The sequence below is a fragment of the Citrobacter sp. KTE151 genome (assembly GCF_000398845.1).
Lineage (GTDB): Bacteria > Pseudomonadota > Gammaproteobacteria > Enterobacterales > Enterobacteriaceae > Citrobacter > Citrobacter braakii.
Genome location: NZ_KB976059.1, coordinates 115344 through 172115, shown reverse-complemented (window position 1 = coordinate 172115; position 56772 = coordinate 115344). Strand labels below are relative to the sequence as shown.

At 51.9% G+C, this 56772-nt stretch carries 57 protein-coding genes, 1 tRNA gene and 3 pseudogenes (1 of these 61 cut by a window edge); 26 read left to right on the top strand and 35 right to left on the bottom strand.

The genetic code is table 11. The annotated features are described in order from the left end of the window. Positions 1-85: 85 nt before the first annotated feature. On the bottom strand, positions 86-631 hold the full coding sequence (orn, locus tag WC7_RS23380) for an oligoribonuclease (RefSeq protein WP_016151407.1): 546 nt from the start codon (positions 629-631) through the stop codon (positions 86-88). Between the two features lie 105 nt (positions 632-736). Here orn and rsgA point away from each other — a divergent pair, with 105 nt between their 5' ends. The 3 genes from rsgA to mscM all read left to right on the top strand — a co-directional run bounded on the left by rsgA (position 737) and on the right by mscM (position 6182). Next, positions 737-1789, top strand: a complete 1053-nt coding sequence (gene rsgA, locus WC7_RS23385) for a small ribosomal subunit biogenesis GTPase RsgA (protein WP_019078196.1) — start codon at positions 737-739, stop codon at positions 1787-1789. Between the two features lie 92 nt (positions 1790-1881). Beyond that, entirely contained in the window at positions 1882-2850 is a 969-nt protein-coding gene (gene asd / locus WC7_RS23390; protein ID WP_016151405.1) for an archaetidylserine decarboxylase, read from the top strand. 17 nt (positions 2851-2867) lie between these two features. Continuing rightward, a complete protein-coding gene (mscM, locus tag WC7_RS23395) occupies positions 2868-6182 on the top strand; it encodes a miniconductance mechanosensitive channel MscM (RefSeq protein WP_016151404.1) in 3315 nt (1104 codons plus the stop codon). Between the two features lie 80 nt (positions 6183-6262). Here mscM and yjeM read toward each other — a convergent pair whose 3' ends face one another. Further along, positions 6263-7765 (bottom strand): glutamate/gamma-aminobutyrate family transporter YjeM, encoded by a 1503-nt coding sequence (gene yjeM, locus WC7_RS23400; protein WP_016151403.1) that lies wholly within the window; start codon positions 7763-7765, stop codon positions 6263-6265. A gap of 214 nt (positions 7766-7979) precedes the next feature. After that, entirely contained in the window at positions 7980-8957 is a 978-nt protein-coding gene (gene epmA / locus WC7_RS23405) for an elongation factor P--(R)-beta-lysine ligase (protein WP_003830517.1), read from the bottom strand. A 324-nt stretch (positions 8958-9281) separates the two neighbouring features. Here epmA and frdA point away from each other — a divergent pair, with 324 nt between their 5' ends. Genes frdA through frdD form a run of 4 tightly spaced genes read left to right on the top strand, consistent with a single transcriptional unit; the run spans position 9282 to position 12572 of the window. Next, positions 9282-11072 (top strand): fumarate reductase (quinol) flavoprotein subunit, encoded by a 1791-nt coding sequence (frdA, locus tag WC7_RS23410; protein WP_016151402.1) that lies wholly within the window; start codon positions 9282-9284, stop codon positions 11070-11072. After that, positions 11065-11799: a fumarate reductase iron-sulfur protein gene (frdB, locus tag WC7_RS23415; protein WP_006686291.1), complete on the top strand. Its 735-nt coding sequence runs from the start codon at positions 11065-11067 to the stop codon at positions 11797-11799. The genes frdA and frdB overlap by 8 nt, the downstream gene beginning before the upstream one ends. A 10-nt stretch (positions 11800-11809) precedes the next feature. Continuing rightward, a complete protein-coding gene (gene frdC, locus WC7_RS23420; RefSeq protein ID WP_016151401.1) occupies positions 11810-12205 on the top strand; it encodes a fumarate reductase subunit FrdC in 396 nt (131 codons plus the stop codon). 10 nt (positions 12206-12215) lie between these two features. Then, complete coding sequence (gene frdD / locus WC7_RS23425) at positions 12216-12572, top strand: fumarate reductase subunit FrdD (protein WP_003025535.1); 357 nt, start codon at positions 12216-12218, stop codon at positions 12570-12572. Positions 12573-12616: 44 nt separating this feature from the next. Here the strand turns inward: frdD and ampR are convergent, their stop codons facing one another. Next, the gene (gene ampR, locus WC7_RS23430) at positions 12617-13489 is read right to left on the bottom strand and encodes a LysR family transcriptional regulator AmpR (RefSeq protein ID WP_016151400.1); all 873 of its coding nucleotides are present in this window, start codon (positions 13487-13489) and stop codon (positions 12617-12619) included. 131 nt (positions 13490-13620) lie between these two features. On the opposite strand from ampR, the gene blaCMY reads away from it, so the two are divergent. Continuing rightward, positions 13621-14766, top strand: coding sequence for a CMY-2 family class C beta-lactamase (gene blaCMY, locus WC7_RS23435; protein ID WP_016151399.1), 1146 nt, complete (start codon positions 13621-13623; stop codon positions 14764-14766). Between the two features lie 93 nt (positions 14767-14859). Next, a complete protein-coding gene (locus tag WC7_RS23440) occupies positions 14860-15393 on the top strand; it encodes a lipocalin family protein (protein ID WP_016151398.1) in 534 nt (177 codons plus the stop codon). Here WC7_RS23440 and sugE read toward each other — a convergent pair. Then, the gene (sugE, locus tag WC7_RS23445; protein WP_016151397.1) at positions 15390-15707 is read right to left on the bottom strand and encodes a quaternary ammonium compound efflux SMR transporter SugE; all 318 of its coding nucleotides are present in this window, start codon (positions 15705-15707) and stop codon (positions 15390-15392) included. The two genes, WC7_RS23440 and sugE, sit on opposite strands and share 4 nt — an antisense overlap. 255 nt (positions 15708-15962) lie before the next feature. On the opposite strand from sugE, the gene WC7_RS23450 reads away from it, so the two are divergent. Beyond that, on the top strand, positions 15963-16562 hold the full coding sequence (locus WC7_RS23450; protein ID WP_016151396.1) for a LuxR C-terminal-related transcriptional regulator: 600 nt from the start codon (positions 15963-15965) through the stop codon (positions 16560-16562). A gap of 30 nt (positions 16563-16592) precedes the next feature. On the opposite strand, the gene ecnB is transcribed toward WC7_RS23450, so the two are convergent. From ecnB to efp, 3 genes are all read right to left on the bottom strand, one after another. Further along, positions 16593-16739, bottom strand: coding sequence for a lipoprotein toxin entericidin B (gene ecnB / locus WC7_RS23455; RefSeq protein WP_016151395.1), 147 nt, complete (start codon positions 16737-16739; stop codon positions 16593-16595). Between the two features lie 107 nt (positions 16740-16846). Further along, a complete protein-coding gene (gene ecnA, locus WC7_RS23460; RefSeq protein ID WP_016151394.1) occupies positions 16847-16981 on the bottom strand; it encodes a lipoprotein antitoxin entericidin A in 135 nt (44 codons plus the stop codon). A 57-nt stretch (positions 16982-17038) separates the two neighbouring features. Next, positions 17039-17605, bottom strand: a complete 567-nt coding sequence (gene efp / locus WC7_RS23465) for an elongation factor P (RefSeq protein WP_003025478.1) — start codon at positions 17603-17605, stop codon at positions 17039-17041. Positions 17606-17646: 41 nt separating this feature from the next. Between efp and epmB the strand changes: the two genes are divergently transcribed. Together epmB and yjeJ are read left to right on the top strand one after the other, a co-directional pair. After that, entirely contained in the window at positions 17647-18675 is a 1029-nt protein-coding gene (epmB, locus tag WC7_RS23470) for an EF-P beta-lysylation protein EpmB (RefSeq protein WP_016151393.1), read from the top strand. Between the two features lie 183 nt (positions 18676-18858). Next, positions 18859-19722 carry a YjeJ family protein gene (gene yjeJ / locus WC7_RS23475; RefSeq protein ID WP_016151392.1) on the top strand — a complete coding sequence of 288 codons (864 nt, stop codon included), beginning with the start codon at positions 18859-18861 and terminating at the stop codon, positions 19720-19722. 86 nt (positions 19723-19808) lie between these two features. Here the strand turns inward: yjeJ and WC7_RS23480 are convergent, their stop codons facing one another. The 3 genes from WC7_RS23480 to WC7_RS23490 all read right to left on the bottom strand — a co-directional run bounded on the left by WC7_RS23480 (position 19809) and on the right by WC7_RS23490 (position 22398). Continuing rightward, a complete protein-coding gene (locus WC7_RS23480; protein ID WP_016151391.1) occupies positions 19809-20162 on the bottom strand; it encodes a DUF4156 domain-containing protein in 354 nt (117 codons plus the stop codon). A gap of 252 nt (positions 20163-20414) precedes the next feature. Then, entirely contained in the window at positions 20415-22061 is a 1647-nt protein-coding gene (gene groL, locus WC7_RS23485) for a chaperonin GroEL (protein ID WP_003025464.1), read from the bottom strand. A gap of 43 nt (positions 22062-22104) precedes the next feature. After that, positions 22105-22398 (bottom strand): co-chaperone GroES, encoded by a 294-nt coding sequence (locus tag WC7_RS23490; RefSeq protein ID WP_000027827.1) that lies wholly within the window; start codon positions 22396-22398, stop codon positions 22105-22107. Positions 22399-22673: 275 nt separating this feature from the next. On the opposite strand from WC7_RS23490, the gene yjeH reads away from it, so the two are divergent. After that, on the top strand, positions 22674-23939 hold the full coding sequence (gene yjeH / locus WC7_RS23495; protein ID WP_016151390.1) for an L-methionine/branched-chain amino acid transporter: 1266 nt from the start codon (positions 22674-22676) through the stop codon (positions 23937-23939). Positions 23940-23987: 48 nt separating this feature from the next. Here yjeH and WC7_RS23500 read toward each other — a convergent pair whose 3' ends face one another. Further along, positions 23988-24464 (bottom strand): FxsA family protein, encoded by a 477-nt coding sequence (locus WC7_RS23500; RefSeq protein WP_016151389.1) that lies wholly within the window; start codon positions 24462-24464, stop codon positions 23988-23990. A gap of 338 nt (positions 24465-24802) precedes the next feature. Here WC7_RS23500 and aspA point away from each other — a divergent pair, with 338 nt between their 5' ends. The 6 genes from aspA (at position 24803) to WC7_RS23530 (ending at position 30901) form a co-directional block, all read left to right on the top strand. After that, a complete protein-coding gene (aspA, locus tag WC7_RS23505; protein ID WP_016151388.1) occupies positions 24803-26239 on the top strand; it encodes an aspartate ammonia-lyase in 1437 nt (478 codons plus the stop codon). Between the two features lie 115 nt (positions 26240-26354). Further along, on the top strand, positions 26355-27656 hold the full coding sequence (gene dcuA, locus WC7_RS23510; protein WP_016151387.1) for an anaerobic C4-dicarboxylate transporter DcuA: 1302 nt from the start codon (positions 26355-26357) through the stop codon (positions 27654-27656). Positions 27657-27787: 131 nt separating this feature from the next. Beyond that, positions 27788-28135, top strand: coding sequence for a divalent cation tolerance protein CutA (gene cutA, locus WC7_RS23515; protein WP_003025447.1), 348 nt, complete (start codon positions 27788-27790; stop codon positions 28133-28135). After that, positions 28111-29820: a protein-disulfide reductase DsbD gene (locus WC7_RS23520; RefSeq protein ID WP_016151386.1), complete on the top strand. Its 1710-nt coding sequence runs from the start codon at positions 28111-28113 to the stop codon at positions 29818-29820. The genes cutA and WC7_RS23520 overlap by 25 nt, the downstream gene beginning before the upstream one ends. Positions 29821-29856: 36 nt before the next feature. Further along, complete coding sequence (locus WC7_RS23525) at positions 29857-30432, top strand: transcriptional regulator (RefSeq protein ID WP_016151385.1); 576 nt, start codon at positions 29857-29859, stop codon at positions 30430-30432. Positions 30433-30825: 393 nt separating this feature from the next. Next, positions 30826-30901: transfer RNA gene (locus WC7_RS23530), tRNA-Phe, on the top strand. Positions 30902-31083: 182 nt separating this feature from the next. On the opposite strand, the gene WC7_RS23535 is transcribed toward WC7_RS23530, so the two are convergent. The 12 genes from WC7_RS23535 to WC7_RS26535 all read right to left on the bottom strand — a co-directional run bounded on the left by WC7_RS23535 (position 31084) and on the right by WC7_RS26535 (position 41369). Then, positions 31084-32085 (bottom strand): tyrosine-type recombinase/integrase, encoded by a 1002-nt coding sequence (locus WC7_RS23535; RefSeq protein WP_016151384.1) that lies wholly within the window; start codon positions 32083-32085, stop codon positions 31084-31086. A gap of 57 nt (positions 32086-32142) precedes the next feature. Continuing rightward, on the bottom strand, positions 32143-33786 hold the full coding sequence (locus WC7_RS23540; protein WP_016151383.1) for a TraI domain-containing protein: 1644 nt from the start codon (positions 33784-33786) through the stop codon (positions 32143-32145). 66 nt (positions 33787-33852) lie between these two features. Next, positions 33853-35328, bottom strand: coding sequence for a UvrD-helicase domain-containing protein (locus tag WC7_RS23545; protein WP_016151382.1), 1476 nt, complete (start codon positions 35326-35328; stop codon positions 33853-33855). 127 nt (positions 35329-35455) lie between these two features. Beyond that, a complete protein-coding gene (locus tag WC7_RS23550) occupies positions 35456-36139 on the bottom strand; it encodes an N-6 DNA methylase (RefSeq protein WP_016151381.1) in 684 nt (227 codons plus the stop codon). Positions 36140-36247: 108 nt separating this feature from the next. Then, positions 36248-37180, bottom strand: coding sequence for a DUF1281 domain-containing protein (locus tag WC7_RS23555; RefSeq protein ID WP_016151380.1), 933 nt, complete (start codon positions 37178-37180; stop codon positions 36248-36250). A 105-nt stretch (positions 37181-37285) separates the two neighbouring features. Beyond that, positions 37286-38272 carry an ArdC family protein gene (locus tag WC7_RS23560; RefSeq protein WP_016151379.1) on the bottom strand — a complete coding sequence of 329 codons (987 nt, stop codon included), beginning with the start codon at positions 38270-38272 and terminating at the stop codon, positions 37286-37288. Between the two features lie 81 nt (positions 38273-38353). Then, a complete protein-coding gene (locus tag WC7_RS23565) occupies positions 38354-38701 on the bottom strand; it encodes a hypothetical protein (protein WP_016151378.1) in 348 nt (115 codons plus the stop codon). 67 nt (positions 38702-38768) lie between these two features. After that, the gene (locus WC7_RS23570; RefSeq protein ID WP_016151377.1) at positions 38769-39371 is read right to left on the bottom strand and encodes a DUF3085 domain-containing protein; all 603 of its coding nucleotides are present in this window, start codon (positions 39369-39371) and stop codon (positions 38769-38771) included. A 75-nt stretch (positions 39372-39446) separates the two neighbouring features. After that, the gene (locus WC7_RS23575) at positions 39447-40094 is read right to left on the bottom strand and encodes a hypothetical protein (protein ID WP_016151376.1); all 648 of its coding nucleotides are present in this window, start codon (positions 40092-40094) and stop codon (positions 39447-39449) included. An 85-nt stretch (positions 40095-40179) separates the two neighbouring features. Next, a complete protein-coding gene (locus WC7_RS23580) occupies positions 40180-40545 on the bottom strand; it encodes a hypothetical protein (RefSeq protein ID WP_006781400.1) in 366 nt (121 codons plus the stop codon). A gap of 103 nt (positions 40546-40648) precedes the next feature. Next, on the bottom strand, positions 40649-41008 hold the full coding sequence (locus WC7_RS23585) for a hypothetical protein (RefSeq protein WP_016151375.1): 360 nt from the start codon (positions 41006-41008) through the stop codon (positions 40649-40651). Further along, positions 41001-41369 (bottom strand): hypothetical protein, encoded by a 369-nt coding sequence (locus tag WC7_RS26535; RefSeq protein WP_016151374.1) that lies wholly within the window; start codon positions 41367-41369, stop codon positions 41001-41003. The genes WC7_RS23585 and WC7_RS26535 overlap by 8 nt, the downstream gene beginning before the upstream one ends. Before the next feature lie 451 nt (positions 41370-41820). On the opposite strand from WC7_RS26535, the gene WC7_RS24970 reads away from it, so the two are divergent. Further along, positions 41821-42063, top strand: coding sequence for a type II toxin-antitoxin system ParD family antitoxin (locus tag WC7_RS24970; protein ID WP_016151373.1), 243 nt, complete (start codon positions 41821-41823; stop codon positions 42061-42063). Next, entirely contained in the window at positions 42056-42355 is a 300-nt protein-coding gene (locus WC7_RS23595) for a type II toxin-antitoxin system RelE/ParE family toxin (protein WP_016151372.1), read from the top strand. Before WC7_RS24970 ends, WC7_RS23595 begins: the two co-directional genes overlap by 8 nt. Before the next feature lie 171 nt (positions 42356-42526). Here WC7_RS23595 and WC7_RS23600 read toward each other — a convergent pair. Beyond that, positions 42527-43614, bottom strand: a protein-coding gene (locus WC7_RS23600; RefSeq protein ID WP_369707864.1) for an IS3 family transposase whose coding sequence is annotated in 2 segments (ribosomal slippage) — positions 42527-43389 and positions 43389-43614 — 1089 coding nt in all. Because the reading frame shifts where the segments join, the coding sequence is not laid out codon by codon here. Further along, a protein-coding gene (locus tag WC7_RS0124260; protein ID WP_103255452.1) for an IS3-like element ISEc52 family transposase occupies positions 43541-44709 on the bottom strand; the annotation gives its coding sequence in 2 pieces (ribosomal slippage) (positions 43541-44460 and positions 44460-44709; 1170 coding nt in all). The genes WC7_RS23600 and WC7_RS0124260 overlap by 74 nt, the downstream gene beginning before the upstream one ends. An 81-nt stretch (positions 44710-44790) precedes the next feature. On the opposite strand from WC7_RS0124260, the pseudogene WC7_RS27260 reads away from it, so the two are divergent. From WC7_RS27260 to WC7_RS0124250, 3 genes and pseudogenes are all read left to right on the top strand, one after another. After that, positions 44791-45111 (top strand): annotated as a pseudogene (locus WC7_RS27260) (IS66 family insertion sequence element accessory protein TnpB); the annotation flags it as partial. Next, on the top strand, positions 45108-45458 hold the full coding sequence (gene tnpB, locus WC7_RS23615; protein ID WP_016151369.1) for an IS66 family insertion sequence element accessory protein TnpB: 351 nt from the start codon (positions 45108-45110) through the stop codon (positions 45456-45458). The pseudogene WC7_RS27260 and the gene tnpB, both read left to right, overlap by 4 nt. Before the next feature lie 30 nt (positions 45459-45488). Then, positions 45489-47081, top strand: a pseudogene (locus WC7_RS0124250) (IS66 family transposase). Between the two features lie 199 nt (positions 47082-47280). Here WC7_RS0124250 and WC7_RS23620 read toward each other — a convergent pair. The 7 genes from WC7_RS23620 to pcoA all read right to left on the bottom strand — a co-directional run bounded on the left by WC7_RS23620 (position 47281) and on the right by pcoA (position 54130). Then, positions 47281-47715 carry a hypothetical protein gene (locus WC7_RS23620; RefSeq protein ID WP_016151366.1) on the bottom strand — a complete coding sequence of 145 codons (435 nt, stop codon included), beginning with the start codon at positions 47713-47715 and terminating at the stop codon, positions 47281-47283. 215 nt (positions 47716-47930) lie between these two features. Then, positions 47931-49331: a copper resistance membrane spanning protein PcoS gene (gene pcoS, locus WC7_RS23625; RefSeq protein ID WP_002436614.1), complete on the bottom strand. Its 1401-nt coding sequence runs from the start codon at positions 49329-49331 to the stop codon at positions 47931-47933. Next, on the bottom strand, positions 49328-50008 hold the full coding sequence (gene pcoR, locus WC7_RS23630) for a copper response regulator transcription factor PcoR (RefSeq protein ID WP_001188930.1): 681 nt from the start codon (positions 50006-50008) through the stop codon (positions 49328-49330). The genes pcoS and pcoR overlap by 4 nt, the downstream gene beginning before the upstream one ends. A 54-nt stretch (positions 50009-50062) precedes the next feature. Beyond that, complete coding sequence (gene pcoD / locus WC7_RS23635; RefSeq protein ID WP_080821469.1) at positions 50063-50941, bottom strand: copper resistance inner membrane protein PcoD; 879 nt, start codon at positions 50939-50941, stop codon at positions 50063-50065. Between the two features lie 55 nt (positions 50942-50996). Continuing rightward, on the bottom strand, positions 50997-51377 hold the full coding sequence (gene pcoC, locus WC7_RS23640; RefSeq protein ID WP_000025662.1) for a copper resistance system metallochaperone PcoC: 381 nt from the start codon (positions 51375-51377) through the stop codon (positions 50997-50999). A 39-nt stretch (positions 51378-51416) separates the two neighbouring features. Further along, positions 51417-52307, bottom strand: a complete 891-nt coding sequence (pcoB, locus tag WC7_RS23645) for a copper resistance outer membrane transporter PcoB (RefSeq protein WP_001378118.1) — start codon at positions 52305-52307, stop codon at positions 51417-51419. Positions 52308-52312: 5 nt separating this feature from the next. Continuing rightward, positions 52313-54130 carry a multicopper oxidase PcoA gene (pcoA, locus tag WC7_RS23650; protein WP_000925242.1) on the bottom strand — a complete coding sequence of 606 codons (1818 nt, stop codon included), beginning with the start codon at positions 54128-54130 and terminating at the stop codon, positions 52313-52315. 233 nt (positions 54131-54363) lie between these two features. Between pcoA and WC7_RS23655 the strand changes: the two genes are divergently transcribed. Further along, positions 54364-54813 carry a hypothetical protein gene (locus tag WC7_RS23655; protein ID WP_016151365.1) on the top strand — a complete coding sequence of 150 codons (450 nt, stop codon included), beginning with the start codon at positions 54364-54366 and terminating at the stop codon, positions 54811-54813. A 288-nt stretch (positions 54814-55101) separates the two neighbouring features. Beyond that, positions 55102-55839: a peptidoglycan DD-metalloendopeptidase family protein gene (locus WC7_RS23660; RefSeq protein WP_000287501.1), complete on the top strand. Its 738-nt coding sequence runs from the start codon at positions 55102-55104 to the stop codon at positions 55837-55839. Positions 55840-55877: 38 nt separating this feature from the next. Here the strand turns inward: WC7_RS23660 and WC7_RS23665 are convergent. Next, positions 55878-56069: pseudogene (locus WC7_RS23665) on the bottom strand (DUF2933 domain-containing protein); the annotation flags it as partial. Positions 56070-56109: 40 nt separating this feature from the next. Then, a protein-coding gene (gene silP, locus WC7_RS23670; RefSeq protein WP_155849767.1) for an Ag(+)-translocating P-type ATPase SilP crosses the window boundary here: on the bottom strand, positions 56110-56772 show its end. 1812 nt of this gene lie beyond the right edge of the window; only the last 663 of its 2475 coding nucleotides appear in the window; the start codon falls outside the window, past its right edge; its stop codon occupies positions 56110-56112.

Below are 56772 nucleotides of genomic sequence, written 5' to 3'. Positions count from 1 at the left end.
AGCGACAATCCCACCTCAGTGCAAGCGCGCAGGAACGATATTCGTAGGCCGGGTAAGCCACAGCGCCGTCCGGCCATCCACAAAATCAAAGCTTAATAAAATGTTCGCGATAGTAAGCAAGCTCAGCAACAGACTCACGAATATCGTCCATCGCCTGATGCGTTCCCTGCTTGGTGAAGCCAGCAAGAATTTCCGGCTTCCAACGACGCGCCAGCTCTTTCAGAGTACTGACGTCAAGATAGCGATAATGGAAATACGCCTCCAGCTCCGGCATGTATTTAAACAGGAAACGACGATCCTGACCGATGCTGTTGCCGCAGATAGGTGATTTCCCTTCTGGAACCCACTCTTTCAAAAAAGCCAACGTAGCCAGTTCAGCTTCACGATCCCCCATGGTGCTCGCCTTCACGCGATCCACTAGCCCACTACCGGTATGCGTACGTACGTTCCAGTCATCCATTAATGCCAGCTGTTCGTCGGACTGGTGCACCGCAATTGTCGGTCCTTCAGCCAGAATATTCAGGTTGGCATCCGTCACCAGCGTGGCTATCTCAATTATGCGATCGCGCTCGGGATCCAGACCTGTCATCTCCAGATCGATCCAAATCAGGTTGTTTTCATTGGCACTCATGCTATTTTCCACCCTTCAGCGTCACATTCAGTGTGACTATATTCATCTAAAATTGCGTGTATCATAAATGTTTTGCCCATTATGGGCGACCAGGAGTCAGTCCGATTGAGTAAGAATAAACTCTCCAAAGGCCAACAGCGCCGTGTGAACGCCAATCACCAGCGTCGTCTGAAAACGTCCACGGAGAAGCCAGACTACGACGACAACCTGTTTGGCGAAACCGCTGAAGGCATCGTTATCAGCCGTTTTGGCATGCATGCCGACGTGGAATCTGCTGACGGTGAGATTCACCGCTGCAACATCCGCCGTACAATTCGCTCGCTGGTGACCGGCGATCGCGTTGTCTGGCGCCCGGGAAAAGCAGCAGCAGAAGGCGTGAATGTCAAAGGCATCGTTGAGGCGGTACACGAGCGTACCTCGGTACTGACACGTCCCGACTTTTACGACGGGGTGAAACCCATTGCCGCCAACATCAACCAGATCGTTATTGTCTCAGCCATCTTACCCGAGCTGTCACTCAATATTATCGACCGGTATCTGGTAGCCTGTGAAACGCTACACGTTGAACCGATTATCGTATTGAATAAGATCGATCTGCTGGATGACGAAGGCATGGCCTTTGTTAACGAACAGATGGATATTTATCGCCACATTGGCTATCGCGTGTTGATGGTATCAAGCCGTACTAAAGACGGCCTGAAACCGCTTGAAGAAGCATTAACCGATCGCATCAGCATTTTTGCCGGTCAGTCGGGCGTTGGTAAATCTAGCCTGCTCAATAATCTTCTCGGTCTGCAGGAAGAGATCCTGACCAACGATGTCTCCGACAACTCTGGCCTTGGACAGCACACCACCACTGCCTCTCGCCTGTATCATTTCCCGCACGGTGGCGACGTTATCGACTCCCCTGGCGTACGTGAGTTCGGGTTGTGGCATCTGGAGCCGGAACAAATCACACATGGTTTTGTCGAATTCCATGACTACCTGGGCCACTGCAAATACCGCGACTGCAAGCATGATACCGATCCAGGCTGCGCTATCCGTGAGGCCGTAGAAAAAGGGGCAATAGCCGAAACTCGGTTTGAAAATTATCACCGCATCCTGGAAAGCATGGCGCAGGTAAAAACACGTAAAAACTTTTCTGATACAGACAACTGACAACTAAGCTAAGCATCGCTAGAATCGTCCCCCTTTTTTCAGGATCCGGCCCGTATGCCGGATCGGGAACAAATTATGGCCTGGAGGCTACCTTGTTAAACTCATTTAAGCTTTCGCTACAATACATTCTGCCGAAACTATGGCTCACTCGCCTGGCGGGTTGGGGTGCGAGCAAACGAGCAGGATGGCTGACTAAACTGGTTATCGATCTGTTCGTGAAATATTACAAGGTCGATATGAAAGAGGCGCAAAAGCCGGATACCGCCAGCTATCGCACCTTTAACGACTTCTTTGTTCGCCCACTGCGCGACGACGTTCGCCCGATTAACACCGATCCAAACGTACTGGTCATGCCTGCTGACGGCGTGATTAACCAGTTAGGAAACATCGAAGAAGACAAACTGCTGCAGGCCAAAGGGCACAGCTATACTCTTGAAGCACTGCTGGCCGGCAACTACCAGATGGCGGACAAATTCCGCAACGGTACGTTTGTGACCACTTACTTATCTCCACGCGATTACCACCGTGTACATATGCCGTGTAACGGTATCCTGCGTGAAATGATGTACGTGCCAGGCGATCTCTTCTCTGTAAATATCCTGACTGCGCAAAACGTTCCAAACCTGTTTGCACGCAACGAACGCGTAATCTGTCTGTTTGATACCGAATTTGGCCCGATGGTGCAGATTCTGGTCGGCGCGACCATCGTCGGCAGTATTGAAACCACATGGGCTGGCACCATTACCCCACCGCGTGAAGGCGTCATCAAACGCTGGACCTGGCCGGAAGGCGAAAGCGAAGGGTCGGTGGCGCTGTTGAAAGGTCAGGAAATGGGCCGCTTTAAGCTCGGTTCCACCGTTATCAACCTGTTCGCGCCTGGTAAAGTTAACCTGGTTGAGCAGTTACAGGACCTTTCAGTGACCAAAATCGGCCAGCCAATGGCCATCTCGACCGAGACATTCGTGACGCCAGAGGCAGAACCTGCCCCGCTTGCGAAAGAAGAGATCGAAGCAGAACACGACGCCAGCCCGCTGGTTGACGACAAAAAAGACGAAAGTTAAACATAGGAATCGCTGCTGTGCGCCTGATTATCACTTTTCTGATGGCCTGGTGCCTCAGCCTGGGGGCGTACGCTGCGACGGCACCCGATGCCAAACAACTCACCCAGGAACTGGAGCAGGCAAAAGCGGCGAAACCTGCTCAGCCAGAAACCGTCGAGGCTCTCCAGTCCGCGCTGAATGCCCTCGAGGAGCGTAAAGGTTCTCTCGAGCGTGCCCAGCAATATCAGCAGGTTATTGATAACTTCCCCAAGCTGTCCGCAACATTACGCGCGCAGCTTAGCAACCTGCGCGACGAACCGCGCAATGTGCCAACCGGACTCACCACCGATGCGTTAAACCAGGAGATCCTCCAGGTCAGCAGCCAACTGTTGGAAAAGAGTCGTCAGGCCCAGCAGGAGCAGGATCGCGCCCGGGAAATCGCCGACTCGTTAAGCCAGCTTCCTCAACAGCAAACCGATGCCCGCCGCCAGCTAAATGAGCTTGAGCGACGTATTGGTACCGCCAACTCTAATCCCGCGCAGAATCAGGCGATGCAGGCTGAATCAGCCAAACTCAAAGCCCTGGTCGATGAACTGGAGCTGGCGCAGCTTTCCGCTAATAACCGCCAGGAGCTGGCGCGTATGCGCTCAGAGCTGGCGGAAAAACAGAGCCAGCAGCTCGATACTTACCTGCAGGCTTTGCGCAACCAGCTCAACAGTCAACGTCAGCGTGAGGCAGAGCGAGCGCTGGAAAGCACCGAACTGTTGGCGGAAAACAGCGCGGGACTGCCGGAAGGTATTGTCGACCAGTTCAAGGTTAACCGCGAACTGTCTCAGGCATTAAACCAGCAGGCGCAACGTATGGACCTGGTCGCCTCGCAACAGCGTCAAGCCGCCAGCCAAACGCTACAGGTGCGCCAGGCATTGAATACGCTGAGAGAGCAGTCTCAGTGGCTTGGGGTCTCAAATATGCTGGGAGAAGCGCTGCGCGCGCAGGTATCCCGTTTACCGGAAATGCCCAAGCCTCAGCAGTTGGATACCGAAATGGCGCAGCTTCGCGTGCACCGTATGCGCTATGAGGATCTCCTCAACAAACAGCCGCAGTTGCGTCAGATTCATCAGGCCGATGGACAACCGCTGACCGCTGAACAGAGCAGCATTCTCAACGCCCAGTTACGCACCCAACGTGAGCTGCTGAACTCTTTGTTACAGGGTGGCGATACGCTGATCCTTGAGCTGACCAAGCTCAAAGTCTCTAACAGCCAACTGGAAGATGCGCTAAAAGAGGTCAACGAAGCAACGCACCGCTATCTTTTCTGGACCTCGGACGTTAGCCCCATCTCCCTCTCCTGGCCTGTCGACATCGTCCAGGATCTGCGGCGTCTGATCTCATTAGATACGTTTAATCAGTTGGGCAAAGCCAGCATCATGATGCTGACCAGCAAAGAAACGCTGCTGCCGCTTTTCGCGGCATTGGTGCTGGTTGGCTTTAGCCTCTCTTCACGCAAACACTTCACCCGTTTTCTGGAGCGTTCATCTGCGCGGGTCGGAAAAGTCACCCAGGATCACTTCTGGCTGACGATACGCACGGTGTTCTGGTCGATACTCGTCGCTTCTCCGTTGCCGGTGCTGTGGGCAACGCTCGGTTACGGATTGCAGGAAGCCTGGCCTTATCCATTAGCTGTCGCTATCGGCGATGGCGTTACCGCCACGGTGCCCATGCTGTGGGCAGTAATGATTTGCGCCACCTTTGCGCGCCCCAACGGTCTGTTCATTGCCCACTTTGGCTGGCCGCGTAACCGCGTCGCGAAAGCCATGCACTATTACCTGATGAGTATCGGGCTGATTGTGCCGCTGATCATGGCGGTGATTATGTTTGATAATCTCAATGACCGGGAATTCTCCGCCTCACTGGGGCGTCTGTGCTTTATTCTGATTTGCGGTGCGCTGGCGGTCGTAACCCTGAGCCTGAAACGCGCCGGGATACCGCTGTACCTCGATAAAGAAGGCAACAGCGATAACATGGTCAACAGCATGCTGTGGAATATGCTGATGGGCGCACCGCTGATTGCCATTCTCGCTGCGGCAGTGGGCTATCTCGCCACGTCGCAAGCTTTATTGGCGCGTCTGGAAACGTCCGTAGCTATCTGGTTCTTGTTACTGGTGGTGTATCACGTTATCCGCCGCTGGATGCTGATCCAGCGCCGCCGGCTGGCGTTTGACCGCGCCAAGCATCGACGTGCCGAAATGCTGGCGCAGCGCGCACGGGGTGAAGAAGAACCAGCGCATTCCACCAGCCTTGAAGGCACGATTGATGTTGATGAAAGCGAAGTGGATCTGGATGCTATCAGCGCGCAATCACTGCGCCTGGTGCGCTCTATCCTGATGCTTATCGCCCTGCTCTCGGTCATTGTGCTGTGGTCAGAAATTCATTCCGCTTTCGGCTTCCTGGAAAATATCTCGTTGTGGGATGTCACCTCCACGGTGCAGGGTGTGGAAAGTTTAGAGCCGATAACGCTGGGTGCAGTGCTTATCGCAATCCTGGTGTTTATCATCACTACCCAGTTAGTGCGCAACCTGCCCGCGCTGCTGGAGCTGGCGCTGCTGCAACATCTCGATTTAACCCCCGGCACCGGTTACGCCATCACCACCATCACCAAGTACCTGCTGATGCTGATTGGCGGTCTGGTTGGCTTCTCAATGATCGGTATTGAGTGGTCCAAACTGCAATGGCTGGTAGCGGCTCTCGGTGTCGGTCTGGGCTTTGGTTTGCAGGAGATCTTCGCCAACTTTATTTCGGGCCTGATTATCTTGTTTGAAAAACCAATCCGCATTGGCGACACGGTGACGATTCGCGATCTTACCGGTAGCGTGACGAAAATTAATACCCGCGCCACGACCATCAGCGACTGGGACCGCAAAGAGATCATCGTGCCCAACAAAGCCTTTATCACCGAGCAGTTTATCAACTGGTCGTTATCGGATTCGGTCACCCGTGTGGTATTAACCATCCCGGCACCGTCGGAGGCTAACAGCGAGGAGGTTACGCAGATCCTCCTTACTGCCGCACAACGCTGCTCGCTGGTTATCGATAACCCGGCGCCAGAAGTCTTCCTGGTTGACCTGCAGCAAGGGATTCAAATCTTCGAACTGCGTATTTATGCCGCTGAGATGGGGCATCGTATGCCGCTGCGCCACGAAATCCACCAGCTGATTCTGGCAGGCTTCCGCGAGCACGGTATCGATATGCCGTTCCCACCGTTCCAGATGCGTCTGGAGAGCCTCGGCGGTAAGCAAACGGGAAGAACCTTAAGTTCTGCGGGCAGAAGCAGTCGCCCGGCGGGGAGTTTGTAAACAAAAATGATGCCGGATGGCAGCTTCGCCGAATCCGGCCTACGAAGAATCATTTTTGTAGGCCGGATTCAGCAGGAAGTTTACTCCACCGCCCACTCAGGCTCGTTGGCCGTGCGGCGGCTGTAGTTCTGATAAATCGCCATTGCCAACAGCGAGAAGAAGATCGGGCCTCCGGTCATCCACAATGCGCTGTTCCAGTCCCCAGCTTCAATCACCGGCTGGATGATGGTGAACACATTGGCAAACGTCACCACCAGCACAACCACCGATGTGGCCAGCAACGTCGCCGCTCGGGTTTTAAAGACAACAAACGGTCTTTCCAGGCCCGTACGGGCTTTAAAGAACGGAAACGCCAGCGCGAGGAACAGATACGGCAGCGTCATCGAGACGTTCGCCATCAGCGTCAGTTTGTTATAGAACGCTGAAGCCGTATCGCCGCCAAACGAAACCAGCAGGATAAACAGGCTCACCAGCAGGCACTGCAACCACATTGCCGTCGTCGGCATCCCCACGGCATTCAGTTTGGTCATCGGCGCTGGCCACAGCGCCTTCGGCGTTCCCTGAATAATCGCTTTCAGTGGCGAATAGCTGAGCGTGAAAAAAGCGCCGGTATAAGCGAGAAACATAGAAAGCCCGGTGATACGCGCGAACCACACCCCCGTCGTCATCGCGGTTTCAGGAGAAACATGCAGCGCGTTACCTAACGTCATCCCGAGGCTTTTCATCAGGATATACGTTATATTGCCGAGGTTGACCGAGCTATTGCTTAATACTTGCTGCCAGTTGGTGCTAACGCCCCATAAAAATATGGCCAGTGAATAACCGACAGAAATGACAATCGCGGCAAAGACAATGCCTTTCGCAAAGTTCTTTTCTGGCTTTTCTGTTTTATCAACTAATCCACCCACGGCTTCTATTCCGCCGTATGCAAAAATGGCAAACACAACAAATGACAACATGGCCAGACCGGACTGATATCCAGGATTAGGTGAGGAGATGAAATTAATATCCTGCGCAAAGTGACCGCCAGTTAATAACAAAATAGCGACACTCACTAACAACAGAACTAAATTAAGACACATTACGGCAATTCCGCCTACAGCCGTAATACGAGCAATCTTATTAATACCCCGGGAGGCAACGCAGGTTACCAGAATCATCCAACCAACGGCGAGCAACCCGACGACCTGCGTAGGCTCAAGCCCCGCAAAACGCCAGTGCTGCGTCATGTCTGCGCCAAATAAGAAGGTTGAAAAAGGTACCCAGACTTTCGCTGCGGTGCTTACCATCCATATCACATAGGAAGAAAACCACATAAACGTGCCGATAAACGCATAGCGTGGCCCAACGCTATTATTCATCCACGAATAGATTCCGCCCTCTTCTTTCCGATAGGCAGCCCCCATTTCCGCCATCATTAAAGCAAATGGGATAAAGAATAATAATGCAGAAAATATATACCACGGAATCGCGCTATACCCCATTAAATAGAATGCGGAGGGGCTATTCGCAAAACCGAAAACAGACGTAAATATCATGAGGATGAGACCTATAAGGCTCATCTTTTTTATTGTTTGGGTCATTAAACCATCCCTTACTCTGGCAAGCGTTTAACAAACGCCACTCACCGGTTGGCACTGCCCTCTTTTCAGAGTTCAGCGATAGAAAAATCAACACAGAATTGATACCTGAACGATATCAAATATCCAGGAGTAAATTGTGGCTATTAGAGGGTAAATGAAAAAATATGCTACAAAGTGGCTATTTCACCGCCACTTTGTATTGAAGGAGAGTGCGTTACGCGCGATCGACGGTAAATGCGATAACCTCGGCCAGGCTCTCTGCGCCCAACGCCAGCATCACCAGACGGTCAACGCCCAGCGCCACGCCAGAGCAATCCGGCATACCCACTTTTAACGCTTCAAGCAGGTTGGTGTCGATAGGCTGCTGCGGCAAGCCACGTGCGGCACGTTTGCGGTTATCCTGTTCAAACCGCTGCTGCTGTTCGCGCGCGTCGGTCAATTCATGGAAACCATTCGCCAGCTCAATACCTTTGTAGTAAACCTCGAAACGTTCAGCCACGCGGTGATCTTCGGTACTGATTTGCGCCAGTGATGCCTGGCTGGCCGGGAAATGATACACAAACGTCGGTTTGTCTTTGCCAATATGCGGCTCAACGCCCATCGTAAACAGCAACTGCAGTAAGGTGTCCCGGTCTTCTTCGGTATCGGCGATATTACTGAGATCCAATTTCGCCGCCACTTCCCGCAGTTGGGTCTTATCTGCAGACAGCGGGTCTATCTCCAGATGGCGCTGGAAGGCTTGCTGGTAAGAGAGACTTTCCGCAGGTGAGCAGTCCAGCACCTGCTGGAGCAAATCATCCACTTCATTCATCAGGCGATACATATCGTAGTGCGGACGATACCACTCGAGCATGGTGAATTCAGGGTTATGATGACGCCCCATCTCTTCATTACGGAAGCTGCGGCACAGTTGATACACCGGGCCGCATCCTGCCACCAGCAGGCGCTTCATATGGTATTCCGGGCTGGTCATTAAATAGAGATTCATTCCCTGGGAGTGTCCAGGGCCGACGAAACGCGTTTCGAACGGGAACAGATGGATGTCCGTTACCGTTGCCTGACTCATACAAGGGGTCTCAACCTCAAGCACGCCACGATCGGCAAAAAAGCGGCGAATCTCCGCTATAATTGCTGCACGTTTTAACAGATTGGGGATGGACGCGCTCGGCTGCCAGGTTGCCGTTTCGCTCATGGTTGTTTCTCCGATTTAAGACAAGGGCACGAAGTCTACTCGTATCGCGTTAACGAGACAAATTTCGCGCGCCAATAATCCACACTGGCAATTTGATAAAAAAAGCGACATGGGGTGGTTTAGTAATTAAATTAATCAAATTCAATGATAATTCCCCCCTTTGACACGCTAAAAAAATCGAACACGTCAAATTTCCCGCACATCCCTGAGACTATACTATTGTACCTATAAAGGAGCAGTGGAAACGCGTTCATAACCTGTTTGAAGCCGATGAAGCATCTGATTTCAGGCAGGAATGAAATAACAACAATCTGGAGGAATGTCGTGCAAACCTTTCAAGCCGATCTTGCCATTATAGGCGCCGGTGGCGCGGGATTACGTGCTGCAATTGCTGCCGCACAAGCAAATCCCAACGCTAAAATCGCACTGATCTCAAAAGTGTACCCAATGCGCAGCCATACCGTTGCTGCCGAAGGCGGCTCTGCTGCTGTCGCGCAGGATCATGACAGCTTTGACTACCATTTTCACGATACGGTAGCAGGCGGAGACTGGCTGTGTGAGCAGGATGTCGTGGATTACTTTGTCCACCACTGCCCAACTGAAATGACGCAACTGGAACAATGGGGCTGCCCATGGAGCCGCCGTGAAGACGGTAGCGTCAACGTACGTCGCTTCGGCGGTATGAAAATCGAGCGTACCTGGTTTGCCGCGGATAAAACCGGCTTCCACATGTTGCATACGCTGTTCCAAACATCTTTGCAGTTCCCGCAGATTCAGCGCTTTGACGAACACTTCGTTCTGGATATCCTGGTTGATGATGGCCATGCTCGCGGCCTGGTTGCCATGAACATGATGGAAGGCACGCTGATGCAGATCCGTGCTAATGCTGTTGTGATGGCAACGGGCGGCGCAGGTCGTGTTTACCGTTACAACACCAACGGCGGCATCGTAACTGGCGACGGTATGGGCATGGCGCTGAGCCACGGCGTTCCGCTGCGTGATATGGAATTCGTTCAGTATCATCCGACGGGTCTGCCAGGCTCTGGTATCCTGATGACCGAAGGCTGCCGTGGTGAAGGCGGTATCCTGGTCAACAAAAACGGCTACCGTTATCTGCAAGACTACGGCATGGGTCCGGAAACCCCGCTGGGCGAACCGAAAAACAAATACATGGAACTCGGTCCGCGCGACAAAGTTTCTCAGGCTTTCTGGCACGAATGGCGTAAAGGCAACACCATTTCCACCCCGCGTGGCGATGTAGTTCACCTCGACCTGCGTCACCTCGGCGAGAAAAAACTGCTCGAACGTTTACCGTTCATCTGCGAACTGGCGAAAGCCTACGTGGGTGTCGATCCGGTTAAAGAGCCGATCCCGGTACGTCCTACCGCGCACTACACCATGGGCGGTATCGAAACCGATCAGCACTGTGAAACCCGCATTAAAGGTCTGTTCGCTGTGGGCGAATGTTCCTCTGTTGGTCTGCATGGCGCTAACCGTCTGGGTTCTAACTCCCTGGCGGAACTGGTGGTCTTCGGTCGTATGGCCGGTGAACAGGCTGCAGAACGTGCTGCAACGGCTGGCGCTGCAAACAGTGCCGCGCTCGATGCGCAGGTTGCTGGCGTTGAAAAACGTCTGAAAGATCTGGTTAACCAGGAAGGTAACGAAAACTGGTCTAAGATCCGTGACGAAATGGGCCTGTCCATGGAAGAAGGTTGCGGTATCTACCGTACACCGGAACTCATGCAGAAAACCGTTGATAAACTGGCGGAGCTGCAGGAACGCTTCAAGCGCGTACGTATCACTGATACCTCCAGCGTCTTCAACACCGACCTGCTGTACACCATCGAACTGGGTCACGGTCTGAACGTTGCTGAATGTATGGCGCACTCTGCTCTGGCGCGTAAAGAATCCCGCGGCGCGCACCAGCGTCTGGATGAAGGCTGCACCGAGCGTGACGATGTGAACTTCCTCAAACACACCCTCGCCTTCCGCGATGCTGACGGCACGACTCGCCTGGAATACAGCGACGTGAAAATCACCACTCTGCCACCGGCTAAACGTGTTTACGGTGGCGAAGCGGAAGCAGCCGATAAGAAGGAGAAGGCGAATGGCTGAGATGAAAAACCTGAAAGTTGAGGTGGTGCGCTATAACCCGGAAACCGATACCGCGCCGCACAGTGCTTTCTACGAAGTTCCTTATGATGAAACCACGTCACTGCTGGATGCGCTGGGCTACATCAAGGATAACCTGGCACCGGACCTGAGCTACCGCTGGTCCTGCCGTATGGCGATCTGCGGCTCCTGCGGCATGATGGTCAACAATGTACCTAAACTGGCGTGCAAAACCTTCCTGCGTGATTACACCAACGGCATGAAGGTTGAAGCGCTAGGCAACTTCCCGATTGAGCGCGATCTGGTCGTCGACATGACGCACTTTATCGAAAGCCTGGAAGCGATCAAACCGTACATCATCGGTAATCCGCGTACACCGGATCAGGGTCCAAACACCCAGACTCCGGCGCAGATGGCGAAGTATCATCAGTTCTCCGGTTGCATCAACTGTGGTCTGTGCTACGCCGCGTGCCCGCAGTTCGGCCTGAACCCAGAGTTCATTGGACCGGCTGCGATTACGCTGGCGCATCGTTATAACGAAGATAGCCGCGACCACGGTAAGAAGGAGCGTATGGCTCAGTTGAACAGCCCGAACGGCGTCTGGTCCTGTACTTTTGTGGGCTACTGCTCCGAAGTCTGCCCGAAACACGTCGATCCGGCTGCGGCCATTCAGCAGGGTAAAGTTGAAAGTTCAAAAGACTTTCTTATCGCTACCCTGAAACCACGCTAAGGAGTGCACGATGACGACTAAACGCAAACCCTATGTGCGACCAATGACGTCCACCTGGTGGAAAAAGCTGCCATTTTATCGTTTTTACATGCTGCGCGAAGGCACGGCGGTTCCGGCAGTCTGGTTCAGCATTGAACTGATTATCGGCCTGTTTGCACTCAAGCATGGTGCAGAGTCCTGGATGGGCTTTGTCGCCTTTTTGCAAAACCCGGTGGTGGTGATCCTGAATATTATCGCCCTGGCAGCAGCGCTGCTGCATACCAAAACCTGGTTTGAGCTGGCGCCAAAAGCTGCCAACATCATTGTAAAAGACGAAAAAATGGGGCCAGAGCCGATCATCAAAGGTCTCTGGGCAGTTACTGTGGTTGCGACAGTAGTAATACTGTTTGTTGCCCTGTTCTGGTAAGGAGTCCGGAATGATTAATCCAAATCCAAAACGCTCTGACGAACCCGTATTCTGGGGCCTGTTTGGTGCAGGCGGTATGTGGAGCGCAATCATTGCGCCGGTGATGATCCTGCTGGTCGGCATTATGCTGCCGCTGGGCTTTGTTCCTGATGCTTTCAGCTATGAACGCGTACTGGCATTCGCTCAGAGCTTCATCGGACGTGCGTTTCTGTTCCTGATGATCGTTCTGCCGCTGTGGTGTGGTTTACACCGTATGCACCACGCGATGCATGACCTGAAAATCCACGTGCCTGCGGGCAAATGGGTATTCTACGGACTGGCAGCTATCCTGACCGTTGTAACGGCTATTGGGATCCTGACCATCTAATCGCATGCGTTAATTATCAGGCCCGCCAATGGCGGGCCTTTTTATTAGTGCAGCATCCCGGTCAACCAGCGGGAAAACTCACGCATCGCGGACGTCTCCGGACGAGATTGTAAACGCGTTATCCAGTAACTCCCCAGATCAATCTGCGTTAGAAAAGGCTGCACGATACGTTCACTACTGAGCAAATGCGTGAACATTCTTACCGGTGCAATTGCCACACCAATCCCCGCCTGCGCGGCTTCCAGCATTGAGACGGACGAGTCAAACACCACCACGTTGTGCGTCGGTGACGGAGGCGCTTCTCCGGCGGCCTGCATCCAAAGCGTCCATTCATCACGCCGATACGATCGTAATAACGGAAATTTCAGGATGTCCACAGGTGCTTTAATCTGCGAGGCCAATGTCGGTGAACACAGCGGAGACATCAGCGCGCTACACAAATATTGCGCATCGGTATCGTGCCAGGCTCCTCCTCCGTAGCGAATAGTATAATCCAGCCCTTCGGCGGCGGGATCCACACGGTTATTGTGGGTGGAAATATGCAAATCAATATGCGGACAGTGGCGCTTAAAGTCGCTCAACAGAGGGAAAAGACAGCCGACCGCAAAGGTCCCCACCACGCCAATTTTTAGTTTTTCCTGAGTCTGTTTAGTGGCAAAACGATCCAGCATCCCCGCCATACGATCGAAAGAGTCATTAAGTACAGGTAACAGACTTTCCCCTTCAGTCGTCAACATTAACCCTCGAGAACCACGCACAAAAAGCTGACAATTCAGCTGTTGCTCCAGCGCTTTCACATGCTGGCTTATTGCAGAATGCGTCACGTTGAGTTCAATCGCAGCGCGGGTAAAGCTGAGATGTCTGGCCGCTGCTTCAAAAGCCCGCAGCGAGTTAAGGGGGATATAGCTACGCGTCATTATCTGGCCTGTTAGAAAAACTTATATCTGCTGCTAAATTTAACCGTTTGTCAACACGGTGCAAATCAAACACACTGATAACGTCTGACGGGCCCGGACACCCTTTCGCTTTTAATTACGGAACTGATTTCATGATGAAAAAATCGATATGCTGCGCGCTGCTGCTGACAGCTTCTTTCTCCACGTTTGCCGCCGCAAAAACAGAACAACAAATTGCCGATATCGTTAACCGCACCATCACACCGCTGATGCAGGAGCAGGCAATTCCGGGTATGGCCGTTGCGATTATCTATCAGGGGAAACCTTATTACTTTACCTGGGGTAAAGCCGATATCGCCAATAACCGTCCAGTCACGCAACAAACGCTGTTTGAACTCGGATCGGTCAGTAAAACGTTCAACGGTGTGCTGGGCGGCGATGCTATCGCCCGCGGCGAAATTAAGCTCAGCGATCCGGTCACGCAGTACTGGCCTGAACTGACTGGTAAGCAGTGGCAGGGTATCAGCCTGCTGCACTTAGCCACCTACACGGCAGGCGGCCTGCCGCTTCAGGTTCCGGACGACGTTACGGATAAAGCCGCGTTACTACGCTTTTATCAAAACTGGCAGCCGCAATGGGCCCCAGGCGCTAAACGTCTTTATGCTAACTCCAGCATTGGTCTGTTTGGCGCCCTGGCAGTGAAACCCTCAGGCATGAGCTACGAAGAGGCGATGTCCAAACGCGTCCTGCACCCCTTAAAACTGGCGCATACCTGGATTACGGTTCCGCAGAGCGAACAAAAAGATTATGCCTGGGGTTATCGCGAAGGAAAGCCAGTGCATGTATCCCCTGGCCAACTTGATGCCGAAGCCTACGGGGTGAAATCGAGCGTTATCGATATGACCCGTTGGGTTCAGGCCAACATGGACGCCAGCCAGGTTCAGGAGAAAACGCTCCAGCATGGCATCGAGCTTGCGCAGTCACGTTACTGGCGTATTGGCGATATGTACCAGGGCCTGGGCTGGGAGATGCTGAACTGGCCGGTGAAGGCCGACTCGATAATTAGCGGTAGCGACAGCAAAGTGGCACTGGCAGCGCTTCCTGCCGTTGAGGTAAACCCGCCCGCGCCTGCCGTGAAAGCCTCATGGGTGCATAAAACGGGCTCCACTGGCGGATTCGGCAGCTATGTTGCTTTCGTTCCAGAAAAAAACCTTGGCATCGTGATGCTGGCAAACAAAAGCTACCCAAACCCTGTTCGCGTCGAGGCCGCCTGGCGCATTCTTGAAAAACTGCAGTAACGGACAAGGAGGCCCTGGATATCGGGCTTCCTTTCTTTCTCTTTTTTTCCTGCTGTCATCTACACTTAACAAAAATCCAGCAAGGAAAATCCCATGCGCATTCTGCCCGTCGTTGCTGCAGTTACGGCTGCATTTCTGGTTGTCGCTTGCAGCACCCCAACACCACCGAAAGGTGTTACCGTAGTAAATAACTTTGATGCCACACGCTATCTGGGCACCTGGTATGAAATTGCGCGTTTCGACCATCGATTCGAGCGCGGACTGGAAAAAGTGACTGCTACCTACAGCCTGCGCGACGACGGCGGTATCAATGTTATTAACAAGGGCTATAACCCGGACAGAGGAATGTGGCAGAAAACGGAGGGGAAAGCCTACTTCACTGGCGACCCAAACCGCGCTGCGCTCAAGGTCTCGTTTTTTGGCCCCTTCTATGGCGGGTATAACGTGATTGCCCTCGACAGGGAATATCGTCACGCGCTGGTTTGCGGGCCGGATCGCGACTACCTGTGGATCCTTTCACGGACCCCTACTATTTCAGATGAAATGAAACAGCAAATGCTGGCCATCGCGACCCGGGAAGGGTTTGAGGTGAATAAGCTGATTTGGGTAAAACAGCCTGGCGCTTAGTGGGTGCTCAGCTTGAGGCCAATAATACCGGCCACAATCAGCCCGAGGCTCAGTAACCGCGCCGGGCTGGCAGATTCACCCAGCAGCAGAATCCCTGTAATGGCCGCCCCGACTGCGCCGATACCGGTCCATACGGCATAGGCGGTTCCTACAGGCAACGTACGCATTGCCCAGGAGAGCATGGCGATACTGACGATCATTGCCACAATAGTGATAATGCTTGGCGTCAAACGCGTAAAACCGTGGGTATATTTCAGGCCAATCGCCCAGACAACTTCGAGCAGACCTGCAATTAATAAAACGATCCAGGACATATCAGGCTCCAGAACAATGGGGCCGTCCCCGGTGAAAGAAGCGTTTGCAGGTCGTCCTGCAAAGCTGATGTGTGAAATGGCATTTTTTCCCGAGAGAAAATGAATTTCAACCTTTTTATTCACTGCCCGCTAAAAGCAAGAATTAAGCATAATTAGCGGCGTAGTTCCCGCATTTGGCACTCATGGAGTTCTCTATGATGAAGGGCTTTCTGAATCCGGAAAGTCGATTGCCTCTCTTCTGAATGCGAAAAGGTTATGCTTAAAATTTTAGTGATTGACCGGTGCCACTTTACCCGCACAGGGATTGAGGCCTTGCTTAATCATTCTGGCAGGTTCAGCTCCTCATTTCTTGTGTCAGGGATCAATAATCTCCTGTTAGCAAAAGAGCATATTTTGCAGTGGAAGCCGCATCTGGTGATCGCGGATTTATACAGTTTTATTAGCGAGACGCATACCAGTCCGCCAATTAAACCCTTTTTCATGAGCTGCGGCGTCATCCCGCTGATTTTACTGCAATCAGTTGAAAGACAGCACACCTCAATTGCTTCCTCTCAATCCGTCGCCTATTCGGTCTTAACCAAGCACACCACGCTGAACGCGCTCTCACACACGATTCAGGAGGCGCTACAGCTTCGCCCCACATTAGAAATAGCCGAAAACGCGACTCCGCTGCTTACGCCGCAGGAGGAGAAAGTATTGTCAATGTGGATGGATGGTGTGAGTAACAATGCGATAGCCGCCGCACTCAGCATTCATGGCAAGACGGTCTACACCTATAAACGGAATATCCGCATGAAACTGCACATGGGGAACCGCTTCTCACCGTTTCTCTCACTCCCCGGGAAGGGGAATTAACGGTACGACGTGACGTCGTACCGTTCATGATTATTGTTGAGCTTTTGTCGCTGCACCAGAGATTGCGCTACCGCCCTCAGAGATATCCTGCCCAACACCTTTCGTGGTATTGCACGCAGTCAACACTGAAGAAAGAACCAACACAGAAAAGATCGCAGCAATTGTCTTTTTAACCATAACGTCTTCCTTTTCTAGCCAATATTGTTTGTGTATAGCTCATTAATAATAGACAAGATCCGGAAGTGTGATGGATAAACAACCGTTTTTAAGACTATGAGAGAGTGTTAGCTGGCGGCGTGAGAGATTGAATTGCCAAGATGTTTGATGTCTTCACCGAAGCCGCGCGCGGTATTACAACCCGCCAGGAGAGTGCTGGTGAAAAGGATGAGCATTACAAGACTGAGAAGACGTTTCATCATTCCTGCCCTGGAAAAAGTATGGCGCAGCAACCTGCGCCATAAGATCAAATAGATATCTTATTTTACGCGAGAAACGTATTCGCCTGAGCGAGTATCCACTTTGATCACTTCACCGATCTGTACGAACAGCGGAACTTTAACGACTGCGCCAGTAGACAGAGTAGCCGGTTTGCCGCCAGTACCAGCGGTATCGCCTTTCAGACCTGGGTCAGTTTCAACGACTTCCAGCTCAACGAAGTTTGGCGGAGTCACGGAGATCGGCTGACCGTTCCACAGGGTCACGATGCATTCAGCCTGGTCCAGCAGCCATTTAGCGTTATCGCCTACCGCTTTCTCGTCTGCAGCCAGCTGTTCGAAAGTGGTGTTATTCATAAAGTGCCAGAACTCACCGTCGCTATACAGGAAGGTCAGGTTCATGTCGGCTACGTCTGCGCCTTCAGCGGAGTCTGTAGACTTGAAGGTTTTCTCTACGCGAGTACCGGTCAGCAGGCGACGCAGCTTAACGCGCGCAAATGCCTGGCCTTTACCTGGTTTAACGAATTCGCTGGCTTCAACCGCATAAGGTTCGCCGTCCAACATGATTTTAAGACCAGCACGAAAATCGTTGCTATAGTACGTTGCCATAAGGCCCTCTGAAAATTGTTAACTGGTAGCTAAGCCACAAAATGGCGCATATTGTAACCCTAAATACCCCATCCAGAGAAGATTGGTTATCGCAACTTGCCGATGTTGTGACCGATCCTGATGAACTTCTGCATCTTTTGAATATAGACGCAGATGAAAAACTGTTGGCCGGACGCGACGCGAGACGACTTTTCGCCCTGCGCGTACCGCGCGCCTTTATTGCTCGTATGGAAAAAGGCAATCCGGACGATCCGCTTTTGCGTCAGGTACTTACTTCCCAGGAAGAGTTTGTTGCTGCACCTGGCTACTCGACCGATCCGCTGGAAGAACAGCACAGCGTGGTCCCCGGTTTGCTGCATAAATATCGCAACCGGGCGCTGTTGTTGGTTAAAGGCGGTTGCGCGGTAAATTGTCGCTATTGCTTCCGCCGACACTTCCCGTATGCCGAAAACCAGGGCAATAAGCGCAACTGGCAGGTCGCCCTGGACTACATTAGCGCGCATCCTGAGCTGGATGAGATTATCTTCTCCGGTGGTGATCCGCTAATGGCCAAGGACCATGAACTGGACTGGTTACTCACGCAACTGGAAGCCATCCCGCACATTAAGCGTCTGCGCATTCACAGCCGTTTGCCGATTGTGATCCCCGCGCGCATTACTGAAGGACTGGCCCAGCGCTTTGCGCATTCCTCCCTGCAGGTTCTGCTGGTCAACCACATTAACCACGCCAATGAGGTCGATGAGGCGTTTCACCAGGCGATGGTCCGACTGCGTACCGCTGGCGTCACGCTACTCAACCAAAGCGTTTTGCTGCGTGGCGTGAACGATAACGCACAAACGCTGGCGAACCTGAGCAACACTCTGTTTGATGCGGGGGTGATGCCCTATTACCTGCACGTACTGGACAAAGTGCAAGGTGCCGCCCACTTTATGGTCAGCGACGATGAGGCACGTCACATTATGCGTGAACTGCTGACGTTGGTTTCCGGCTATATGGTCCCCAAACTGGCGCGTGAAATTGGCGGAGAGCCAAGTAAAACGCCGTTGGATCTGCAACTACGCCAACAATAACCATTATTGAGTGTCCGATTTCGGACACTCACCACGATTACTTATTATTTAAATCCTCACAAGTGGAGCCACGCTTTTAATCTGTGCTATTTTAATTAGCGCTATAAAGTCATTAATTCATAATTTGTATAATCAGAGCAAAATCCAGAATATTAATAAATATATGGTTAGGGAGAACCTTTTATGGCTATAAGTATTAAGGGCATTAATACCGGTGTTATTCGTCAAAAGAATGAATTTATTGCTTTAGCATTAAAGATAAAAGAACCAAGGAATAAAGCGTCGTTATTTTTTCTTTCTCCGCTTGGGCTAAGAGATCTGCTTATCGCCCTGGAAAGCAGGCTATCCGTCAAACATCAGCTTAGCGAAGAAGAGCATGCGCAATATGAGAAGGAATGCGATAAAGTCAGCCAAAAGATGCACGAAAATATTCCTTTAATTCAGGAAGATGAGCTAAAAAATGCCGACATTAATCGTCGCATAAATTCGCTGATGTTAGTGGATGACAAAGGCGAAAACTTAACATTTTCTCTGACACTGCATGATGGACAAACGTGTGAATTACTGATTAATGAACTACAGATTCGGGTGCTGATCCATGCTGTTATTCATGCAATAAATAATGCTGGCATGCGGGAATTAGCGCTACGAATTACATCGCTGCTGGATTTCCTGCCGCTGTACGATGTTGATTGCCAAGAAAACGACAATCTGGAATACGACTCTTATACGCACCCAGAATGGAAACAAAGCCTGTTTAATCATTATCTGGCGATTATTTACCGCTATACAGATGATCAAGGAAAAGCCCAGTTCTGTGGTTCGGTAGTAAAAACTCGCGCCACTTCCGGCAGCAAAGAGGCCGAAGCCATTACTCGCCGTCTTCTCGATTTCAGCCCACGGCTGAAAAAGCTTGCTGGTGTACCGTGCCAGGTGTTTGTCAGAACGTTGACGGGTGATAAGGCGCAAAAGCTCAATCAGGATCAGTGCCTGCGCGCGCTGCATCATTTACGCGCTCAGTCTGTGCATAACGCTCAAAATGCCTGATGTCGCTGCGCTTATCAGGCCGACGAATTTGTATCGTAGGCCTGATAAGACGTTTTAGCGTCGCCATCCTGCATCAACAGCATTTATCAATTTGGGCACTTATAAACCTGTCCGGTCATTTCACTGGCAGTAGGAACAAAGCTGGACAGCATTCCCTGTGATGGGCTGCTGACGCCATAAATCACGTTACCACCCATTGCCGCAGCCTGGTTACGCAGATCGTTTGCTGCGCCACGCATAGAGCCACCCTCTTCGCCGTGCTGGCCAGAAAGCCAGTTGCTTTGCGTACCGGTTGCAGTGCCAATCAGTTGACACTCTGCGCCAGGCTTCTCTTCGACGAAGCGTACGCTTTGCCCGGCTGAACTCAGTTCGTTGCTGGAGCTACAACCCGCCATCAGTAGCGCGGCACCAACGATCCCTGCTAAATATTTCACGTGCATGTCATTCCCCATAATCAATGAGCTGGACGTTATGTCCGTAGCTGAATCATATACTAAAAAGATGACCAAAAGAAAAACCCCCGGACATTTCTGCCCGAGGGTTTCTCATTTTTCGCGAGATACGTATTTAATCAAATAATTCAAGTTGCAGACAGGCGGCAGGTTCATGAATCCCCCAGTGCTTACATGAGTAAGTGACTGGGGTAAACGAACGCAGCCAATGAACCTGCGGTTTGAAGTATGAAGATTAAATTACATCATGCCGCCCATTCCACCCATGCCGCCCATACCACCAGCAGCACCTAAGTCAGGCGCATCGCCTTTCGGCAGGTCAGTAACCATGCACTCGGTGGTGATCATCAGACCCGCAACAGAAGCCGCGTACTGCAGAGCTGAACGCGTTACTTTGGTTGGATCCAGGATACCCATGTCGATCATGTTACCGTATTCTTCAGTTGCAGCGTTGTAACCGTAGTTACCGTCACCCGCTTTCACGGTGTTAGCCACTACAGACGGCTCTTCGCCGCAGTTCAGTACGATTTGACGCAGCGGAGATTCCATTGCGCGCAGCGCAACTTTGATACCTACGTTCTGGTCTTCGTTCTGACCTTTCAGACCGGCAATTTTAGACGCTACGCGAATCAGCGCAACACCACCACCAGCAACCACACCTTCTTCTACCGCAGCACGGGTCGCGTGCAGGGCATCTTCAACGCGGGCTTTCTTCTCTTTCATTTCAACTTCAGTCGCAGCACCAACTTTGATAACCGCAACGCCGCCTGCCAGTTTCGCTACGCGCTCCTGCAGTTTTTCACGGTCGTAGTCGGAAGTTGCTTCTTCGATCTGCTGACGAATCTGAGTCACGCGACCCTGGATTGCAGCTTCGTCACCCACGCCATCAATGATGGTGGTGGTGTCTTTGTTGATAACAACGCGTTTCGCCTGACCCAGATCTTCCAGAGTTGCTTTTTCCAGCTCCATACCGATCTCTTCAGAGATAACGGTACCACCGGTCAGGGTAGCGATATCCTGCAGCATCGCTTTACGACGGTCGCCGAAGCCAGGCGCTTTAACCGCCGCGACTTTCACGATACCGCGCATGGTGTTAACAACCAGAGTTGCCAGCGCTTCGCCTTCAACATCTTCAGCGATGATCAGCAGTGGTTTACCGGCTTTTGCTACTGCTTCCAGCACCGGCAGCATTTCGCGGATGTTGGAGATTTTCTTGTCAGCCAGCAGGATGAACGGGCTTTCCAGTTCTACTGCGCCAGTTTCCGGCTTGTTGATGAAGTAAGGAGACAGGTAACCACGGTCGAACTGCATACCTTCAACCACGTCCAGTTCGTCCTGCAGACCGGTACCGTCTTCAACGGTGATCACGCCTTCTTTACCGACTTTGTCCATCGCTTCAGCGATCAGTTTACCTACGGTTTCGTCGGAGTTAGCGGAGATAGTACCAACCTGAGCAATCGCTTTAGAGTCAGAGCACGGTACGGACAGTGCTTTCAGTTCTTCAACGGCAGCAGCGACAGCTTTGTCGATACCACGTTTCAGATCCATCGGGTTCATGCCCGCAGCAACGGCTTTCAGACCTTCAGTGATGATGGACTGCGCCAGTACGGTTGCGGTGGTGGTACCGTCGCCTGCAGCGTCGTTCGCTTTAGAGGCAACTTCTTTCACCATCTGCGCCCCCATGTTTTCGAACTTGTCTTCCAGTTCGATTTCACGGGCTACGGAAACACCATCTTTAGTGATGGTCGGTGCACCGAAAGATTTATCCAGAACTACGTTACGGCCTTTTGGACCGAGGGTAACTTTCACTGCATCTGCCAGTACGTTTACGCCGCGCAGCATTTTCACACGAGCGTCGTTACCGAATTTTACGTCTTTAGCTGCCATTTTCTCTTTCCCTTAAATTCGTATGTTCAGTGTCGTTCGCGGATTAGGCTTCAACAATTGCCAGGATGTCACTTTCAGACATGATCAACACTTCTTCATTGTCGATCTTCTCAGATTTAACACCGTAACCATCGTTGAAAATAACGATATCGCCGACTTTAACGTCCAGCGGCTGTACGGTACCGTTGTCCAGGATGCGGCCCTTACCGACAGCGATGATTTCGCCACGAGTTGATTTACCTGCTGCAGAACCGGTCAGTACGATGCCGCCAGCAGATTTAGATTCAACTTCTTTACGTTTGACGATCACACGATCATGTAACGGACGAATACTCATTGATAGCTCTCCTTTGAGAAAGTCTTTATCAGTTATGGGTGACGCCGGCCCGTGAACGGTTTCCCGGCTAGTGACCAGAGAAATGGGGATGGGGCTTTGTACCTTCAAGGGGGCAAGCGAAAAAAAATTTATATCAGCATAAAATTCCGTCAAAACGCCGACGCGCATCACATTTTATAACGATTTCAGTCACGTCGTCATAAGCAAATACGATTGTGATACCATCAAAAATCTGCGCTGTAGCCCGGTCAATGGGCATAACCGGATAACAACTTATGAGCGGACTGAAACAAGAGCTGGGACTGGCTCAGGGCATTGGCCTGTTGTCGACATCATTGCTAGGTACAGGCGTTTTCGCCGTCCCTGCGCTAGCCGCGCTGGTGGCTGGCAACAACAGCCTGTGGGCCTGGCCGGTGCTGATTGTTTTAGTCTTTCCCGTGGCGATTGTCTTTGCCGTACTGGGTCGTCATTTTCCCAGCGCGGGTGGCGTGGCGCATTTTGTTGGTATGGCCTTTGGCTCACGCCTGGAGCACGTCACCGGATGGCTATTTTTGTCGGTGATTCCCGTCGGCTTGCCTGCGGCATTACATATTGCCGCCGGATTTGGTCAGGCGATGTTTGGCTGGCATGACGAACAGCTTCTGTTGGCAGAGCTCGGTACGCTGGCATTGGTTTGGTATATAGGCTCCCACGGTGCCAGCTCTAGCGCTAATCTGCAAACGGTCATTGCCGGATTGATTGTTGCCCTCATTGTCGCCATCTGGTGGGCAGGCGATGTGAAACCTGGCGAAATCCCCTTCCCTGCGATAACCGAGATTGAGCTCCCCGGACTGTTCGCCGCGCTGTCGGTGATGTTCTGGTGTTTTGTTGGCCTTGAAGCGTTTGCCCATCTGGCATCTGAATTCAAAAACCCGGAGCGGGATTTCCCGCGCGCGCTGATGATCGGCCTGCTGCTTGCGGGCTCTGTTTATTGGGCATGCACCGTCGTCGTGCTTCATTTTGGCGCCTACGGTGAGCAAATGGCGGCGGCGGCATCACTGCCAGAGATCGTCGTGCAGTTATTTGGCGTACAGGCACTGTGGGTCGCCTGCATCATTGGTTATCTGGCCTGTTTTGCCAGTCTCAACATTTATATTCAAAGCTTCGCCCGGCTGGTCTGGTCGCAAGCGCAATATAAGCCGGAAAGTCATCTGGCGCGTCTGTCTCCCCGTCACCTTCCGCGCAATGCGCTAAACGCCGTATTGGGCTGCTGCGTGATCAGTACGTTGTGCATCTATATGCTGAAAATCAATCTCGATGCTTTAATCGTCTATGCTAACGGCATCTTTATTATGATTTATTTGCTGTGCATGCTGGCGGGATGTCGATTACTGAAAGGGCATTATCGCATGCTGGCGGTCATTGGCGGTCTACTGTGTCTGCTGCTGTTGGCAATGGTTGGCTGGAAGAGCCTGTATGCGCTGATTATGTTGGCAGGGCTGTGGCTATTTTTACCCCGCAGGCCGGATAAGGCGACGTTGACGCCGTCATCCGGCAGATAAGCATTTTGCCGGATGGTGCTCACGCTTATCCGGCCCGCATACTGATGCTTAATCCCGAGGATCGTCTTTATGATCAATACGGTTGCGATCGTCGTCTTTGCGCTGAAATTCGCCATCAAAGGTCTCACCGCCACCGGTTCCGGCGCTGAAACCACCGCCCGGCATACGCGAAAAACGCAAATGCGGAAGCAGTTTCATCGTCAGATGTTTTTGCACCGGGGGTAATAAAAGAAGAAGACCGAGGAAATCGGTGAAAAAACCGGGCAGTACCAACAGCAGACCAGCAATGATCAGCGACACGCTCTTGATCATTTCTGCAGCCGGACTTTCACCAGCCGCCATTTTTTGTTGCATCAGTAAAAAGTTTTTAAATCCCTGGTTACGAACCAGAGACATACCGATAACCGACGTAAAAATAACCAAAATCAGCGTCATCAGGACACCCAGGACATGGGCAACCTGAATAAAAATAGATATCTCTATGTAAACATAGAGAAAAATGGCAAGTAATGGTATCCAGCGCAAAGGGTTCTCCTGTCAATAACAGTCGTTTTTTTCAACGCCTGTCCGATGAATTATGTGACTCGCATCAATTAGATGTTGAGGTGGTTAGCAAAATTTCAAGTCGCTTGTACACTTATTTTTAGTATTAATCCTAAAGGGGTGATCCATTTCACAGAATAATAAATAAGGGGTAAATTCCACGCTTTAAGTGATCCAGATTACGGTAGAAATCCTGAACCAGCATATGATCTCGAGTATCAGACCGATGCAGGGGATAATCGTCGGTCGAGAAACAATCGAAATCACATATATCCTGTGTGTTTAGTCAAATCATTGGCAGCTTGAAAAAGAAGGTTCACATGTTAAACAACATTCGTATCGAAGAAGACTTGTTGGGTACCAGGGAAGTTCCAGCGGACGCCTACTACGGTGTTCACACTCTGAGAGCGATTGAAAACTTCTACATTAGCAACAACAAAATCAGCGACATTCCTGAATTTGTTCGCGGTATGGTAATGGTTAAAAAGGCAGCGGCAATGGCCAACAAAGAGCTGCAAACCATTCCTAAGAGTGTGGCAAATGCCATCATCGCGGCGTGTGATGAAGTCCTGAATAACGGAAAATGCATGGATCAATTCCCGGTAGATGTTTACCAGGGTGGTGCGGGTACCTCCGTCAACATGAACACCAACGAAGTGCTGGCCAATATCGGTCTGGAACTGATGGGTCACCAGAAAGGTGAATATCAGTACCTGAACCCGAACGACCACGTTAACAAATGTCAGTCTACCAACGACGCTTACCCAACTGGCTTCCGTATCGCGGTATACGCATCCATCATCAAACTGATCGATGCCCTGAACCAGCTGCGTGAAGGCTTCGAACAAAAAGCTGTTGAATTCCAGGACATCCTGAAAATGGGCCGTACCCAGCTGCAGGATGCTGTACCGATGACCCTCGGTCAGGAATTCCATGCTTTCAGCGTACTGTTGAAAGAAGAAGTGAAAAACATTAGTCGTACCGCTGAGCTGCTGCTGGAAGTTAACCTCGGTGCAACTGCAATCGGTACTGGTCTGAACACGCCGAAAGAATACTCCCCGCTGGCAGTACAGAAACTGGCTGAAGTCACTGGCTTCGCCTGTGTTCCGGCAGAAGACCTGATTGAAGCAACTTCTGACTGCGGCGCATACGTTATGGTTCACGGCGCACTGAAACGTCTGGCTGTTAAGATGTCCAAAATCTGTAACGACCTGCGTTTGCTCTCCTCTGGCCCACGTGCTGGTCTGAACGAGATCAACCTGCCGGAACTGCAGGCTGGTTCTTCTATCATGCCAGCAAAAGTGAACCCAGTTGTTCCAGAAGTCGTAAACCAGGTTTGCTTTAAAGTCATCGGTAACGACATCACCGTTACTATGGCATCTGAAGCTGGTCAGCTGCAGCTGAACGTAATGGAGCCGGTCATTGGCCAGGCAATGTTTGAATCCATTCACATTCTGAGCAATGCTTGCTACAACCTGCTGGAAAAATGCGTTAGTGGTATCACTGCTAACAAAGAAGTCTGTGAAGCGTTTGTATTCAACTCCATCGGCATCGTTACTTACCTCAACCCGTTCATCGGTCACCACAACGGCGACATCGTCGGTAAAATTTGTGCCGAAACCGGTAAGAGCGTACGTGAAGTTGTCCTGGAACGCGGTCTGTTGACCGAGTCTGAACTGGACGATATCTTCTCTGCACAGAACCTGATGCACCCTGCTTATAAAGCAAAACGTTATACTGATGAAAGCGAACAGTAATCGTGTAGGGTAGTACCGGAGAAGGCACGTCATGATGACGTGCCTTTTTTCTTACTCGAAGTTACTTAAAAACAACAATTTAATATCAACTTGTTAAACAACAAGGAAGGCTAATATGATAGTTTTAGAACTTATCATCGTTTTGCTGGCAATCTTTTTAGGTGCCAGACTTGGGGGTATCGGTATTGGATTTGCAGGTGGGCTGGGTGTTCTGGTTCTTGCCGCTATTGGCGTAAAACCAGGTAATATTCCGTTCGATGTTATTTCCATTATCATGGCGGTTATCGCTGCCATCTCTGCCATGCAGATTGCCGGTGGTCTGGACTATCTGGTTCATCAAACTGAAAAACTGCTGCGTAAAAACCCGAAATACATCACGATCCTTGCACCAATCGTGACCTATTTCCTGACTATCTTTGCCGGTACCGGCAACATCTCTCTGGCAACTCTGCCGGTTATCGCTGAAGTCGCGAAGGAACAAGGTATCAAACCTTGCCGTCCGCTCTCTACCGCAGTGGTTTCTGCACAGATTGCGATTACGGCGTCGCCAATCTCCGCAGCCGTGGTTTACATGTCTTCCGTAATGGAAGGTCATGGCATCAGCTACATTCACCTGCTGTCCGTGGTCATTCCGTCCACTCTGCTGGCCGTTCTGGTGATGTCCTTCCTGGTAACGATGCTGTTCAACTCCAAACTGTCTGACGACCCGATTTATCGTAAGCGTCTGGAAGAAGGTTTGGTTGAACTGCGTGGTGAAAGACAAGTTGAAATCAAAGCTGGCGCGAAAACCTCCGTTTGGTTGTTCCTGCTGGGCGTGATTTGCGTAGTTGTATACGCCATCATCAACAGCCCAAGCCTCGGCCTGGTCGCTAAACCGCTGATGAACACCACCAACGCAATCCTGATCATCATGCTGAGCGTCGCGACGCTGACTACGATCGTCTGCCGCGTTGAAACAGACTCCATCCTGAACTCCAGCACCTTTAAAGCGGGTATGAGCGCCTGTATTTGTATCCTGGGTGTTGCATGGCTGGGTGATACCTTCGTATCTCACAACATTGACTGGATCAAAGATACTGCAGGTAGCGTAATTCAGGGTCATCCGTGGTTGCTGGCTGTCATCTTCTTCTTTGCTTCTGCGCTGCTGTACTCTCAGGCTGCAACCGCTAAAGCACTGATGCCGATGGCTCTGGCTCTGAACGTTTCCCCACTGACTGCTGTTGCGTCTTTCGCCGCTGTTTCTGGCCTGTTCATTCTGCCAACCTACCCAACTCTGGTTGCGGCGGTGCAGATGGATGACACCGGTACAACCCGCATCGGTAAATTCGTCTTTAACCATCCGTTCTTCATCCCGGGTACTCTGGGCGTGCTTTTGGCTGTCTGCTTCGGCTTCTTGCTGGGCAGCTTCATGCTGTAAGACTTTACTGCAGGGTGCCTTCGCGCCCTGCAGTTCCTCCTCCTCCTCATCCCGCTTTAACTAACATCCTTCCCTCGTCCGTTGTATAGTGACCACTCTTTAGCTGGTTACTCTGTTCTTTCGAGGTGTTTATGCTTGATGTAAAGAGTCAGGATATTTCCATCCCCGATACCGTTGTGGTGCTCTGTACCGCCCCGGATGAAGCAACCGCCCAGGATCTGGCCGCCAAAGTGCTGGCGGAAAAGCTGGCTGCCTGCGTGACGCTGCTGCCTGGCGCGACTTCCCTCTATTATTGGGAAGGTAAACTGGAGCAGGAATATGAAGTCCAGATGATTTTAAAAACCACCGTCACACACCAGCAAGCCCTTCTCGATTGCCTGAAGTCACATCATCCATACCAAACGCCTGAACTTCTGGTTTTACCCGTCACTCACGGAGACTTTGATTACCGCTCATGGCTCAACGCATCCTTACGCTGATCCTGCTGCTGTGCAGCACATCTACCTTTGCCGGATTATTTGACGCGCCTGGCCGCTCGCAGTTTGTTCCTGCCGATCGGGCGTTTGTTTTTGATTTTCAGCAAAACCAACACGCTCTGAACCTCTCATGGCAGGTTAAAGATGGCTACTATCTGTATCGCAAACAGATAAGCATTACGCCATCTCAGGCCGATATCGCCGAGGTAAAACTACCGCCAGGCGTCTGGCATGAAGATGAGTTTTATGGCAAAAGTGAGATTTACCGTAAACAATTGACTATCCCGGTCACGGTTAATCAGGCTAAATCTGGCGCAACATTAACGGTCACATACCAGGGCTGTGCCGACGCCGGTTTTTGCTATCCGCCTGAAACTAAAACGGTGCCATTAAGTGAAGTGTCTGCCGATACCAGGGCGACACCTGCGCCAGTGCCTGCCACCGATGCTTTGCAAGAGAGACCACAACCCGCAACCCAACTTCCCTTTTCCGCGCTGTGGGCATTGCTAATCGGAATTGGCATCGCGTTTACACCTTGCGTATTGCCGATGTATCCGCTGATTTCCGGTATCGTGCTGGGCGGCAAACAACGCTTATCAACCGGACGCGCGCTGCTGCTGACGTTTATCTACGTCCAGGGAATGGCGCTCACTTATACCGCGCTGGGTCTGGTTGTTGCGGCCGCTGGATTGCAGTTCCAGGCTGCGCTACAGCATCCTTACGTCCTGATTGGCCTTGCCGTGGTCTTTACGCTGCTGGCCCTTTCGATGTTTGGCTTGTTCACGCTGCAACTCCCTTCATCGCTGCAAACACGCCTTACATTGATGAGTAACCGTCAGCAAGGCGGTTCCCCCGGTAGCGTCTTTGCGATGGGGGCGATTGCCGGCCTCATCTGTTCTCCTTGTACAACGGCCCCGCTAAGCGCGATTTTGCTGTATATCGCTCAGAGCGGGAACATGTGGCTGGGAGGCGGCACGCTGTATCTGTACGCGCTGGGGATGGGATTACCTCTGATGCTAATTACCGTATTCGGTAATCGTCTGTTGCCTAAAAGCGGCCCATGGATGGAACATGTCAAAACCGCTTTTGGCTTTGTCATTCTGGCGCTCCCCGTCTTCTTACTCGAACGCATCATTGGCGACGACTGGGGCGTTCGCCTGTGGTCGCTGTTGGGCGTCGCATTCTTTAGCTGGGCATTTATCACCAGCCTGCAGGCAAAGCACGCCTGGATGCGCATCGTGCAAATTATCCTGTTAGCTGCAGCGCTGGTAAGCGTACGGCCATTGCAGGACTGGGCGTTCGGCGTGCCGCATGCTCAAACCCAGACACACCTTAACTTCACGCCTGTGGCTTCGGTGGATGCGCTAAATCAGGCGCTGGCACAAGCTAAAGGCAAGCCCGTGATGTTGGATCTGTATGCTGACTGGTGCGTGGCCTGTAAGGAGTTTGAGAAGTATACGTTTAGCAATCAGCAGGTTCAGCAAGCGCTAGGCGACACGGTGCTTTTGCAGGCGGATGTGACTGCAAATAATGCCCAGGATGTCGCTCTGCTGAAACATCTACAGGTTTTAGGTTTGCCGACTATTTTGTTCTTTGACGCCGAGGGGAAAGAGCATCCGGAGGCTCGGGTAACCGGCTTTATGGATGCCGCGACCTTCAGCGCACATTTGCGCGATCGCCAACCGTGAGCGACACTTGCAACAGGAAATACGGAGGAGAATACCGTGCAACGTGAAGATGTCCTGGGAGAAGCCCTGAAATTACTTGAGGTTCAAGGGATAGCCAATACCACACTGGAAATGGTGGCCGATCGTATCGATTATCCTCTTGATGAACTACAACGCTTTTGGCCCGACAAAGAGGCCATTCTGTACGATGCGTTACGTTACCTCAGCCAGCGGGTGGATATCTGGCGGCGTCAACTTTTGCTGGATGACACCCTGAGCGCTGAACAGAAATTACTGGCACGCTACACCGCGCTGTCCGAATGCGTGAGCAATAATCGCTATCCAGGCTGCCTGTTTATCGCCGCCTGTACGTTTTACCCCGATCCCGGGCATCCGATCCATCAGTTAGCCGATCAGCAAAAAAAGGCGGCACATGACTTCACCCATGAGCTGCTGACGACGCTGGAAGTTGACGACCCTGCAATGGTTGCCAAACAGATGGAACTGGTGCTGGAGGGCTGTCTGAGCCGCATGCTGGTGAATCGTAGCCATGCTGATGTCGAAACGGCACACCGCCTGGCTGAAGATATCCTGCGCTTTGCTCAGTGCCGTATGGGCGGTGCGCTGACCTAAGCAAGCATGCCCGCCAAGCCGAAATGAGTAAACACAGCGCCATCAGTCTCTAAAACGCACCATCGCCACGGTGGTGCGAAATACTCTGTTAAACGCCCGCCCAACTCATCGCCCGACACACCAGCGGGTCCTGCCGCAGCAATTGCACTGTTAGTTACTGGAAACGTCGGAAAGGTTTGTGCACAACTTGCGGTAGTGTGCGGGAGTAATACAGGCCGCGTAACGTTTTCGTCAGCCTTTGCTCATATAGAAGGTCTGATAGGTAAATTGCCTGGAAGTTTTGTGCAAACTTCAGGCACAATCGCACAGATTGCCGCAATATTAAGCGGTTGAACATCTTTTCCCGAAATTTGATTGACTGGCAGACGTGAATACGGTTTAATGCGCCCCGTTGCCCGGATAGCTCAGTCGGTAGAGCAGGGGATTGAAAATCCCCGTGTCGGTGGTTCGATTCCGCCTCCGGGCACCACTATTCGAAGCACGCTGGTCAGAGGTGAGAAAACTGACGGGCGTTTAACGGGAGTGGTACTTGTTGATGTTGATCCTCACATCAGCATACATCAAGAAGTTACCCTCTCGATTAGGGAGCCTGTTCTCAGCAGGCTCCCTTTTCTCGATCACTGTGAATAATTACAATGACGTGACTGAATGTCAACCATTGTAAAACATCTCTTCAGCCTTATCAGTGTAAAGTGCCATTTCCTTTTCCAGCGCCTGGCTCACAATATCCATACTAATATCAACATATTCCATTGTTGTACTCACGTTGCGGTGCCCTAGCAACCCCTTAACCAGCTGCAGGTTTCGTTCAGGCGAGCTCATCAGTGTCGTGGCAAGGGTGTGCCTGAACCGGTGGGGAGAAACATCAAACCCGCACTCTTTTGACAACCTGCGAAAAAAAGAGCGTAACGGTTGCAGCGATGGTTTTTCCGAAAGAGACGTCCTTTCTGTAGGGGAAGAGATAAACCGTTCATAGTGAAAAAGCGCATCATTATTGCCAGCACCGCAGTCCCTTGCACGCTGAAGCAATGCTTCCAGTCTCGGTCGTAAATGACTGACAACGGGAACCCGCCATTCCCGGTACGTTTTACTGCCTTCCGCTCTTAATTCAATCCACCCATCGTCAAGAGACACATCTTTTAGACGTATATGGAGCAGTTGATTTTGCCGCATACCAGTGTAACGCAACGTGTCCAGGACAGTCAGCCAGTACCATACTGGCCTCAGAGCGCATTTAGACTCGGTTCTGGGCTCAGAAGCAAATTGCTGCATAGTTAGCCAGATTTTTGTCATCTGGTTTTTTGTTAGCGTTTTTTTACGCTTCTTGTCCTGTTTGACCGATACGCCATTGAAGGGATTATTACTTAAGTTCGTCAGTTGAGAAGTGATGGCAAAATTATACAGGGCACGCATATGGCTGACCTTATTGTTCCAGGTATGTGCAGAAAGGCCCTGCTTCTTGAGCACATGCCTTCGCCACTCAAGCACATCGCGACTGGTTATGCCGTAAGGCGGACAGGCTTCCCCGATATGCTTCCTGAAACCACGAACAACCTTCTTATAACTCCACTCGGTATCTTCGCGCAGCGATTTACAGAAAAAGTACTCATCCATAAGTTCCTGCCAGAGCCAGTCAGCACTATTTTCGTTCATTTTTTCCATTCCTCTCTTAGTAACAGTAACGCACCAGATGTCAGATCGACGTTGTGGTCAGGGGAACAAAATGAACTGACTGTCCTGAGGGATGGTCTTTCTGTATACCCGCCTGCTTTTCACCAGGTAGCCTTTTACCCGTTTGAACCTCCCGGACTTGTCGGGTGTATCGTAAAGCTGAGCAAAATAAAATCTCCTGTTATCACGACGCTTATGCAGGTTAAGTCGCTCAAAAGAAGCCTGAATGCTTTCCCGTTGAATAGTCGAACCAGTGGCCTTAAGGTAGTCGAAAAAGATACCGGGGACGGGTAAAAAGACATAACCAGCAATAACATGGATTTTGTCTGCTTTACCATTAAAACTAATATCTCCCCGATTGAGTCCCTCCCGGAGCCAGTCAAAAAACTGTTCTCCTTCCGCTACGTCAGTACCGGAGACTGCTACGGGTACGGAATCTGATCTTTCATCACATTTGTTAACAATTGCAACCTGAGAATAGTCCGAGTTTCCTTTTGCAGACGGTTCCTTTTCATTTGCGGGGTCTTCTTTCTTTTCAAGGGGTTCTGACGATTGCTGTTCATCTGCAATCACAACGGACACGTCTGCCTGTACCTCACCTTCATTTTCTGAATCTTTAGCATCTCCTGACATGTCGAAAAGAGACAGGAGAGCATCAGCATCATCTTCAGGGGGAAGAGAGTCAGAGCCAGTACTTTTTACGATTTCGCTTAAAGCATTTTCTTCTTCGTTTTCTTCACGGCTTTTAACTGGTGAATCACTAAGCTGAGTGGGGTTATCAATACCTGTGGCAAGGGTAAAGATCTCAGGGGAAGATGGATCAGTTGCCCCGAACAGAGCTGTTTGTTCAGATAACATATCTGTAGGTAAAACCGTAGCGCCCCCCTCATTTGAAAGGGCTGTATTTTCTGGAATTTCACCTGCATAAGTACTTAAAATTTCCGCAGGTTTCCTCTCTATCAGAGGAGACTCTGTTTTCTCAGCTGCTTGTTTCAACAGGCTTCGGATCAACGGCATTGCCGGATGCTGGTTCCAGAGCGCGCCGGCAAGGTTGCCCAGTGCCTCGGGATTCTCTGCCAGCCAGCCCGTCGCCTCTGCCGGCATAAGTTGTCCGGCGGCAAGGGCCGAAAATGCTGATGCGTTCTCTGCCTCCCGAAACCGAAAACGATAAGGCGAGTCCGGAACGGTCATTCCCGGAAGCCAGCTTTTACCGTCAAGCAACTCCCCCTCCAGAGTTGCAAGAAGAGGCAGGTGCCAGAACAGCGCCGACCAGAAAATCACCGCATTCCACATCACGTTTTGCTCTGCCTGCTCTTCCGGTGCCGCGCCGGGGGGGAACATGTACCCTTTTGCCAGCCTGACCGCACAGGTCGTGAACTGCAGCGTAAGGTCGCCGAAGCCGTCTGACTGCGACCACCTTCCCTGCTGCGCGGCCGGCACATTCTGTACCCTGGCTAATAAACCATTAAGGGGCGCTAAATAGAGTCGCTGATACAGGTCTGCGGGCAGAGAGCAGTTCTCCCATATTTGCTGAAGGCAGGTTTTTCGTAGCGGGGTGGCGCACAGCATACCGGCCCCACGCGGGGCGTGGTAGCCGACGGGCGTGACTGTGGATATAGGATGTACTGCTTCTGGTTCACCTTTTGAAAACAGAGACCTCAGGGTCCGGATTCTGCTGAGCATGATGTTCTCCTGGTACAGGGCTGCTCAGTGTTATGACCCTCCCTGCTCCGCACCATAAAAAACCAGTTATTCAGTCCCGTAAGTTTCTCCCGTGTCGCCGGGCATAACGGCATCGTTTTCATCATCGCCCTCACCGGCTTCGCTCAGCCAGCGCATCAGTTCGTTAAGCACAAGCGTTCTTCTGGCCCGGGTGACAGCCACGTACAGCAGGTTAGTCTCATCCTGCCGCTCATCCTGCGAAAGAAGCGGGTCGGTAATGTCAGTAAAATCCTCACTCAGCATTACCACCGGCCATTCCAGCCCTTTGCTGCGGTGTGCGGTTGAAACCGTGACCTGAGCGTCTTTCTCATGGGTTACCACCTGACGGCGCATGATGGCCAGCTTTTGCGGTAGTGGGAAAAAGTCATCGAGCAGACGAATGGCCTGGTTCATCTCCACGTCCTGGGTGGCCTTTGCTATCGAGCAGTATTCATCGAAATCCCGGTAGTCCCGGCTCAGGCGCGGGGACTGCATCTTTTCAGGCATATCGGCGGAGAACCAGTACAGGTCTTCCAGTTCCTCCGTTTTGTAGCCTTCAATCCCGCCGACCCAGAAAACTCTTTTCTCCATCAGGCTTGCCGTCAGGGCGCTGCCAATCACGCCGGACACCGTCCGGCTCAGTACAGCTACGTGCTCAGCCTCATCCGGGATGCTGCTGACGACGGCGTCCTGCCCCCCGTTACCTGTCACGCGCTTTTCCTCTCCGGCACGTTCAAGCAGGATGTTGGCCATCCGCGCGACCTCAGGGCCAAACCGAAAACTCGCTGTCAGCCATAACCGGTCTGCCTGCGCCAGCTGCGGGGCGCTGAGTGCATTATCTGCCCCGCGAAACCGGTATATCTGCTGGTAACGGTCGCCGACCAGAATGACCCGGCAGGGCTGATTCAGTACAAACGCACTGGTCACCGGATTGGCGTCCTGGGCCTCATCGAAGAGTATGGTGTCCCAGCGTTTTGACAGGTCAGGATGAGAGAGCTGGAACAGTTTAAGGTAGGTGTCGTGCGTGACGGGAAAGACTGAATCAGTACGGCTCATTTCATACCAGAGGATCTGGATTGCCCCCAGAATTTTACCTGCATCGAGACCGTGTCGATCATCCTCAGCAGGCAGATGTATCAGCCCTGGCTCGGGGTCTGCGCTACAGAGGAACATATTCAGCCCGCTGAGCGCCAGTCTGGCCAGCGGCCAGTGGCGGGTGTTGAGCTTTCTGGCCACATCCGTAATGCGCAGACTGGCTGTCAGCCGGTCACGGAAATGCTTGCCGAACCGTGCCCATGCCAACTGATGTGACGTTTTACACTCTACGTTATATGGGAATTTGCGTTCAGCCTCATCCCGCACAGCGCGATTATAGGCGAGGTAAAGCATCTTACTTTCCGGGTTGGCTTCAGCGTAGTTCACTAACGTGGAGGTTTTTCCTGTGCCTGCAAACGCATTTACCACAAGATGATTACCCTTCCATTCGATGATGGCGTTTTGTTCGGCTGTTGTTTTCCAGGTCACTGTGTTCTCCCGCAGCAGCAGATGTGAAAAAAACAGCCTGACAGCGGGAAGCGTTTACTACGATAAAAAATCAGATACCCTGCTTCAGAAATAAAAAACGCTCCCGACCGGGAGCGTGTGGATGTGATTATGCCGCCTGAAAGTGCCGTGAACTCAGACGAACAGGCCAGCCGCCGAGATAATGCCCGGGTGTGTAAAGTATCCGGCGTCGTTCATTCGCCAGGGTATTGCCTACCACCACTTCGCCGGCAATCCCGCACAGGGACAGCTGTATGTATGCCATTCCGGCCGCAAGCGGATCGATATCTGTCGCGGAGACCCACAGATACCGGTGCGGTGGCCACCCCGCTTTTCGCAGAGCATCGGCAAATGCCAGTACCATGCAGCCGGCACCGCACGCAGGTTCACTCAGGGTGATGAAGGGTTTGTCACGGAACAGCGCTTCAGTGTCGCCCAGCTGCATGGCAGCCATCATTCTGGCCACGTCCCAGGGCGTGAAAAACTGCCCCCTGTATTTATCACCCAGCTCCAGCTGCATGAAGACGCGGCCCAGGAAGTCCCCGGACGCGTCACCCAGCCCGTTAACAACGTGGGCCAGCAGCTGCGCCATGCGCGTGACGTCCTCCTTTTCGTATCCACCGACGATACGCAAATACTTTTGCTCCCGGGCTTCACTGAAGCAAAGCCGGTTTTCCAGCGCGATGACGCTGCAGCTGATGAAGTCTTCGAACACTTTAAACCGGTGATGATACCGGGCCGTCTGACTGAACAACTTAACAAAGGCTTTTTCGTGGTTAATCATGCCAGGCATGCGTCTTCTCCATAAAAAAAGGGAACACGCACCCTGACCAGGGGACGTGTCCCCTGAGGGTAGAAAGCCACGGCATTGCCGTGGCCGGGTTAACGGAGGAACAGGCTTTTACCCCCGGACCTCACGATAAGATGCTGCTTCCTGAGCAGGTAACGCTGGCTCATCGCTGACGAGATAAAGCACCTGACCGGGCTGAGACGCGCCGGCCGCACCTTTATGTCCGTCGACATGTTCGCCGCCGTCATAGCAGTCGTAACCGCTGAGCCCGCTCACGGGCTCGCTGTAGCTGTGACGCACCTCGCAGTCAAACACCGCAGAAATTTCCCCGACAACCTCACCTGACGGCGGGAACCAGGGCGTATCCATCTGCAGCGTAAGACTGTTTGGCGTATGGCGCTGCCAGGTGACATTGTGCCCGGCCGGCCACTCCATGCCGTACTGCCGGCAGTAGAGGCTGGTTGTGGTCGACACACCGGACATCAGCCCCCCGGAGCCGTTCAGCTCTGCTGCCAGCCGCGTGGGTATGACGGCCAGCATATCGCAGGGCTGGGAGCGTTCAGGATACTGGCTGAGCCGCTCCCAGGCAGTTGCGGCATCAGACTCATCGCCGGTACTGACCAGACCAAACCAGTCGGTATACTGTCTGGCAATCAGCTCCGCCATAACCTCACGTGCCGGGCCGGGAATGTTCTCCCATTTCAGCGCGCCCAGACCTGACTGGTGATACAGCCGGTCAATGGCCCGGATGGTTTCCGCATCGAGAACGGCATCCTTCAGCAGGAGCGCCAGCCAGCTTTCAAACGCCTGGTTGGCCGCAGTGGAAAGCCCTGTGCCTGCACGGACCAGCCCCTGACAGGGCGGATACGACGTGGTCCGCACCGGCTTGAGTATCCCCGCCGCGCCGGCCAGAAACAGCTGTATGTTCTGCTGCACGGCGTGGCGGTGACGCGGTACGTCAGTGCCGTTTATCCACTGCAGCATGACATCGATGCAGACGGATTTACCGGTGATTTCCAGGCGGTTATGACACCATTCGGACATAGTGAATACTCCTCTTTCATAAAAAAAAGAGGACACAGCCCCGTGAGGAGCGGTGTCCTCACGGGACGGCGACAGTTACGGAATAACCGTCACCGGATAAGTTAATTACGCCGCCACAGCCTGACTGTCAGGCTGTGCCAGCAGATATTCCGACGCTTCCCGGGCATGCCGGCAGGCGCGGAACAGGGCCTTTTTGTCAGATTTCAGCACCTTCAGCCAGTGGTCCACATAGCTGTCGTGCTGAACCTCACCGAACACGCCGAGCTGAGCACACAAAAACGCGCTGCCCATTTCGGCGATGAGCTCCTCCAGGGCATACACCGGGTCCCCGAACTGCCGGGATGAGGAGGTTATCCCCTCCCGGTTAAGTCGCTTCGCATGACCGGTACTGTGTACCAGCTCATGCAACAGCGTGGACCAGCAGTCCGCCTCCGTAAAAAACTGCTCAGCCACCGGCATCACAATTTCATCCGTCAGCGGGCGGTAATAAGCCCGGTTCTGAGGCAGCATCCGGTGTTTAACCCCTGTGGTGTTAAACATCCGGATCACCCTGTTCATCACGTCCGGACAGAGTATGCCGTCCTCATCCACCGTCGGGGGCTGTTCAGGAGAAGCCGCAACCTCTGCCGGCAACCCCTCACACTGCTCAGCGTTGAACAGTTGCAGGGGTTTGAGCATCGGCACGGTTTCCATCAGCGGTTTTCCGTCACTGTCATAAAGGCGGTTGCCTTCGCGATCCTCCGCCTGCTTCGTCCAGTCCTTATAAACCACCGCCAGGGTGGCTTTCTCCCCCTTACGCACCTGTCCGCCAGCCTGCTGCGCCTGCCGGTAAGTCATCCAGCAGTTATTGCGAAAACCCTGCTCTTCCGCTGACATCCAGAGAAGCAGGACATTCACGCCGCTGTAGTGACGTCCGGTTGTGGCATTCAGGGGCAGACCGGCCAGACCGCTGCCGGCAGCCGCGCGCCACGGCTTACGCCAGGGCGCGACGCCGTTTTCCAGCGCGACAACAATGCGGTCGGTGATCTGGCGATAAAGGTCAGTCTGTTTTGCCGGACGGCGGGCCGCCTTGTGTGAAGTCGTTTTTTTCATGAGATATACCTTTAATCAGAGGCATACCCCTGCGCCGGCGGGCGCAGAGTTACGCCCGTCGACGGGAAATTCAGAAGTCAGTTACCATGCGGCATAAAACCACAGGTATTCATGTTCAAAGTCAAAATCACTGAGCAGGCTTTCCAGCCTGTCACGCAGGGTGAAAACGTACTGCAGCCGGCGCTGAAGAAGCTGATTATCCTCATTACCCTCTGTAAATGTCGCAATCGCACAGTCCAGCCTCTCTTTCAGTTGCTGAATATGCTCGCGTGAAAGTTCCAGACAGGTCGCATTTTCCACCTCACCGACATGCTTATCCACCCAGGTAATCAGTGAAAAATCGCGGCTCAGTTCACACACAGGATGATACGGTGCCGGTACTGCGACGATCTGCCGGTGCTGGCTGTAGAGAAAAATATCCAGTCCCATACGGGCCTCCTTCGGTTCAGAAAGAGGCAGGAACCTTTCCGGCAGGAAAAGTCCCTGCCGGGGTGAGTTAACGTCCGGTTATTCGCAGCGCCCCCTGCGGGGTCACCTGCGATAACCTGGCCTGCAGCCTGCCACAGGCGTTCAGAAAGGTTTGATGATCTTCAGGCTTCGCCCGCTTACAGCTGATGAAGGCCGCCTGCGTCAGCAGACGCACGGCGTTTTCACGCCAGCGGCAGAGTTCATCAGGCCCGACACAGGCACTGAAGTGACAGACTGCACTCGCCAGAAGCTGATCGGCCTTGTGGCGATACTGCGCCACTTTCACCCGGTCAGTCGCTGCGGTGAGCACCTGTATCTGTGTGTCGGTAATCAGGATCCTCAGGTCCGTCCTGCCGGACAGTACAGAGGTGGCGATCGCGTCGCTTATCGTCAGTGATTCAATGAAATCATCGCCGCCGGCAAGCAGGCGCGCCGTGTCGTACCAGTCCTCATTTTTCTGAGGGTGACACCCTGCGGCATACGCAATACGCGGCACCGGATCGTTGCCCTGCCAGGCACCGGTGGCCGGCATCAGATAAACACCCTCATCCTTTGCCAGATGAAGCTGGCCTCCCTGCATGCGGGCGGTCAGCAGGACGTTCGTCAGGTCTTTATTGTCGAAAAAAAGCATGGGGCTCTCCTGTAAAAACGGGAGAGCCGCTCCGTCCGGAGTCATCTCTCCCGACGGGGTTAAAGTCATTACTGTTTAAAACGAGTCAGATGTTTCCGCGACCCGCTTCAGTTCGTACAGATGGAATTCCGCCAGCACGAATGCATTCCAGTCCTCATTGCTCAGCACCCGCTCACCACCGGAGAGCAGCTGCAGCAGCAGGGAATCAAACGCGCCCTCGCCTACCGGTGTTTTCAGTACCGGCTGCGGCGCGGTCAGCGTCGGTTGCTCAGGCAGGCCGAGATGTTGTTCAATCCAGCGTAACGGTAACGCCCAGCTGCGACCCTCGTCTGAAGAATGTATCCGGAAGCTGTCCGGACACAGGTTATGCAGCAGGACCATCACAACACGCGCAAAGAAATCGCAGGGCTGATGCTGAAAATCCAGCTCCTGGATACTCAGCGTATTGTTGCTGCGCTCCCGCTCAATGGTCATGTTGACCGGCCAGAAACAGCCGCCTGAATCGCCACAGAACGCCATGACATCAGCAACCGGAAACAGGTCAGCCGCGCGGTTAAGCGACGGCAGATACATATTTCCCGGACGCAGACGCACCGGCAGTTGCCAGAAGGTTTCTGTTACGGCCAGAACGAAAGCATGCCAGTGACGCAACGGAACCGTGCTGACATGCTCGATGGTGTAGACAACCGACATGGAAGCCGGGGAAGAAGACAGGTCTTTCATTGATAAATCCTCCGCGAAGAAAAAAAAGGGGGATTTATCCCCCGGACGGGAGTAAATCCCCGTCAGGGTGTGTTCTGTCTGCTGGTTACATCCGTTCGAGAGCCGCTATAGCCCGATCACACCGGGCATCCTGGATACCTTCATCCACGGCCTTCTCCCAGAAGGGCCGGTTAATTTCTTTTCCCAGCTCGTCCAGCGTGAAGAGCAGATTTTTAGACGTATCAGGCAAAGGCGGAATATCGCCTTCCCCGAGTAAAAAGACAAACCAGCCATAAGCTGTGCCGGTCCCAATGATGGAATCTTCCAGAAACGTCAGTTCATTCGGTTCATCCCGGTCCGTATGTAGATCGAGACGCTGAAATGCCCTGATGCTCAGGAGTTCACTCTCAAGCAGGCAAAGCCAGCTGAGCGTGTCCAGTGGAGTTTTAAGCGTATAAACGTCTGTGTGCATGGGTATATCCTCAGGTAAATAACGGGATATTCCCTCCGACGGAGAGATATCCCCGTCAGGGTCCACAACATTTTACGGTCACGGCCTTCATCAGCCGATCAGTTCAGTTCGTCTGCTCCTGATACACATATTCAGGATTAAAGCGGAGGCGTTGCAACACAGCTAACGACAGTGGATCAGCGAAATTTATGCCTGAATCTGCCACACCATCCAGTATGTCGCCGGCCTTAACCCGGGAAGAACATCCGTAATACTGACACCAGACGCAAAGTTCGGGGTCAGCCGGATCACAATCACCGAGCGGTGCGACAAAAACCTGTTCGCCACAGGAGACATTATCCCGCAGGATTTCGCCCCGGATGAAAACGCCACTTACGGGGCCATACTGAGCGGGACATACATCCCGTCGCGCCTCAGACATCGACAGAATACGGAAAGTGACATCGTGCAGTGCTTCAGTCATGAGAATGCCCTCCGGAAAGAAAACGGTAGCGCAGGTGTGCCAGATGCTGTGCCTGACGGCAGGCATGGCGGTATGCGTTTCGACGACCTGTTATTCCCGCAGGAAAGGAAACCGGCAGGCGGTGAAAAACATACTCGGCGCGGTGGCAACCTGTACGAACGGTAAGAAAGACGTAAACGCCCTGGTCTTTAACAGAAGAGATATGCGCACGGACGGCATAATTGCCCGAGCCATTGACATACCAGCTGCTGTTGCGATGCAGATAAATGAAAGATTTCAATTTCCGGACAGCTGCGTCAGCAGACTGCTGAAGCTGAGTAAGGATATGTTCAGGGAAAATCGCAGAAGAGATGACAGACATTGTGTTTCTCCATAAAAAAAGGAAACACCTGCCCGAGCGGGAAGTGTTTCCCGTCGGGGAGTCAGAAAAAACAACTTTCTGACTGTCTGATAAGTTGAAATGACCCCAATCACTATTCAGTGATATCCGTTTCCAGAGGTTAAACGGATTTACCACCCGAAGGTATCCTCTCTCAGGCTGCGAGGATTTTCCGGTCACCCGAAGGTGTTTCTCTCAGACCGGTGAAACGTTAGCTGGCAGTCACCCGAAGGCGCTCCTCTCAGACTGCCGGAGCATTAGCTGGTTGCAAGTAGCAACAAGTAAGCCTGTCTATTTTCAGAGCAAATAGTGATTATGTCAACCTGGGTATCAAATGGGTATACTTCATTGTCATACGAAGATCGTGATTTGATTTTGAATTTTAGTTGACCTATTATTGGTGTGTTAATTATTCACACATGTAGGTGGAAATATGTCACGCACAACTAGTGTTACGATTGGGTCTCAGCTAGATGAGTTTGTCGGCCAACTCATAGCGACTGGTCGCTATGGCTCAACAAGCGAAGTAGTTCGTTCTGCATTGCGGCTACTCGAAAGGCAAGAGAAACAAACCACGGCTCTAAAAATGGCGATTGAAGCCGGAGAGCAGAGTGGTCAATGCTCATTATCACTTCATGACATTGCGACTAAAGTAAAGCAGAGACACAATGTATAAACTTTCCAACCTCGCCGCAGAAGACTTTGAGCATATCTTTGAATACACCCTATTGAACTTTGGCATAGAGCAAGCGGATGCTTATACAGACAGTATGCATGACGTTTTGCTAACGCTTGCAGAACAACCTTTGATGGGTTACGAGTGCCCCGAAATTGCCGAAGGGCTTCGCCGCCACGATCACCATAAACATGCTATTTTTTATCGCCCACAACCTCATAGTATTTACATAATCCGTATTCTTCATCAGCAAATGGAACCATTGCGGCATTTCCATCCAGATATTTATTAAAATTCCTCATGGCTTACATGCCGGAAATGGGAAAACAATACGTCACTGATTTGAGTTTGTGTAACCAATAAGAGGTTTTGGCTATGCCCGTAGATTTTTTAACCACTGAACAAAAAAATAGTTACGGGCAACTTAATGGGGATGACCTGCCCCCAGAGTTAGATACAACCTTCAGTTAGTAATGTCGGTTGGTTTTTCTTCATATTTCCCGTTTCGCCAGCCCGCTGCAAATTCAGCCGGCGTCAGGTAATTCAGTGATGAATGTGGTCGACACTCGTTATAATCCAGTCGCCAGTCATTAATGATCTTCCTGGCGTGAACAATATCGCTGAACCAGTGCTCATTCAGGCATTCATCACGAAAGCGTCCGTTAAAACTCTCAATAAATCCGTTCTGCGTTGGCTTGCCGGGCTGGATAAGTCGCAGCTCCACTCCATGCTCAAAAGCCCACTGTTCGAGTGCGCGGCAGGTAAACTCCGGGCCCTGATCGGTTCTTATCGTAGCCGGATAGCCGCGAAACAGCGCAATGCTGTCCAGAATACGCGTGACCTGCACGCCTGAAATCCCGAAGGCAACAGTGACCGTCAGGCATTCCTTTGTGAAATCATCCACGCAGGTCAGGCACTTGATCCTGCGACCTGTGGCCAGTGCGTCCATGACGAAATCCATTGACCAGGTCAGATTGGGCGCCATCGGGCGGAGCAGCGGCAGACGTTCTGTTGCCAGCCCTTTACGACGTCGTCTGCGTTTTACACTCAGGCCATTAAGTTGATAGATGCGGTAAACCCGCTTGTGGTTAACGCAAAGACCTTCACGTCGCAGAAGCTGCCAGATACGCCGGTAACCAAAACGGCGGCGTTCAAGTGCCAGCTCTGTGATGCGTAGAGACAGCTGCGCGTCAGCAGCCGGACGCTGAGCCGAATATCGGCAGGTTGACAGAGACAGACCTGCCAGCCTGCAGGCACGACGTTGCGACAGACCCTTAGCCTCGCACATGACTTCCACGGCTTCCCGCTTCTGGTCTGTCGTCAGTACTTTCGCCCAAGAGCCACCTGAAGCGCCTCCTTATCCAGCATGGCTTCAGCAAGCAGCTTCTTGAGTCTGGCGTTCTCTTCCTCAAGCGACTTCAGGCGCTTAACCTCAGGCACCTCCATACCGCCATACTTCTTACGCCATGTGTTGTGGTCAACTAAAACTGGCCACCGCGTTAGAGTTTTTCCAGTATCGGTTTTCTGATTCGTTTGGTGGTAACCCACCATTATATTCGTGCGGTCTTAGTGCGCTGTAATATCCAACGATATAGTCCGTTATTGCGTGAGCTGCATCGCTGAAGCTTACATAGCCCGTCGCTGGCACCCATTCGTTCTTCAGACTCCTGAAGAAGCGCTCCATTGGGCTGTTATCCCAGCAGTTTCCACGCCGACTCATACTCTGCCTGATCCGGTATCGCCACAGTAACTGCCGGAACTGCCTGCTCGTATAATGACTGCCTTGATCGCTGTGGAACATCACCCCGACGGGCTTACCACGGGTTTCCCATGCCATTTCCAGTGCTTTCATGGTAAGCCTGCTGTCCGGCGAGAACGACATGGCCCAGCCCACTGGTTTTCTTGCGAACAGGTCGAGAACAACGGCGAGGTACGCCCAGCGCTTACCCGTCCAGATATAGGTCACATCACCGCACCACACCTGATTTGGTTCCGTTACGGCGAACTGTCGCTCAAGATGATTCGGGATAGCAACGTGCTCATGACCGCCACGCTTATACCGGTGAGTCGGCTGCTGGCAACTGACCAGCCCCAGCTCTTTCATGAGTCTGCCAGCAAGCCAGCGCCCCATCTGGTAGCCTCTCTGGGTTGCCATTGTGGCGATGCTTCTTGCTCCGGCAGAGCCGTGGCTGATGCCATGCAGTTCAAGTACCTGGCTGCGTAATACAGCCCGTCTGCCGTCTGGCTTTTCAGGACGGTTTTTCCAGTATTTGTAGCTGCTGCGATGGACCCCGAACACATGGCAGAGAGTGGCCACAGGATAACGCGCCCTGAGTTTCCCGATTATCGAGAACTGTTCAGGGAGTCTGACATCAAGAGCGCGGTAGCCTTTTTTAATATTTCATTTTCCATTTCAATACGTTGTAGCTTTTTCCTGAGCTCACGGATTTCAATTTGTTCCGGGGTAATGGGGGAGGCTTTTGGTGTTTTTCCCTGCCGCTCATCACGTAATTGTTTCACCCATCGCGTCATTGTGGAAAGGCCGACATCCATAGCGCTGGCTGCATCTGCCACGGTGTAATTCTGGTCAACGACCAGTTGAGCGGATTCGCGTTTAAACTCTGCGCTGAAATTTCTTTTTTTCATTATGGCACCTGTGTTGTTCTGAGGTGAGCATATCACCTCTGTTCAGGTGGCCAAATTCAGTAAACCACTTCATATCAGCCTGGAGCCTGTGTTGCCCGGTTGGCGCGGGATAATGGAATTAATGACAATCTGCTGTTTACCTGGCGCCAGCGTTACAGACATCTTCTGCCCGATGAAATACAACGGTCAATCAGAGAGCAAGACTCTGTTATCCCCGTTGTCCTGCCTGATATGGTCCTGTCACACCATGCTGAGCCGCACTATGAACCCGCCGCTCCAGCCTGCCGCGAGGCCATGACATGCGAGGTGACTGTCGGCGGTGCCAGCCTGCGTCTGTCCGGGGATTTATCACCTGCACTTCTGAAAACGCTGATCCGCGAGCTGAGCGGGAGGAGCCGATGATACCCTTACCGTCAGGCACTCGTATCTGGCTGGTTGCCGGGGTCACCGATATGCGTAAGTCCTTCAATGGTCTGGGCGAACTGGTCCAGCATGTTCTTGATGACAATCCGTTCTCCGGCCACCTGTTTATCTTCCGTGGTCGTAAAGGTGACACCGTGAGGATCCTCTGGGCTGATGCTGACGGTCTGTGTCTGTTTACCAAACGTCTGGAAGAGGGACAGTTCGTCTGGCCTGCTGTACGCGACGGCAAAATCGCCATCACCCGCTCACAACTCGCCATGCTCCTCGATAAGCTGGACTGGCGGAAACCTAAAACTGCACGCCTTAACTCACTGACGATGTTGTAAAAAGCGCATGACCGCATTATAAATGGGGTCATGAGTCAGGACTATCTCGCCCGTATCGCTGCGCTGGAAGACGCGCTTCGCCAGAAAGACAGCCAGCTCAGTCTCGTTGCTGAGACTGAGTCGTTCCTGCGTTCAGCGCTGGCCCGCGCAGAAGAGAAAATAGAGAACGAAGAGCGTGAAATAGAACATCTGCGGGCTCAGATAGAAAAACTGCGCCGAATGCTGTTCGGTACCCGTTCAGAAAAGCTACGCCGGCAGGTCGAAGAAGCCGAAGCCCTGCTGAAACAGCAGGAGCAGCAAAGCGATCGTTACAACGGCCGGGACAATGATCAGCAGGTTCCGCGTCAGTTGCGCCAGTCCCGTCATCGTCGCCCGTTACCGGAACATCTTCCCCGCGAAATAAACAGACTGGAGCCAGCTGAAACCAGCTGTCCTGGTTGCGGTAGTGATATGGCCTATCTCAGCGAAGTCAGCGCGGAGCAACTGGAGCTGGTCTCCAGCGCCCTGAAAGTGATCCGCACGGTCAGGGTGAAAAAGGCCTGTACCCGATGCGACTGCGTCGTTGAAGCGCCAGCGCCCTCACGTCCTATCGACCGGGGCATCGCCGGGCCGGGTCTGCTGGCCCGCGTGTTAACGGCCAAATACTGTGAACACCTGCCGCTGTATCGCCAGTGCGAAATCTTTGCCCGTCAGGGTGTGGATCTGAGTCGTGCGCTGCTCTCCAACTGGGTGGATGCGTGCTGCCGGTTAATGGCCCCGCTGGATGAAGCCCTCTACCACTACGTGATGGACTGCCGCAAACTGCATACGGATGACACTCCGGTGCCCGTGCTGGCGCCGGGCAGAAAGAAGACGAAAACCGGGCGTATCTGGACATATGTCCGTGATAACAGAAGCGCGGGTTCATCAGATCCGCCAGCGGCATGGTTCGCCTTCTCACCGGACCGACAGGGGAAACACCCTCAGCAACATCTTCGGCACTATCATGGCGTGCTGCAGGCAGATGCCTTCGCAGGGTACGACAGGTTGTTCAGCGCAGAGCGTGAAGGTGGCCCGTTGACAGAAGCGGCATGCTGGGCTCATGCGCGGCGCAAAATCCATGACGTCTATATCAGCACCCGGACGGCCACAGCAGAGGAGGCTCTGAAGCGCATCAGTGAGTTATACGCGATAGAAGAGGAAATACGCGGCCTTCCGGCATCTCAGCGGCTGGCCGCCAGACGGTCCCGAAGTTAACCGTTGCTGATATCCCTGCATGACTGGTTGGTGGAGAAAAGTGCCACTCTGTCGAAAAAATCCCGGTTAGGCGAGGCGTTCGCTTATGCACTGAACCAGTGGGATGCCCTGTGTTACTACTGCGATGATGGTCTGGCAGAGCCGGATAATAACGCTGCTGAGCGCGCGCTACGAGCGGTCTGTCTGGGCAAGAAAAACTACATCTTCTTCGGCAGTGATCATGGTGGTGAACGTGGTGCCCTGCTGTATGGTCTGATCGGAACGTGCAGGCTGAACGGTATCGATCCAGAGGGTTACCTTCGCCATATCCTGAGCGTATTGCCGGAGTGGCCCATCAACAAAGTGGCCGAACTGCTGCCATGGAACGTAGATCTCACCAATAAATAGCCGTCAATACGGCGCTCACTTAACGCTTACGTTCACCTGAGGTGTTTTTGTAGTTATCTGGCGTTACGTGACAGTGTTGGTCAGATACTTCCACCTCTTCAGAGTTAAAGTTTGATATATGGGAAAAAAACGCTCCCGGACGGGAGCGTAAGCCAGTGACTTCGGCGTCAAATGAGGGTCTGACAAGTGGAGCTGCGGGTTAATTCTGGGTGATCTGGCTGCGATGCTTTTCAGCCTGCTGCTGATGAATAACGGAAGATAGACCATTATTCGCCTTCTCATGCACAACAGCGGCTTTCTCATGCTCGTTCATTTCGGAAAATGGCTTAGCAGTTTCTTGGGTGTTCTCAGGTTTGGATTTCATCATTTTTTTATGCATTTCAGCCATGTCCTGATGGGCAGCAGAATTGCCGTTTTGCATCATTTCATGGGACATTGCGGCCTGATCGTGACCGCTCATATCCATCATTTTCATGCTCTCCCCCTGAACTGCACTTTTTTCAGCGGATGATTGCATCTGATGGGCAGGCGCCTGGGCATTATTTACCTGGTCATGCATGTTCATTGTCTCTGCAGCCCAGGCAGATGAAGCGACAGCCATCATGGCAATAAAGGATACAAGGATCTTTTTCATGGTTGGGTCTCCGGTGTTTTCATACCCGAACAATCAATGCTTATAACAGAGAAAGCATTTGATCTCAGGGCTGGTTGATCATCACGCCAGGAACCGGGCGATTGAATTATCACGCTGTCCTGATTTATGGCTGATTATAAAAAACCGCCTCTGTTTATCGCGTGACTGAACGATGACATTTTTGTCACCTTCCGGGTTTCTCCTGAATAACGGTATTAATCCATTAACAGACGCACACTGAACACAATTTCCCGCCCCTGCTGTTCTGCTGACAGCTCGCCGCCGTGAGCATGAATGATCGACCTTGTAATTGATAATCCCAGCCCCGCGCCTTCCGTGTTGTAGAACCTTGATGAGTCTGCGCGATAGAACCGGTCAAACAAACGTTCCAGATTAGCGGGAACCTGGCCGGACATCGTATTCGTAATCATCACGTTCACACAGTCACTGTCACGCTCAAGGTGTATCGCTGTACAGGTGTTATCGGGAGAATACTTGATTGCATTGGAAAGCAGGTTACTGAAAGCACGTCGGAGCATATCGCTGTCTCCGGCAACAACGCCCTCTCCTTCAACCGTGATTGTCTTTCCTGTTTCGTCTGCCAGGGGCTCGAACAACTCACGTAATTCATTCAGTTCGGCTGCCAGATCCACATCATGTTTATCCAGCCGCAGCAGACCATGCTCTGAACGTGCCAGAAAAAGCATGTCACTGGTCATTCGTGACAACCTTTTCAGTTCTTCCAGGTTAGCGAATAAAATTTCGCGGTAATGCGAAACATCCCTTTCCTTAGCCAGTGCAAACTGCGTCTGCATCATCAGATTACTGACTGGTGTGCGCAGCTCATGCGCGATGTCAGACGAGAAATCTGACAGTTTCCGGAATGCCCCCTCCAGGCGATCAAACATATTATTGAACTCCTGCATGGTCTCAGAGATTTCCGGCGGAGCCAGATCGGGATTTAGACGCTGATCCAGGCTGTGTACGGTCATGGAGGAAGCCAGACTGGTCATTTCCCGTAGCGGTTTCAGACCAATACGTGTGGTCAGCCAGCCCAGAAAAACAGAAATAAAGACCAGACCGATATTGAACCAGAACAGCCAGGTACTGAGTTTGTCCATAAACAGGGTGTGATACCCAGTATCCGTGGCAACCGTAATGATGACATGTTTGCTTTTACCCTGTTCCGGCGTCACGGCAACCCGCCGCGAGATACTGCGGTACACGGTGTTATTTTCTTCCGTCTGGATCATATAGTCGAGAATATCACCCGACTTATTAAGCAGGACCGCTGGAACAACAGAATTTTTGGCATAGAGTTCAACAATTTTTTCATTTTCCATGTTTTTTATAGAAATGAATAAGCCATTGTGCCCCACCATCGCATCGTTTATTTTTTCTGATAATGACTTAATATCCGTTTTGTTCCTGAACGTCTCTGTTTTAAGAAACTCTTCGGTGAGCTGAAGTTTACCTGTCAGAAAATCGCGGTCCTGATTATCGAAATAGCCATTCAGGGTGCTAATCAGGATAAAACTTGATAACCACCATACCGTAAGCATCACCGCAGAAAAAATCAGGCTCAGGCGTGTGGTCAGGGAAATTTTGAACCTCACTCTTCTCTGATCTCCAGGACATATCCGGCACCGCGAACGGTATGGATCAGTTTTGGCTCAAAGTCATCATCAATTTTACTTCTCAGACGTCTCACGGCGACATCAATCACATTCGTATCACTGTCAAAATTCATGTTCCAGACCAGGGACGAGATAAGACTCCTGGGTAACACTTCTCCGGTGCGTTGCAGCAGCAACTCAAGCAGAACGTATTCTTTACCGGTGAGATGGATCTTCTTCCCCGAACGGATCACGGTCCGGCGCACCATATCAACGGTCATATCGGCGATGGTGCAGACTGTTGCGGCCTGCGAGCGTGCCCGGCGCAGTAGGGTTCTTACACGTGCAACCAGCTCCGTAAAATCAAAGGGCTTAATCAGGTAGTCATCTGCGCCAAGCTCCAGTCCTTTCACTTTGTCCCGCACGTTGTCCTTTGCGGTTAAAAACAGGACCGGTTCTTCGTGCCCGGACTCCCTCAGTGCGCTGATGATTTGCCACCCGTCGAGGAAAGGCAGCATCACGTCCAGTATTATCAAATCATACTGTCCCTTCGACGCGGCCCCGAGACCATCGCGGCCATTATTAAAGAGATCGGCCTGATAGCCTTCCTCAACCAGTCCCTGCTGCAGGTAACGACCTGTTTTTTGTTCGTCTTCAACGATTAAAATACGCTGCATGGTCAACTCGCTGATATGAAAGTAAAAATATCACGCATAAGCTTTGGCTGTCCCCTAGCTGATCTGAGACGGAGCAAGCATTCCAAGCCACGCTACGGCGCCCAGAATGATAATCGCAACAACGAATTCTGTCAGGATGCTGTTTCGCATCAGGGCAACGCTGCGATCATAATTCCCTTCCCTGACCATAACTTCAAGCCGGGGACCCAGGTGAAACCGGTTTGCTGCAGCCAGAAGAAGCATCAGAACAAACAGAGCCGTCTTGGCAAGCAATATCCTCCCCCAGGAACTGTTGAATAAGGGAGTTAAGTTACCCTCAGCAATATACAGATAGTTGACCAGCGCACTCAGGATCAGGGCTACAACAATCACCGTTCCTGCCGTGGCAAATTTTGCCAGGGAGTCAGATATCACAATGACGCTCTGTGCATTATGCTCGTTTCTGCGCATCAGCAGGATAGCAAATGCAACCAGAGCACCTGTCCAGGCACCTGCAGCGCCGAGATGGGTCAGATCGCTCAGTAAATGGAGATAGTAATGCAGACCGTCATGCATAACGGCGTGTCCTCCCCAGGCAAGTGTAGCCAGCGCCACGCCCCCACTCATCGTCATCAGCAGGCAGGACAATACTCTCTTATTAGTGTAAAGGAACAAAGCACCGAGTGTGGTAAACAGGGCACAGAGCCTGACAATCCAGCTAATACCCACATCAGTTTCTTCTATCACCATCTCGATAACATGGATGGATAATTCTCTGAGGTCAGTTACTCCACTCATGGCATTAGATACCAGGAGCATATTAATGCCAGTAAGAATGATGCCTGTAACAACAGCAAAGGTTATAAACGACCTGAAATTAGTCAGGTTATAGGTTTCATGTCTGACACCGCTTATTCCATATATCTGAAAAAATGGCAATCCAAATATTACCATCAAATCCAGATAAAGAAGAAAACGAATAACAATCATAATCAGGTCGTTCATAATATTACTTCACTGTAAAGGTGTAATTACCGGTAATAGGGTGCGTATCTGAAGAAACCGCGCGCCAGTCAACACGATAAGTGCCAGCGGGTAAAGGCTCTCGCGGAATAATGACCATCGATTTAGGGTCAGCGCCTGGCGCCACTTTTGCCGCGACCGGCATCGGAGAATGTGATGACATGCCTTTCATACCCGTCATCGTTAATTTTGCACCTGAGAATTTCACGGTCAGATTTTCCGAGAAATTAAGCTGAATCTTTTCCGGGGCCGCTACGGCTGAATCAGCCTGTGGCACAGAGCTTTTTAATTCCGGATGGGCCATAGCAGAGAAAGCAACGCCCATAACGAGGCCACCTGTAAGAATGGCTTTATTTAAAATCGACATTTTATTTACCTGTTTAGTTGAGTGTTTTATATCAGTGCGTTAAAACCAGATTCTGGCTCCCGCCAGGAATACTACCTGATGGTCTTTCTCACCTTCTCTTTTCGCCATATCGGATGTTTTCCCGTAAAGTTGATTCCAGGAAACGCCTATATAGGGTGCAAACTCACGGCGTATTTCATAGCGCAGCCGGAGCCCCAGCTCTGTGTCAGTCAGTCCCCTGCCGCGACCCCGCGATTCATCATCCTGACTGTAGAAATTCACCTCATAGGATGGCTGGAGTATGAGCCGGTTAGTCAGTAAAACGTCGTATTCTCCTCCCAGACGAAGGGCTGCTTTTCCGCCATTACTGACAAAACCCGTAATTTCAGACTCAAAATTATAGAGTGCCAGCCCCTGAAAACCGACAGCAGCCCAGGTCCGGGCAGAAGCAGGTCTGAAATCCTGCCTGACACCCGCAACCAAATCCCACCATGGGCCAACCGCATGTCCCCAGAGTAACTGCGCTTCAGCCGCCTCCGTTTCCCCATTGCTTCGTTCACCTTCACTCTTTAGCCAAATCCGATCTGTGTCGCCTCCAATCCAGCTGTTAACACTCCAGCTGAAATTGTTGGTGTTATCCGACCGTTGCCATTCCAGTTGATCCAGCAGAACCAGATAATTAATCGCACTGTCGTGAATCGCATGCCCCTGTAAATTGCCGAATGCAGCCTTCCGGTCGGCATCGGTAACAGGCGGAATTGGCGTTCTGCTCTCAGTTACAATGGGCTCCATTGACGTCATCTCAGTGAAATTCTCATCTGCTGGCATCTGCATGGCAGACATGTCGTGCCCGGCGTGGGGATCTGCAGAGACGGAGCCCGCCGCAATAGAAAGCTGTGAGGTAAACAAACCGGCGACCAGAACAGGTATGGCCTTCAAATTTCTCTTCATTCGCATCATTCCTCCACCCGGACTTCACGAAACATTCCCATTTCCATGTGATAGAGCAAATGGCAGTGATACGCCCAGCGGCCAAGCGCATCTGCTGTCACTCTGTAACTGCGTTTTGTACCAGGGGGAACATCTATTGTGTGTTTACGAACCATGAAATTACCGTTTTCATCTTCCAGATCGCTCCACATACCATGCAGGTGAATGGGGTGAGTCATCATGGTATCGTTGATCAGCGTGATCCTGAGCCGCTCACCGTATTTCAGCAGCACCGGTGCGGCATCTGAAAACTTGATTCCGTTAAATGACCAGGCAAACTTTTCCATGTGGCCGGTTAAATGCAGTTCTATGGTACGGCCAGGTTCACGTCCGTCAGGATCCTCAAAGCGGCTTTTCAAATCCGCGTACGTGAGAACCTTTCTTCCGTTATTTCGAAGACCAATACCCGGATCATTTAATTTCGGAGAGACGCTCATCGCCTGCATATCAACCAGTGGGTTATCCGTTTCTGACGCAGGATGACTTTGCATACCCGGCATTCCGGCCATCCGGGAATGATCCATACCGGCCATGCTGCTGTGATCCATGGGCGCGGAGGATGTCCCGCTATCCGGAAGGTCAGCACCGTCCATAGACATCATCTCTCCGCTGTTATCCATGCCTCCCATCTGGCTGTGGTCCATTCCTGCCATATCATGTCCCATTCCCCCCATACCCATATCTTCCATGGTCAACAGAGGACGGGGATCGAGGGGGGGAACGGCAGCACTTAACCCCTCTCTCGTGGCCAGTGTCCCTCGAGCGTAACCGGTCCTGTCCATGGATTGTGCGAAGATGGTATAGGCCTCACCCTGAGGCTCCACAATGACATCATAGGTTTCGGCAACGGCAATCCTGAATTCGTCAACGGTAACCGGGTTTACATACTGGCCATCTGCAGCCACGACCGTCATTTTCAGCCCGGGGATACGGATATCGAAATAGGTCATTGCCGAGCCGTTGATAAACCGTAAGCGTATCTTTTCACCGGGACGGAACAGTCCGGTCCAGTTTTTCAGCGGGGCCTGCCCGTTCATGAGATAGGTGTAGGTGTAGCCACTGACATCCGCGAGGTCAGTCGGATTCATTTTCATTTCAGCCCACATTTTCCGATCGGCAATGGTGGCTGACAGCCCCCTGGTATTCACGTCGCGGAAAAAAGAGCCAACGGTTGGTTTATTGAAATTGTAGTAATCCGACTGTTTTTTTAATTTTTTCAGCAGGCTGTGAGGATTTTCATCGGTCCAGTCAGACAACATGACCACATGCTCACGATCGTAAGCAAACGGTTCTGGCTCCCTGGCATCGATGATAATGGCACCGTATACCCCCTCCTGTTCCTGCAGACCGGAATGGCTGTGGTACCAGTAAGTCCCGTTCTGCTTAACCTTAAAGGTGTAAACGTAGGTATCATCAGGCTCTATGCCCATAAAACTCAGCCCCGGAACACCATCCATATTGGCCGGAAGAATAATGCCGTGCCAGTGAATGGACGTCTGTTCATTAAGACGGTTTTTGACCTTCAGGGTAATGGTGTCACCTTCTTTCCAGCGAAGAACGGGCCCCGGCAGGCCTCCATTGATTGTTTTGGCCTGACGCTCACTGCCCGTGATATTGACGGCCGTTTCACCAATGGTCAGGTCAAACTGAGTACCCTGCAGGGATGCGGCAACTGGCAGGCTCAGACTGGAACGCGCATTGAAACTCCATACGCCAAGACTTCCGGCTACGCCAGAGAGGGTTAACCCCTTCAGGAAAGTTCGTCGAGACGTTTTCAACAGCATGCGCATTCCCTTATTTAAAGTATGGTTACTGACAGAATTCGAGAACCGATTTAAATTAAATTACTGGTTCATCCACTTACAATGAAATGAATCTAGCACACCTTAAGAAACAAATTCATTACAATCGTGTAATGTACGTGGCTGTATTACATTTACGTCATCTTCCCCACAGGTTGATTTTTTTATATATGATCATAAGGACATCTTTTATGTACCTCAGAAGGTAATTACACATGAATATATTAATCACGACCACTGCGTTTACAGCTTTATTTTGTGGGGCAGCTTTTGCTCAGTCCAGTGATATTGCCCATGAAGCACATCGATTTGTTAATAATGCCTCAGCCGTCAGTCATGTGAACTCCTCGACGCATGAAAACTTACCGGACAGGGTTAATAAAAACAACACGCCCTCATTCTCTGAAATGAATGAACATGAAAGGGCCATTGTTGCTCATTCATTTATGAACAACAGCGCGTCCTATGTGCATCAGAAAATGATTGAGGAACATAAAAAAATGCTGTCCGGCAGTGATGCAAATTCAAAGACCTCGTCTTCTTCTTTTAACGAACTGAATGCCGGAGAAAAAGCCGCTCTCGTGCATGAGCAGGTCAATAATGCCGGTGCGGAAGCACATCAGACGCAGGCAAGAAAGCTTCGCGGGCTGTATTCGACCAGGTAACTGCAGGCGGGTTAGTGCTTAGCGTCAGGTGCGCAGCAGGGCTTTACTGACGGGTTACGTAGCAGGACATGAGCCCCATATTGCTCTGCCGTAACCTGTTTCAGTCCCGTTAATCATCACCGTCGGGCTGGTCATACAGTTCCCAGAGCTTCAGGAGCAAACGGGAAACAAGATATGTTACAAAAATGACGACCATCAACGGTGCTCCCGATTAACTGACAGATGACACGCCTCCTGAAAACCCCTAGCATACGCCGCAGTGTTCATGCTAACGGCGAATTCCAGTAAATGTATTCTACCGATGTCGTAAAAGAAAATGCCTACCTTTCAGCCACCCGCTCGGGGCTGGAATCGAACGAGATCGCTACTCTTCAGCGCTCCTTGCCTTCCCGGTTTAATCTGCGGCATTTGAAAAAAAATGAATCATTAAAACTCGTACTGCAAAAGAAAGCGGGAAAATCACGTGTCGTGGCCTATAAATTTACGTCCGGTTCATTTAATTACACGGCGTATCGTATATCAGATAAAAAGTTCTATAACCTTTCCGATACTTCCGGGAAAGGCAGTCTCGATTATCCGTTACCGGCCACAGCAAGACTCAGTTCGCCTTTCAATCCTGCAAGACTTAACCCGGTATCGGGAAAAGTGAGTCCCCATAATGGCATTGATTATTCCATGCCCATGAACACGAAAATAGTCAGCGTCATCGACGGAAAAATCACCCGGGCCGAATACAACAGCACCATGGGATATTTTGTTGAAGTAACAGGAAAAGCCGGTGTTAAAACTCGCTATCTCCACCTCAATAAAATACTCGTTACTAAAGGGGCCAGGGTTACCCGGGGAGGCGCTATTGCGTTATCCGGTAACAGCGGACGTTCATCCGGTCCTCATCTGCATTACGAGCTGGTCATCAATAACAATCCTGTTAACTCACTGGCGTTCCGGGCAGCGGCACCCGCTGATAACAAACTTGAACAGCATGCCTTTGCGCATGCCAGAGACTACGAACGATACCTGGACTGATAACGGGGCCGCGACGCGGCCCCGTCTGCCGGATTAATTTTTTTATCGTTTTCACTTCCTTGATGTTGATGATCTCCATGCCCTCCGTGGCCGTGGAAAAGATGCATTAGCGGGCAGACCAGCAATAACAGATATGGCCAGTAACCTGCCACATGTGACCAGTGTTCGCGCAGGAGGGCAAATGCCGCGATCGCGGCGACAGCAATAAGCGCATAGGTGGTACTTTTCATACTGGACTCCTTCTGTTCGTAACAGCCCCTTCACTCAGTGTTATTTCCCGAGCCTGACACTTTTCAGACGCAACGCATTCACAATGACGCTGACGGAGGAAAGAGCCATGGCCGCCGCCGCAATAACTGGCGACAGCAGTATTCCATACACAGGATAAAGCAGGCCTGCAGCCACAGGCACGCCAAGTGCGTTGTAGATAAATGCAAAAAACAGATTCTGTCGGATATTTTTCATGGTGATTTCTGACAGATGACGGGCCCTGTTCAGTATCATCAAGTCGCCTTTGAGAAGGGTGACTCCGGCACTTTCAATTGCCACATCTGTACCCGTTCCCATGGCTATTCCCACGTCAGCCGCTGCCAGCGCCGGGGCATCATTCACACCGTCTCCGGCCATCGCAACCACATGGCCAGACGCTTTCAGTCGGGTTATCACTGCTTTTTTGCCATCCGGCAGAATCCCGGCTTCAACCTCATCTATTCCCAGTTTCCGTGCGACTGCTTCAGCGGTAAGCTGGTTATCCCCGGTGAGCATAACGATGCGGATCCCCGCCTGACGCAAAGCTTTAAGCGCATCCGGCGTGGTTGCTTTCACGGGATCCGAGATAGCTATCAGGCCTGCAAGGTGCCCGTCTGTGGCCACATAGATAACGGTAGCACCTTCCATCCGCAACGTATCCGCAACGGCCTTTTGATTATCAAT

What these genes read in the sequence shown, in the direction of transcription:
- pcoA (WP_000925242.1), bottom strand. Translation starts at nt 54,130, where the DNA reads ATGCTGTTGAAAACGTCTCGACGAACTTTCCTGAAGGGGTTAACCCTC.
- WC7_RS23565 (WP_016151378.1), bottom strand. Translation starts at nt 38,701, where the DNA reads ATGGGACTGGATATTTTTCTCTACAGCCAGCACCGGCAGATCGTCGCA.
- sugE (WP_016151397.1), bottom strand. Translation starts at nt 15,707, where the DNA reads ATGTCCTGGATCGTTTTATTAATTGCAGGTCTGCTCGAAGTTGTCTGG.
- WC7_RS23450 (WP_016151396.1), top strand. Translation starts at nt 15,963, where the DNA reads ATGCTTAAAATTTTAGTGATTGACCGGTGCCACTTTACCCGCACAGGG.
- WC7_RS23540 (WP_016151383.1), bottom strand. Translation starts at nt 33,786, where the DNA reads ATGCTCAGCAGAATCCGGACCCTGAGGTCTCTGTTTTCAAAAGGTGAA.
- orn (WP_016151407.1), bottom strand. Translation starts at nt 631, where the DNA reads ATGAGTGCCAATGAAAACAACCTGATTTGGATCGATCTGGAGATGACA.
- pcoB (WP_001378118.1), bottom strand. Translation starts at nt 52,307, where the DNA reads ATGAAGAGAAATTTGAAGGCCATACCTGTTCTGGTCGCCGGTTTGTTT.
- WC7_RS23660 (WP_000287501.1), top strand. Translation starts at nt 55,102, where the DNA reads ATGTATTCTACCGATGTCGTAAAAGAAAATGCCTACCTTTCAGCCACC.
- yjeJ (WP_016151392.1), top strand. Translation starts at nt 18,859, where the DNA reads ATGGCTATAAGTATTAAGGGCATTAATACCGGTGTTATTCGTCAAAAG.
- tnpB (WP_016151369.1), top strand. Translation starts at nt 45,108, where the DNA reads ATGATACCCTTACCGTCAGGCACTCGTATCTGGCTGGTTGCCGGGGTC.
- WC7_RS23520 (WP_016151386.1), top strand. Translation starts at nt 28,111, where the DNA reads ATGGCTCAACGCATCCTTACGCTGATCCTGCTGCTGTGCAGCACATCT.
- WC7_RS23580 (WP_006781400.1), bottom strand. Translation starts at nt 40,545, where the DNA reads ATGCACACAGACGTTTATACGCTTAAAACTCCACTGGACACGCTCAGC.
- WC7_RS23555 (WP_016151380.1), bottom strand. Translation starts at nt 37,180, where the DNA reads ATGTCCGAATGGTGTCATAACCGCCTGGAAATCACCGGTAAATCCGTC.
- yjeM (WP_016151403.1), bottom strand. Translation starts at nt 7,765, where the DNA reads ATGACCCAAACAATAAAAAAGATGAGCCTTATAGGTCTCATCCTCATG.
- blaCMY (WP_016151399.1), top strand. Translation starts at nt 13,621, where the DNA reads ATGATGAAAAAATCGATATGCTGCGCGCTGCTGCTGACAGCTTCTTTC.
- WC7_RS23440 (WP_016151398.1), top strand. Translation starts at nt 14,860, where the DNA reads ATGCGCATTCTGCCCGTCGTTGCTGCAGTTACGGCTGCATTTCTGGTT.
- WC7_RS23490 (WP_000027827.1), bottom strand. Translation starts at nt 22,398, where the DNA reads ATGAGTATTCGTCCGTTACATGATCGTGTGATCGTCAAACGTAAAGAA.
- WC7_RS23560 (WP_016151379.1), bottom strand. Translation starts at nt 38,272, where the DNA reads ATGAAAAAAACGACTTCACACAAGGCGGCCCGCCGTCCGGCAAAACAG.
- WC7_RS23575 (WP_016151376.1), bottom strand. Translation starts at nt 40,094, where the DNA reads ATGAAAGACCTGTCTTCTTCCCCGGCTTCCATGTCGGTTGTCTACACC.
- ecnB (WP_016151395.1), bottom strand. Translation starts at nt 16,739, where the DNA reads ATGGTTAAAAAGACAATTGCTGCGATCTTTTCTGTGTTGGTTCTTTCT.
- WC7_RS26535 (WP_016151374.1), bottom strand. Translation starts at nt 41,369, where the DNA reads ATGTCTGTCATCTCTTCTGCGATTTTCCCTGAACATATCCTTACTCAG.
- pcoC (WP_000025662.1), bottom strand. Translation starts at nt 51,377, where the DNA reads ATGTCGATTTTAAATAAAGCCATTCTTACAGGTGGCCTCGTTATGGGC.
- WC7_RS23595 (WP_016151372.1), top strand. Translation starts at nt 42,056, where the DNA reads ATGTATAAACTTTCCAACCTCGCCGCAGAAGACTTTGAGCATATCTTT.
- epmA (WP_003830517.1), bottom strand. Translation starts at nt 8,957, where the DNA reads ATGAGCGAAACGGCAACCTGGCAGCCGAGCGCGTCCATCCCCAATCTG.
- aspA (WP_016151388.1), top strand. Translation starts at nt 24,803, where the DNA reads ATGTTAAACAACATTCGTATCGAAGAAGACTTGTTGGGTACCAGGGAA.
- ecnA (WP_016151394.1), bottom strand. Translation starts at nt 16,981, where the DNA reads ATGATGAAACGTCTTCTCAGTCTTGTAATGCTCATCCTTTTCACCAGC.
- frdC (WP_016151401.1), top strand. Translation starts at nt 11,810, where the DNA reads ATGACGACTAAACGCAAACCCTATGTGCGACCAATGACGTCCACCTGG.
- WC7_RS23585 (WP_016151375.1), bottom strand. Translation starts at nt 41,008, where the DNA reads ATGACTGAAGCACTGCACGATGTCACTTTCCGTATTCTGTCGATGTCT.
- WC7_RS23535 (WP_016151384.1), bottom strand. Translation starts at nt 32,085, where the DNA reads ATGAACGAAAATAGTGCTGACTGGCTCTGGCAGGAACTTATGGATGAG.
- epmB (WP_016151393.1), top strand. Translation starts at nt 17,647, where the DNA reads ATGGCGCATATTGTAACCCTAAATACCCCATCCAGAGAAGATTGGTTA.
- frdB (WP_006686291.1), top strand. Translation starts at nt 11,065, where the DNA reads ATGGCTGAGATGAAAAACCTGAAAGTTGAGGTGGTGCGCTATAACCCG.
- WC7_RS23480 (WP_016151391.1), bottom strand. Translation starts at nt 20,162, where the DNA reads ATGCACGTGAAATATTTAGCAGGGATCGTTGGTGCCGCGCTACTGATG.
- yjeH (WP_016151390.1), top strand. Translation starts at nt 22,674, where the DNA reads ATGAGCGGACTGAAACAAGAGCTGGGACTGGCTCAGGGCATTGGCCTG.
- WC7_RS23550 (WP_016151381.1), bottom strand. Translation starts at nt 36,139, where the DNA reads ATGCCTGGCATGATTAACCACGAAAAAGCCTTTGTTAAGTTGTTCAGT.
- efp (WP_003025478.1), bottom strand. Translation starts at nt 17,605, where the DNA reads ATGGCAACGTACTATAGCAACGATTTTCGTGCTGGTCTTAAAATCATG.
- WC7_RS24970 (WP_016151373.1), top strand. Translation starts at nt 41,821, where the DNA reads ATGTCACGCACAACTAGTGTTACGATTGGGTCTCAGCTAGATGAGTTT.
- WC7_RS23620 (WP_016151366.1), bottom strand. Translation starts at nt 47,715, where the DNA reads ATGAAAAAGATCCTTGTATCCTTTATTGCCATGATGGCTGTCGCTTCA.
- ampR (WP_016151400.1), bottom strand. Translation starts at nt 13,489, where the DNA reads ATGACGCGTAGCTATATCCCCCTTAACTCGCTGCGGGCTTTTGAAGCA.
- pcoR (WP_001188930.1), bottom strand. Translation starts at nt 50,008, where the DNA reads ATGCAGCGTATTTTAATCGTTGAAGACGAACAAAAAACAGGTCGTTAC.
- WC7_RS23655 (WP_016151365.1), top strand. Translation starts at nt 54,364, where the DNA reads ATGAATATATTAATCACGACCACTGCGTTTACAGCTTTATTTTGTGGG.
- frdD (WP_003025535.1), top strand. Translation starts at nt 12,216, where the DNA reads ATGATTAATCCAAATCCAAAACGCTCTGACGAACCCGTATTCTGGGGC.
- pcoD (WP_080821469.1), bottom strand. Translation starts at nt 50,941, where the DNA reads ATGGTAATATTTGGATTGCCATTTTTTCAGATATATGGAATAAGCGGT.
- groL (WP_003025464.1), bottom strand. Translation starts at nt 22,061, where the DNA reads ATGGCAGCTAAAGACGTAAAATTCGGTAACGACGCTCGTGTGAAAATG.
- cutA (WP_003025447.1), top strand. Translation starts at nt 27,788, where the DNA reads ATGCTTGATGTAAAGAGTCAGGATATTTCCATCCCCGATACCGTTGTG.
- WC7_RS23570 (WP_016151377.1), bottom strand. Translation starts at nt 39,371, where the DNA reads ATGCTTTTTTTCGACAATAAAGACCTGACGAACGTCCTGCTGACCGCC.
- dcuA (WP_016151387.1), top strand. Translation starts at nt 26,355, where the DNA reads ATGATAGTTTTAGAACTTATCATCGTTTTGCTGGCAATCTTTTTAGGT.